At 69.5% G+C, this 53,961-nt stretch carries 59 protein-coding genes, 1 tRNA gene and 1 other RNA gene; 29 read left to right on the forward strand and 32 right to left on the reverse strand.

Translation table 11 applies throughout. The features are described from left to right. Positions 1-73 precede the first annotated feature (73 nt). The 6 genes from AC07NX_RS19290 to AC07NX_RS19315 form a co-directional block, all read right to left on the reverse strand. Positions 74-2,269, reverse strand: a complete 2,196-nt coding sequence (locus AC07NX_RS19290; protein WP_494643993.1) for a serine hydrolase domain-containing protein — start codon at positions 2,267-2,269, stop codon at positions 74-76. A gap of 118 nt (positions 2,270-2,387) precedes the next feature. Then, entirely contained in the window at positions 2,388-3,188 is an 801-nt protein-coding gene (locus AC07NX_RS19295) for a C13 family peptidase (RefSeq protein WP_494643995.1), read from the reverse strand. 7 nt (positions 3,189-3,195) lie between these two features. Then, positions 3,196-3,681 (reverse strand): PaaI family thioesterase, encoded by a 486-nt coding sequence (locus tag AC07NX_RS19300; RefSeq protein ID WP_494643996.1) that lies wholly within the window; start codon positions 3,679-3,681, stop codon positions 3,196-3,198. A 4-nt stretch (positions 3,682-3,685) separates the two neighbouring features. Beyond that, entirely contained in the window at positions 3,686-4,171 is a 486-nt protein-coding gene (locus AC07NX_RS19305) for an SspB family protein (RefSeq protein WP_494643997.1), read from the reverse strand. A gap of 169 nt (positions 4,172-4,340) precedes the next feature. Next, positions 4,341-4,705: a transfer-messenger RNA gene (gene ssrA, locus AC07NX_RS19310) on the reverse strand. Next, positions 4,671-4,958 carry an Atu4866 domain-containing protein gene (locus tag AC07NX_RS19315; protein WP_494643998.1) on the reverse strand — a complete coding sequence of 96 codons (288 nt, stop codon included), beginning with the start codon at positions 4,956-4,958 and terminating at the stop codon, positions 4,671-4,673. Before AC07NX_RS19315 ends, ssrA begins: the two co-directional genes overlap by 35 nt. 353 nt (positions 4,959-5,311) lie before the next feature. On the opposite strand from AC07NX_RS19315, the gene AC07NX_RS19320 reads away from it, so the two are divergent. Continuing rightward, positions 5,312-6,220 (forward strand): AraC family transcriptional regulator, encoded by a 909-nt coding sequence (locus AC07NX_RS19320; RefSeq protein WP_494643999.1) that lies wholly within the window; start codon positions 5,312-5,314, stop codon positions 6,218-6,220. A 124-nt stretch (positions 6,221-6,344) separates the two neighbouring features. Then, positions 6,345-7,007 (forward strand): aquaporin, encoded by a 663-nt coding sequence (locus AC07NX_RS19325; RefSeq protein ID WP_494644001.1) that lies wholly within the window; start codon positions 6,345-6,347, stop codon positions 7,005-7,007. 52 nt (positions 7,008-7,059) lie between these two features. On the opposite strand, the gene AC07NX_RS19330 is transcribed toward AC07NX_RS19325, so the two are convergent. The 9 genes from AC07NX_RS19330 to miaA all read right to left on the reverse strand — a co-directional run bounded on the left by AC07NX_RS19330 (position 7,060) and on the right by miaA (position 13,329). After that, entirely contained in the window at positions 7,060-7,497 is a 438-nt protein-coding gene (locus AC07NX_RS19330; protein ID WP_494644002.1) for a hypothetical protein, read from the reverse strand. Between the two features lie 96 nt (positions 7,498-7,593). Further along, positions 7,594-8,451: a hypothetical protein gene (locus AC07NX_RS19335; RefSeq protein ID WP_494644003.1), complete on the reverse strand. Its 858-nt coding sequence runs from the start codon at positions 8,449-8,451 to the stop codon at positions 7,594-7,596. 2 nt (positions 8,452-8,453) lie between these two features. Beyond that, positions 8,454-9,002, reverse strand: a complete 549-nt coding sequence (ilvN, locus tag AC07NX_RS19340; RefSeq protein WP_019847890.1) for an acetolactate synthase small subunit — start codon at positions 9,000-9,002, stop codon at positions 8,454-8,456. Continuing rightward, positions 9,003-9,290 carry a BrnA antitoxin family protein gene (locus AC07NX_RS19345; protein ID WP_494644004.1) on the reverse strand — a complete coding sequence of 96 codons (288 nt, stop codon included), beginning with the start codon at positions 9,288-9,290 and terminating at the stop codon, positions 9,003-9,005. Beyond that, positions 9,271-9,555, reverse strand: coding sequence for a BrnT family toxin (locus tag AC07NX_RS19350; protein WP_494644006.1), 285 nt, complete (start codon positions 9,553-9,555; stop codon positions 9,271-9,273). Before AC07NX_RS19350 ends, AC07NX_RS19345 begins: the two co-directional genes overlap by 20 nt. 131 nt (positions 9,556-9,686) lie before the next feature. Next, a complete protein-coding gene (locus AC07NX_RS19355) occupies positions 9,687-11,492 on the reverse strand; it encodes an acetolactate synthase 3 large subunit (RefSeq protein WP_494644008.1) in 1,806 nt (601 codons plus the stop codon). A gap of 115 nt (positions 11,493-11,607) precedes the next feature. Continuing rightward, the gene (locus AC07NX_RS19360) at positions 11,608-11,655 is read right to left on the reverse strand and encodes a hypothetical protein (protein WP_369744215.1); all 48 of its coding nucleotides are present in this window, start codon (positions 11,653-11,655) and stop codon (positions 11,608-11,610) included. Positions 11,656-11,773: 118 nt separating this feature from the next. Further along, positions 11,774-12,256, reverse strand: coding sequence for a CinA family protein (locus AC07NX_RS19365; RefSeq protein ID WP_494644009.1), 483 nt, complete (start codon positions 12,254-12,256; stop codon positions 11,774-11,776). A gap of 188 nt (positions 12,257-12,444) precedes the next feature. Then, entirely contained in the window at positions 12,445-13,329 is an 885-nt protein-coding gene (miaA, locus tag AC07NX_RS19370) for a tRNA (adenosine(37)-N6)-dimethylallyltransferase MiaA (RefSeq protein ID WP_494644010.1), read from the reverse strand. A 56-nt stretch (positions 13,330-13,385) separates the two neighbouring features. Here miaA and AC07NX_RS19375 point away from each other — a divergent pair, with 56 nt between their 5' ends. From AC07NX_RS19375 to AC07NX_RS19385, 3 genes are read left to right on the forward strand one after another with little or no spacing between them, the layout of a single operon-like run. Next, positions 13,386-13,853, forward strand: a complete 468-nt coding sequence (locus AC07NX_RS19375) for a hypothetical protein (protein ID WP_494644012.1) — start codon at positions 13,386-13,388, stop codon at positions 13,851-13,853. 58 nt (positions 13,854-13,911) lie between these two features. Then, a complete protein-coding gene (gene serB, locus AC07NX_RS19380) occupies positions 13,912-14,781 on the forward strand; it encodes a phosphoserine phosphatase SerB (protein WP_494644013.1) in 870 nt (289 codons plus the stop codon). Then, complete coding sequence (locus AC07NX_RS19385; RefSeq protein ID WP_494644014.1) at positions 14,778-15,461, forward strand: HAD family hydrolase; 684 nt, start codon at positions 14,778-14,780, stop codon at positions 15,459-15,461. Before serB ends, AC07NX_RS19385 begins: the two co-directional genes overlap by 4 nt. A 70-nt stretch (positions 15,462-15,531) precedes the next feature. Here the strand turns inward: AC07NX_RS19385 and hflC are convergent, their stop codons facing one another. Together hflC and hflK are read right to left on the reverse strand one after the other, a co-directional pair. Then, entirely contained in the window at positions 15,532-16,380 is an 849-nt protein-coding gene (gene hflC, locus AC07NX_RS19390) for a protease modulator HflC (protein ID WP_494644015.1), read from the reverse strand. Then, positions 16,377-17,486 carry an FtsH protease activity modulator HflK gene (gene hflK / locus AC07NX_RS19395; protein ID WP_494644017.1) on the reverse strand — a complete coding sequence of 370 codons (1,110 nt, stop codon included), beginning with the start codon at positions 17,484-17,486 and terminating at the stop codon, positions 16,377-16,379. The genes hflC and hflK overlap by 4 nt, the downstream gene beginning before the upstream one ends. A 121-nt stretch (positions 17,487-17,607) precedes the next feature. Here hflK and AC07NX_RS19400 point away from each other — a divergent pair, with 121 nt between their 5' ends. After that, positions 17,608-18,720, forward strand: coding sequence for an Mrp/NBP35 family ATP-binding protein (locus AC07NX_RS19400; RefSeq protein WP_494644018.1), 1,113 nt, complete (start codon positions 17,608-17,610; stop codon positions 18,718-18,720). A 176-nt stretch (positions 18,721-18,896) separates the two neighbouring features. Here the strand turns inward: AC07NX_RS19400 and AC07NX_RS19405 are convergent, their stop codons facing one another. The 5 genes from AC07NX_RS19405 to AC07NX_RS19425 form a co-directional block, all read right to left on the reverse strand. Continuing rightward, positions 18,897-20,207, reverse strand: coding sequence for an outer membrane protein transport protein (locus tag AC07NX_RS19405; protein WP_494644019.1), 1,311 nt, complete (start codon positions 20,205-20,207; stop codon positions 18,897-18,899). Between the two features lie 278 nt (positions 20,208-20,485). Next, complete coding sequence (locus AC07NX_RS19410; protein WP_494644020.1) at positions 20,486-21,394, reverse strand: SDR family NAD(P)-dependent oxidoreductase; 909 nt, start codon at positions 21,392-21,394, stop codon at positions 20,486-20,488. Between the two features lie 288 nt (positions 21,395-21,682). Next, the gene (locus tag AC07NX_RS19415; protein ID WP_494644022.1) at positions 21,683-22,687 is read right to left on the reverse strand and encodes an HlyD family secretion protein; all 1,005 of its coding nucleotides are present in this window, start codon (positions 22,685-22,687) and stop codon (positions 21,683-21,685) included. A gap of 21 nt (positions 22,688-22,708) precedes the next feature. Next, the gene (locus AC07NX_RS19420) at positions 22,709-23,458 is read right to left on the reverse strand and encodes an ABC transporter ATP-binding protein (protein ID WP_494644023.1); all 750 of its coding nucleotides are present in this window, start codon (positions 23,456-23,458) and stop codon (positions 22,709-22,711) included. After that, positions 23,455-24,645 (reverse strand): ABC transporter permease, encoded by a 1,191-nt coding sequence (locus tag AC07NX_RS19425; protein ID WP_494644024.1) that lies wholly within the window; start codon positions 24,643-24,645, stop codon positions 23,455-23,457. Before AC07NX_RS19425 ends, AC07NX_RS19420 begins: the two co-directional genes overlap by 4 nt. A gap of 327 nt (positions 24,646-24,972) precedes the next feature. On the opposite strand from AC07NX_RS19425, the gene AC07NX_RS19430 reads away from it, so the two are divergent. From AC07NX_RS19430 to AC07NX_RS19440, 3 genes are all read left to right on the forward strand, one after another. Beyond that, positions 24,973-25,839 carry an EF-hand domain-containing protein gene (locus AC07NX_RS19430; RefSeq protein ID WP_494644026.1) on the forward strand — a complete coding sequence of 289 codons (867 nt, stop codon included), beginning with the start codon at positions 24,973-24,975 and terminating at the stop codon, positions 25,837-25,839. Between the two features lie 224 nt (positions 25,840-26,063). Further along, a complete protein-coding gene (locus AC07NX_RS19435; protein WP_494644106.1) occupies positions 26,064-27,344 on the forward strand; it encodes a NupC/NupG family nucleoside CNT transporter in 1,281 nt (426 codons plus the stop codon). A 66-nt stretch (positions 27,345-27,410) separates the two neighbouring features. Continuing rightward, entirely contained in the window at positions 27,411-28,028 is a 618-nt protein-coding gene (locus tag AC07NX_RS19440) for a glutathione S-transferase family protein (RefSeq protein WP_494644028.1), read from the forward strand. Positions 28,029-28,033: 5 nt separating this feature from the next. Here AC07NX_RS19440 and AC07NX_RS19445 read toward each other — a convergent pair whose 3' ends face one another. After that, a complete protein-coding gene (locus AC07NX_RS19445) occupies positions 28,034-28,483 on the reverse strand; it encodes a PaaI family thioesterase (RefSeq protein ID WP_494644029.1) in 450 nt (149 codons plus the stop codon). Positions 28,484-28,588: 105 nt separating this feature from the next. Between AC07NX_RS19445 and AC07NX_RS19450 the strand changes: the two genes are divergently transcribed. The 4 genes from AC07NX_RS19450 to AC07NX_RS19465 all read left to right on the forward strand — a co-directional run bounded on the left by AC07NX_RS19450 (position 28,589) and on the right by AC07NX_RS19465 (position 31,737). Next, on the forward strand, positions 28,589-28,885 hold the full coding sequence (locus AC07NX_RS19450; RefSeq protein WP_145686922.1) for a DUF3253 domain-containing protein: 297 nt from the start codon (positions 28,589-28,591) through the stop codon (positions 28,883-28,885). Between the two features lie 48 nt (positions 28,886-28,933). Further along, positions 28,934-29,521 carry a uracil-DNA glycosylase family protein gene (locus AC07NX_RS19455; protein WP_494644031.1) on the forward strand — a complete coding sequence of 196 codons (588 nt, stop codon included), beginning with the start codon at positions 28,934-28,936 and terminating at the stop codon, positions 29,519-29,521. After that, positions 29,518-30,549, forward strand: a complete 1,032-nt coding sequence (locus AC07NX_RS19460; RefSeq protein WP_494644032.1) for an alpha/beta fold hydrolase — start codon at positions 29,518-29,520, stop codon at positions 30,547-30,549. The genes AC07NX_RS19455 and AC07NX_RS19460 overlap by 4 nt, the downstream gene beginning before the upstream one ends. Before the next feature lie 126 nt (positions 30,550-30,675). Next, positions 30,676-31,737: a Leu/Phe/Val dehydrogenase gene (locus tag AC07NX_RS19465; RefSeq protein ID WP_494644034.1), complete on the forward strand. Its 1,062-nt coding sequence runs from the start codon at positions 30,676-30,678 to the stop codon at positions 31,735-31,737. Here AC07NX_RS19465 and AC07NX_RS19470 read toward each other — a convergent pair. Further along, positions 31,734-33,158, reverse strand: coding sequence for a DHA2 family efflux MFS transporter permease subunit (locus tag AC07NX_RS19470; protein ID WP_494644035.1), 1,425 nt, complete (start codon positions 33,156-33,158; stop codon positions 31,734-31,736). The genes AC07NX_RS19465 and AC07NX_RS19470 overlap by 4 nt on opposite strands. A gap of 139 nt (positions 33,159-33,297) precedes the next feature. Here AC07NX_RS19470 and AC07NX_RS19475 point away from each other — a divergent pair, with 139 nt between their 5' ends. From AC07NX_RS19475 to AC07NX_RS19505, 7 genes are all read left to right on the forward strand, one after another. After that, positions 33,298-33,501: a UvrB/UvrC motif-containing protein gene (locus AC07NX_RS19475; RefSeq protein ID WP_494644037.1), complete on the forward strand. Its 204-nt coding sequence runs from the start codon at positions 33,298-33,300 to the stop codon at positions 33,499-33,501. Between the two features lie 434 nt (positions 33,502-33,935). Beyond that, positions 33,936-34,619: a TetR/AcrR family transcriptional regulator gene (locus AC07NX_RS19480; RefSeq protein WP_494644038.1), complete on the forward strand. Its 684-nt coding sequence runs from the start codon at positions 33,936-33,938 to the stop codon at positions 34,617-34,619. Positions 34,620-35,071: 452 nt separating this feature from the next. Beyond that, positions 35,072-37,162, forward strand: coding sequence for a TonB-dependent siderophore receptor (locus tag AC07NX_RS19485; protein ID WP_494644040.1), 2,091 nt, complete (start codon positions 35,072-35,074; stop codon positions 37,160-37,162). Positions 37,163-37,170: 8 nt separating this feature from the next. Beyond that, positions 37,171-38,520, forward strand: coding sequence for a PepSY-associated TM helix domain-containing protein (locus tag AC07NX_RS19490; RefSeq protein ID WP_494644042.1), 1,350 nt, complete (start codon positions 37,171-37,173; stop codon positions 38,518-38,520). A gap of 121 nt (positions 38,521-38,641) precedes the next feature. Next, positions 38,642-38,770, forward strand: coding sequence for a hypothetical protein (locus AC07NX_RS19495; protein ID WP_494644043.1), 129 nt, complete (start codon positions 38,642-38,644; stop codon positions 38,768-38,770). 37 nt (positions 38,771-38,807) lie between these two features. Beyond that, positions 38,808-39,683, forward strand: a complete 876-nt coding sequence (locus AC07NX_RS19500; RefSeq protein WP_494644044.1) for a transglutaminase family protein — start codon at positions 38,808-38,810, stop codon at positions 39,681-39,683. A 45-nt stretch (positions 39,684-39,728) separates the two neighbouring features. After that, entirely contained in the window at positions 39,729-39,875 is a 147-nt protein-coding gene (locus AC07NX_RS19505; RefSeq protein ID WP_494644045.1) for a hypothetical protein, read from the forward strand. Between the two features lie 218 nt (positions 39,876-40,093). Here AC07NX_RS19505 and AC07NX_RS19510 read toward each other — a convergent pair whose 3' ends face one another. Both AC07NX_RS19510 and AC07NX_RS19515 read right to left on the reverse strand, forming a co-directional pair. Then, positions 40,094-41,272, reverse strand: a complete 1,179-nt coding sequence (locus tag AC07NX_RS19510) for a vWA domain-containing protein (protein ID WP_035070759.1) — start codon at positions 41,270-41,272, stop codon at positions 40,094-40,096. A 197-nt stretch (positions 41,273-41,469) separates the two neighbouring features. After that, on the reverse strand, positions 41,470-41,988 hold the full coding sequence (locus tag AC07NX_RS19515; protein ID WP_494644046.1) for a GNAT family N-acetyltransferase: 519 nt from the start codon (positions 41,986-41,988) through the stop codon (positions 41,470-41,472). A 16-nt stretch (positions 41,989-42,004) separates the two neighbouring features. Between AC07NX_RS19515 and AC07NX_RS19520 the strand changes: the two genes are divergently transcribed. The 7 genes from AC07NX_RS19520 to AC07NX_RS19550 all read left to right on the forward strand — a co-directional run bounded on the left by AC07NX_RS19520 (position 42,005) and on the right by AC07NX_RS19550 (position 48,022). Then, positions 42,005-42,925 carry a histone deacetylase family protein gene (locus AC07NX_RS19520; protein ID WP_494644047.1) on the forward strand — a complete coding sequence of 307 codons (921 nt, stop codon included), beginning with the start codon at positions 42,005-42,007 and terminating at the stop codon, positions 42,923-42,925. 49 nt (positions 42,926-42,974) lie between these two features. Further along, positions 42,975-43,598, forward strand: a complete 624-nt coding sequence (locus AC07NX_RS19525; RefSeq protein ID WP_494644048.1) for a histidine phosphatase family protein — start codon at positions 42,975-42,977, stop codon at positions 43,596-43,598. Positions 43,599-43,719: 121 nt separating this feature from the next. Further along, entirely contained in the window at positions 43,720-43,962 is a 243-nt protein-coding gene (locus tag AC07NX_RS19530) for an exodeoxyribonuclease VII small subunit (protein ID WP_035070748.1), read from the forward strand. Continuing rightward, positions 43,962-44,312: a tRNA-binding protein gene (locus AC07NX_RS19535; RefSeq protein WP_035070745.1), complete on the forward strand. Its 351-nt coding sequence runs from the start codon at positions 43,962-43,964 to the stop codon at positions 44,310-44,312. The genes AC07NX_RS19530 and AC07NX_RS19535 overlap by 1 nt, the downstream gene beginning before the upstream one ends. After that, a complete protein-coding gene (locus AC07NX_RS19540; RefSeq protein ID WP_145688889.1) occupies positions 44,309-45,193 on the forward strand; it encodes a polyprenyl synthetase family protein in 885 nt (294 codons plus the stop codon). Before AC07NX_RS19535 ends, AC07NX_RS19540 begins: the two co-directional genes overlap by 4 nt. Positions 45,194-45,210: 17 nt before the next feature. Then, complete coding sequence (gene dxs, locus AC07NX_RS19545; protein ID WP_494644049.1) at positions 45,211-47,127, forward strand: 1-deoxy-D-xylulose-5-phosphate synthase; 1,917 nt, start codon at positions 45,211-45,213, stop codon at positions 47,125-47,127. Between the two features lie 22 nt (positions 47,128-47,149). Next, entirely contained in the window at positions 47,150-48,022 is an 873-nt protein-coding gene (locus AC07NX_RS19550) for a glycoside hydrolase family 16 protein (protein ID WP_494644050.1), read from the forward strand. A 13-nt stretch (positions 48,023-48,035) separates the two neighbouring features. On the opposite strand, the gene AC07NX_RS19555 is transcribed toward AC07NX_RS19550, so the two are convergent. From AC07NX_RS19555 to AC07NX_RS19570, 4 genes are all read right to left on the reverse strand, one after another. After that, entirely contained in the window at positions 48,036-48,524 is a 489-nt protein-coding gene (locus AC07NX_RS19555; protein ID WP_494644051.1) for a hypothetical protein, read from the reverse strand. Positions 48,525-48,569: 45 nt separating this feature from the next. Beyond that, positions 48,570-50,057: an acetyl-CoA acetyltransferase gene (locus AC07NX_RS19560; protein ID WP_494644052.1), complete on the reverse strand. Its 1,488-nt coding sequence runs from the start codon at positions 50,055-50,057 to the stop codon at positions 48,570-48,572. Then, a complete protein-coding gene (locus AC07NX_RS19565; protein WP_494644053.1) occupies positions 50,054-50,686 on the reverse strand; it encodes a glutathione S-transferase family protein in 633 nt (210 codons plus the stop codon). The genes AC07NX_RS19560 and AC07NX_RS19565 overlap by 4 nt, the downstream gene beginning before the upstream one ends. A gap of 172 nt (positions 50,687-50,858) precedes the next feature. Further along, positions 50,859-50,934: transfer RNA gene (locus AC07NX_RS19570), tRNA-Lys, on the reverse strand. 81 nt (positions 50,935-51,015) lie between these two features. Here AC07NX_RS19570 and AC07NX_RS19575 point away from each other — a divergent pair. Together AC07NX_RS19575 and AC07NX_RS19580 are read left to right on the forward strand one after the other, a co-directional pair. Then, on the forward strand, positions 51,016-51,354 hold the full coding sequence (locus AC07NX_RS19575) for an Hpt domain-containing protein (protein ID WP_494644054.1): 339 nt from the start codon (positions 51,016-51,018) through the stop codon (positions 51,352-51,354). Positions 51,355-51,595: 241 nt separating this feature from the next. Continuing rightward, a complete protein-coding gene (locus AC07NX_RS19580) occupies positions 51,596-52,426 on the forward strand; it encodes a TIGR00266 family protein (protein ID WP_494644055.1) in 831 nt (276 codons plus the stop codon). A gap of 176 nt (positions 52,427-52,602) precedes the next feature. Here the strand turns inward: AC07NX_RS19580 and AC07NX_RS19585 are convergent, their stop codons facing one another. Together AC07NX_RS19585 and gcvA are read right to left on the reverse strand one after the other, a co-directional pair. Next, entirely contained in the window at positions 52,603-52,932 is a 330-nt protein-coding gene (locus AC07NX_RS19585; RefSeq protein WP_494644057.1) for a chorismate mutase, read from the reverse strand. 71 nt (positions 52,933-53,003) lie between these two features. After that, the gene (gcvA, locus tag AC07NX_RS19590; protein ID WP_035070721.1) at positions 53,004-53,960 is read right to left on the reverse strand and encodes a transcriptional regulator GcvA; all 957 of its coding nucleotides are present in this window, start codon (positions 53,958-53,960) and stop codon (positions 53,004-53,006) included. Position 53,961 lies beyond the last annotated feature (1 nt).

Genomic DNA, 53,961 nt, shown 5'->3' on the forward strand with positions numbered 1-53,961 from the left:
AGGGCCAAATCTGCTTCCACAGCGGCGACGAAGCCGACTTCATCGCCCGCCGGGAGACTTCTTCAACGGCCTGCTAGGCGTTCCAGAACTCCAGGAAGCCCCAGACGAACAGCAGCAGGGCGAAGCCCAGGAAGATCAGCGTCGTGCAGCTGAAGGCCAGCTTGCGTAGCGAGGTCCAGCTGTCGACCCGCCGTCCGCCGCGCCACACCACCGGCAGCATGGCCAGGGTGGCGATGGTCAGCACGGTGGCCACGAAGGCGCAGGCAGAGGCGCTGAGCAGCCAGCCGCTGGGCCAGCCGAAGAACACCTGGGCCATATCGCCAGCGCCGCTGGCGAACACGCCCACGCCGATCAGGGCGATCAGCCAGAGGATCGCCTGGATGGTCTGCAGCAGGCTGGCGCGGGCCTGCGTCGGGGTCTGGCGGGCCTCGCGGCGATCGCGGGTGGCCACGCCGATCAGGGTCGCCAGGGCGGCCAGGGCGGCCAGGACGGCGAAGGTGGTCAACAGGCTGCGCTGGTGGGGGAAGTCGATGCGCTCGAACGCCGCCCCGCCGGTGGGCGAGAAGAACCGCACCACCTTGCCGTCCTGGCGCTGGAACACCAGCAGGCCCGCGCCGCTGGCCGGGGCGAAGGTGTCGGGCTGGTCGGTGGCGGTCCACTGACTGGACTTGCCGTCGATCGTCAGGGCCAGGCGGCCGTCCGGCGCGGCGCGCACGGTCGCCTCGCCGATCAGCCGGTCGATGAAGCCCTCCAGCCCGCCATAGGCGCGGCCGGTGGTCAGGAACCGGCCTTCGTAGGCCTGGGCCTCGTCGTGGCTGATCCGGCTGGGGGCGGGGATTTCCGGGCGCGGGGCGTAGAAGCGCTCGATGATGGTCGAGGGCAGGCTGGCGGGCAGGTCGGCGCCGGTGTCGGTGTTGACCGCCACGAACACGCCCAGGCCCAGGTCGGGGACCAGGACCATGTTGGAGTGGAACCACAGCGTCGCGCCGACATGGCCGAAGCCGCGGCGGCCGCCGGGCAGGGGGATGTCCATGAAGCCGGCGTTCCAGCCCGGCGCGCCCTCGGCCGGGCGGTACATCGGCGTGCGGAACATCGCGCTGGTCTTCGGCGAGAACACCGTCCTCCCGTCGATCGTCCCGCCGTTCAGCAGCAGCGTCATGTAGCGGGCCATGTCGCCGGCCGTGCTGGAGGCGGCGCCGGCGGGCGCGATGTGGCCGATGAACTCGGGCGCCTCGGTCTGGAAGCCCAGCGGAGTCCAGTGGAAGCCGTCCGACAGGCCGGCCGCCAGGGCCGGCGCCATCGGGGCGGGCAGGTCGTCTCGCCAGGGACGGTTCTCGCGAAAGGTCGTGTGGGTCAGGCCGGCGGGCAGGATCACCTGTTCGGCGATCGTCTTCTCGAACGGCAGGCCGGTCACATTGGCCAGGGCGGCGCCGGCCAGGCCGACGCCGTAGTTGGAGTAGGCCGGCAGCAGGCCCGGCTCGCGCACGCGGTTGGGGCGCTCCTGGCGCAGGTACAGCTCCAGGGGCCGCTCGCGGCGCGGGTCGCGCTCGAACAGCTGGCCCAGGGCCCGGTCCTCGAACCCGGCCGTATGGGTCATCAGATCGCGCAGCCGCACCGGGGTTTTCTTGCCCTGGTCCTTCAGCTGCAGCTTCTCGGGCAGGTAGACGTTGATCGGGGCGTCCAGGCGCATGCGACCGGCCTCGACCTCGTTCATCAGGGCGATCCAGGTGAAGGTCTTGGAGATCGAGCCCACGCGGAACAGGGTCGTGTCGGGATCGACCTTGCGGCGGTCCTTCAGGCTGGCGACGCCGTAGCCCTTCTTCAGCACCACCTGGCCGTTCTGGACGACGGCGACGGTCACGCCGGCGATGTGGTCGTGGGCCATGCGGTCGCGCACGACGCCGTCGACATAGGCCTCAAGGTCGGCGAGCGGCAGCGGGGCGGCGGAGCTGGCCGGGATCGGCGACGAGGCCGGGGCGGCGGGCGTCGCCGCCGGCGCGGCGGCCGCCGTGGTCACCGGCGTCGCGACCGGCGTCGGAGCGGTCCGGGCGGCGGCCGGGGCGGCGGGGCGCGGGGCGCGGGGCGGGGGCCGACGGCGGCGAACCGTCGAATTATAGGGGATCGGCGCGGAGGGCAGGACGGCGGTCGTCGCCGCCGGCGACCGCGCGGCGGGGGCGGCGTCCTGGGTTTCAGCCATCGTCGCGCCGAACAGGCCGCAACCGATGATCGCCGCCGAAAGAACGGCCCTGAACGAAAGACGCAGCGTCACGAACAAGACCTCGCCGGCTTCAAGAAAATAAGGGTGAGCAAACTTCTAGGGCGCCCCGGCCGGGGATCAAAGGGGATGTGGCCCGGCCCGGGCGCCTTTCCCGTGGACGCCCGGTCGCTCAGCGTCGCTTGAGGGAAGCGGCGGGTTTTGCGGGGGCGCGCGGCGGAAAGGCGTAGAGGGGCAGCAGCGGCCGCAGGCCGGCGCCGATCCACAGCTGCGGCTCGGAGGCCGGTTCGGCGCCTGTGTCCTGTTCGCGGCGGGCGACACAGGCCCGCACCGCCCGTCCCAGGGCCGCGAAGTCGTGGGCGGTGGGCGCCGAGGACAGGAAGCAGTCGTCGAAATAGGGGTACTTGTCGTCCTCGCTGCAGCCGAACGAGGCGCGGTCCGCCCGTGCGGCCGTCAGGATCATCCGGTCCTCGCGCTGCAGCGGCTTGACGAACACGCCCGAAAAGCAGGCCGAGATCACGACGATCGACGGGCGGGCCGGGCAGGCGTCGTCGATCGCCGCCGCCAGCAGGCTGGGGGGCAGGATGTCCTCGCCCAGCATCGCGCCCTCGGGCGCGCCATGGCTGGTGAGATAGACCAGGCAGCCGGCGGGGTGCTTGGTCGCCAGGTCGCGCAGGTCGGCGTGGATGGTCCGCAGGTCGGTCTTGCGCGGCCTGGGCGCCGGATAGCGCCGGGGGCGCACCGAATACTGGCGAATGGCGCCGGGGGAGAAACCGAGGTCGAGGAGGGTCGCGCCCACGTCGCGGCGGGCGTTGTCGAAGGCCTCGGTCGGCTCCCCCGAATGGGCGCGCCAGTCGCCGGCCACCACGACGGCCGCCCAGTTGGAGAACGCGGGGGCGTCGGCCCGGACCGGCGCGGCGGCGAGCAGCGGCGCCAGCAGCAAACCCAGGACCAGGCTCGCGAACCGCCGCATGGTCCCGTCAGGTCTTGAACTTCGAGAACGGCGTCGGGATCGCCGTGGCGCTGGCCCTGGCCAGCAGCCGACCCTCGGGGTCGTAGAGCTCGCCTTCCAGGAAGCAGACGGTCCTGCCCCATTTGACCACCCAGCCGACGCCCTTCAGCGGGCCGGGGATGGCTGGACGCAGGAAGCTGGTCTTCATCTCCAGGGTGGGGACCACGCAGGTCATGCCCGAGGTGATCATGCCGGCCACCGACATGCACTCGTCGAGCATGGCGCAGACGAACCCGCCCTGGACCTGGCCCATCGGATTGCCGACCGCCTCGACCGCGGGCTCGAAGGCGATCTCGACCCGGCGCTCGGCCTGGCTGACCGCCAGCATGCGGAAGCCCAGGGTGCGGGCGCTGCCCGGGGGATTCCTGGACGCGTGAAACCGCGCGAGGATCGCCTCGTCCGTCAGGGCCTGCGGCGTTGCGGAGACGACGTCGTTTGGGGCGATGTCGCTCACGCGGCTATTTCTTGCGGAACTGGTCGAGGGAGATGATCTTCGGCGCGTCCTCGCCGCCCTCGGCGGTGGCGACGACCTCGGGTTCCGGCTCGGGCTCGGGCTCCTGCGGCGCGATCTCGGGAGCCTCGAACTGCAGGGCGAACTGCACCGACGGGTCGTAGAATCGGGTCACCGCCGCGTAGGGGATCGACAGCCGCTTGGGCTGGCCGCCGAACTTCAGGGTCACCGAGAAGAAGGTCTCGCCCGGCGCCAGGTCCCAGTACTGGTGCTGCAGGATGATGGTCATCTCGTCGGGATACTTGCCCAGCAGGTCCTGGGGACCCGACACGCCCGCCGCCTGGGTCTTGAAGGTGATGTACAGATGGTGCGGCTCGGGCAGGCCGCCGGGCGCGGCGGCCTTCTTCAGCGCGGCCTTCACGACGCCGCGCAGGGCGTCCTGGGCCATCGCCTCGTACTGCATCAGGTCTTCAGGCGGATTGGTCTGGGCCATGCGGTCCATCGTAAAGCGAGAACTGGAAAGAAGCGCGGAGAGTAGCGTGTCGCGGGGGCGGCGAGAAGGTGGGTGCGCAGGGGAAATTGGAAGAAAGAGGACGACGGCGCTGGCCCCCTCCGTCACGGCGCTTCGCGCCGCGCCACCTCCCCCGCTTCGCGAGGGAGGAAGTGGAGGGATTCTGTTGGCAGGCTCCCTCCGGGCCCCGCCTAGGGATCTGAACCCCTAGGACTTAAGAGGCGAGATCACCCGCACCGCATTACGCGGCGATGGCGAACTCTTCAGCGAAGTTATCGTTCGCAGTTAGTTTAGCGGCCCGATACGGTGAGCCACGCCGAGAGAAAGCATACACCTTTACACGTCTGTCGATGCTGATCGGCCCCATGCATTCCCGTGATAACGCGGGAGGTCTTGGTGGAGCCGCCGGGAATCGCACCCGGGTCCAGTCCGCTTATTACGTGCGCGTTTATCTCCATAGTCCGGGCGAACCCGAACGGACTCAATATAGGGGCTGGGGCTCCCGGATGGAAGGCTGTCGTTGGCCATGGCGGGCGCGACGTTGCGCGCGAGGCGGCGGCGTCAGGCTCAGGCGGCCCTCGGTCAGCCGGCCGGTCAGCTGTCCGCCGCCGTCCTCGAACAGGCGCACGTCGTCGCCGACCAGCTCGTAGTGGCCTTCGAACACCAGTTCGCCGTCGTGATGTTCCTCGAACCGGCCGTCGAGGTGGAGTTCCAGGCTCACCGCCCCGTTGGCGCTGGCCCAGACGCCGGAAACGCGGCGGCCGATCAATGGACCGCTCCCGCGGCGGAGGCGGCGGTGATGAGGGCGGTGGCGGTCAGCCAGGCGGCGACGAACCACCGGGGCGCGGCCTGGGGCCGGCGGGGCGTGTAGCGGGTCATGATATCCTCGGGGGCGGACGGCCGCCGTGTCGCTCGGTCCTGGGCCGACGGCTGTGGGCCGAGGGCTCGGGAAGGGGCGGCGACGGCGGCGGGGCGGGACATCCCCACCATGACCCATGGATCGCCGTTCGCGATAGACCGATGCTGCCCCTTGATTGCACGATCCTGCACATCATCTCCGATGGACGTGACGGGCGGCCGCGCCGGGCGTAGGACAAGCGCCATCAGCAAAAGGAAATGTCGATGGTCGAGCCGGGCGAACTCGCCGCTCTGATTGAACGATACGCGCCTACGGACGGCGACCACAGGGTTTGTGAAAAGGCGTCCCTGCATCGCGCCAGCCAGCCCAGCGAGCCGACCCACGGGGTGTTCGGCGCGGCGGTCTGCGTGGTGGCCCAGGGGCGCAAGCAGGTGCTCAGCGGCGGATCGGTCCTGGTCTACGACGCGCTGAACTATGTGGTCGCGTCGGTCGATCTGCCGGTGATCGGCCAGGTGGTCGAGGCCTCGCCGGAGGCCCCGTACCTGTCGTTCCGGATGACCCTGGACCCGGCGGTGATCGGCGACCTCCTGCTGCAGCTGGGCGGCGAGCCGGCCCTGGCCCAGGACGCCGGGCCGCTGATCGGCGCCATGGCCGTCAGCCAGGTCAACCCGCCCCTGCTGGACGCGGTGATGCGAATGGTCCGGCTGGTCGAGACGCCGCGCGACGCCGCCGTGCTGGCGCCGCTGATCGAGCGAGAGATCCTCTACCGCATGCTGCTGGGCGACCAGGGGCCGCGCCTGGCCCAGATCGCCCGGGCCGACGGCCGCATGCGCCAGGTCAAGCGCGCCATCGGCTGGATCACCCAGCACTTCAACCAGCCGTTCAGCATCGAGGAACTGGCGGCCGAGGCGCGGATGAGCCCGTCGGCCCTGCATCGCCACTTCAAGGCGGTCACCGCGCTCAGCCCGCTGCAGTACCAGAAGCAGATCCGCCTGCAGGAGGCCCGCAAGCTGATCCTGGCCCAGCGGCTGGACGCCGGTTCGGCCGGCCACGCGGTGGGCTATGACAGCCCCTCGCAGTTCAGCCGGGAATACGCCCGGCTGTTCGGCGCTCCGCCCCTGCGCGACGCGGCCCGCCTGCGGGCTCGGCCGGACATGCTGCTGGAGACCTGACGCGCGGGTTCGCCTTTCCCGATCGCCCGGAGGCATTTCCCCTATTCCAGGACTCGCCAAATAGAGACAAGCTCACGGCGCTTGTCTTCAAGGTGAAGCGCGGGCGTGAGAGGGAGATCGCGAAATGTCAAAAATTGTTGCCGAGTTCATCGGCACCTTTGCTCTTGTCTTGTTTGGCTGCGGCGCGGCGGTTCTGGGCGGCGACCATGTCGGACAACTTGGCATAGCCTTGGCGTTCGGTTTCGCGATCGTGGCCATGGCCTATGGCATCGGACCGGTCTCGGGCTGCCACGTCAACCCGGCGGTCAGCCTGGCGGCGTTCGTGGCGGGGCGGATGAGCGCCAAGGAGATGGGGCTGTACTGGATCGCCCAGTTCGTCGGCGCGACGGCGGGAGCGGCGGTGCTGCTGTTGATCGCCGGGAGCACGGCGCACGGCCTGGGCCAGAACGGCTGGGGCGCGGGCTATGGCGGCGGCTTCGGGGTCGAGGCGGCCTTCATCTTCGAGGTGGTGATGACCGCCCTGTTCGTGATCGTCATCCTGGGCTCGACCGGCACCGACGCCGCCCCGGGCTTCGCGGGGCTGGGCATCGGCATCGCCCTGGCGGTGATCCACATCGTCGGCATCCAGGTGACCGGCGTCTCGGTCAACCCGGCCCGCAGCTTCGGCCCGGCCATCTTCGTCGGCGGCCAGGCCGTGGCGCAGCTATGGCTGTTCTTCGTCGCCCCGACGATCGGCGCGGTGCTGGGCGCGCTGCTCTATCGCTTCAATGTTCTGAAGGTCGGCTGAGGCTCACGCCATGGTCCGTTTCGGAGGGGCATCCGAAACGGACCATGGAACCTCAATGCGGCAGGTCGGACCAGTTGATCACGACCGAGTTCTTGGACTGGCCGACGAGGGTGAGCTTCCGGCCCCTGTCGTCGCTGAACACGTCGAAGATGTAGCGGGCGCCGGGGCGCTCGACGTTCCGCAGGACCTTGCCGGTCGAGTCGAAGGTGACCAGGGCGAACGACGTCCGGTTGTCGGCGTAGCTGAAGACCCATGTCCTGGCGGAGCCGTAGTAGATGACCGGGCAGGTCTTGCTGGTCGGCGCGCCGTCGACCGGCGCGTTGATGCAGGCGGTCTGCAGTCCGGCGGGGATCGATGGAACCTCCCCCGAAGGGATGAACTTGACCTGAGGCGTGTTCGGCACGGCCTGGGCCTGGACAGCGGTCGCGCCGAGCGCGGCGGCGACGCCGGCGGCGGCCAGCATGGATTTCAGGGCGACGGTCTTGACCATGGTTTTCCCTCCCGGAGTCATGGTCAAGTTTGATAACGACGTTATTCGGGAATTGCAATTTCGGAGCGTATTCGCCCGGGATGCGCGCTCAGGACGCTAGGGCGAGATCGGGATCGGCGTCTCCGGTTCGCCGTCGGCCGGTGTCGGCACGACCGGCGGCTGGGGACGGCTGTTGGTTCCGGCCTTGAGCTGGCCGCCCGAGGCGATCAGCGAGTCGTAGGCCCTCTGCTGGCGCGAGAAGTCGCCGCCGCGCGCGAACATCGCGTCGAACCGGGCGTCGCGTCCCGAGGCCGCCGACAGCGCCGCCGCCAGGGCGGGGGCGATCGAGCCGACCTCGGCGTCGTCGCAGGCCCGGCGCAGGTGGCGGGCCTGGCCGGGGACCAGCAGGGTGACGTCCCAGGAGACGCCCTCCAGGCATACCGGCTCCACGGCCCCGCCGCCGTAGTCGACGATCACCGAACGCGGCTGGCTCCACATCGGCGCCCCGACCAGGGCCTTCAGCGGCGGGATCTGCTGGGTGGCCAGCTCGGCGTCGATATCGACGCGGCGGCCGATCTCCGGGGTGCAGCAGCCCAGGCCGGCCCGGGCCTGGACGAAGGCCCGGCCGTCGCGGCGCACGGTCACGCGGACCACCGCCTGGCGCACGCCGGTGGCGGGCCGCGCCCAGACCTCCAGCACCAGCTCGCCGGGCTTGATCAGTTGGCTCTGCAGGGGCTGCAGGCCCCAGAGGCGGTAGAGCAGGGGATCGACGCCGTTGTCGATCGGCGCCAGTTGCTCGCCCTTGCGCAGGCGGCGGCCCTGGAAGGGGTCCTGCTCGGGCGGCGGCTTGGGGATCTCCGGCGCCCACCAGACGGCGGGATCGGGCGGCGGGGCCGGAACGGCCTGAGGGGCGGGCTGCTGGCCGGCGAGGGTGAGCCCCGTCAGGAGGCCGGCCAGAAGCATCGCGCCCGTCATGGCTACATTCCTTCAACGCCCCGCTCGATGGAAAGCACGCCGGTGCGCGACAGTTCCACCAGGCCCAGCGGCCGCATCAGGTCCAGGAACTTGTCGATCTTGGACGGCGCGCCCGAGATCTCGAACACGAAGCTCTCCAGGGTGGTGTCCACCGGCTTGGCGCGGAAGATCTCGGCGATGCGCAGAGCCTCGACGCGGTCGACGCCCTGGCCGCGCACCTTGACCAGGGCCAGCTCGCGCTCGACGCCGTTCGGGTCGCGGGTCACGTCGTGCACGCGGCGGACATTGACCACCTTGTTCAGCTGGGCCTCGATCTGGTCGAGCACGTGGCGGGTGCCGCGGGTGACCACGGTGATCCGGCTGGTGTGGGCCTTGCGGTCGGTCTCGGCGACCGTGAGGCTTTCGATGTTGTAGCCGCGCGCGGCGAACAGCCCCACCACCCGGTGCAGCACGCCCGGCTCGTTGTCGACCAGCAGGGCGAAGGTCGCGGTCTGCTCGACCTGGGCGTTGGGGGCCATGTCGTAGGCGGAGGCGGGTTGGAGGTCGGTCATCTAGGCGCGCTTCTTTTCTGACTTGGCCACGTACTGGCGCAGCACGCGGTTGATCTCGGTCTGGTAGGGCTTATCGCCAGCATGTTCCTTGAACCAGCCTACGACGTCGGCGTCGAGCCGGATGGTGACGGGCAGCTTGATGGGGCGGTGCAGGCCGGGGCGAAATCCGCGGCTCAACTGGTCTTCGGTCAGTTCCGGGATGTCGCTGAGGTCAATGTCCTCGTCGCGCATCGCTCGAAGCCGCGCGAGCTGTTCGAGTTCTTCGGGGCTAAAAGGCTTCGAGCTCATAGCGTCTTCTTTCCCTAGGGGTCGCCTTTCGCGCGCTTACGACCCGAATGTGGTCCTCATCCAGTCCGGGATGCGTGTGCACGACGAGCAGGACCACAACGCCATCGACACAACCCATCGCATGCCAGCGACTTTCGCCGCCCTCCACGCGATCGAAATAGATCTCGTGGAGTGGATCGTCCCATACGCGCGTCGCGGTCTCGAAGGACACTCCGTGTTTTTCGAGGTTGCTCCGCGCCTTCTCAGCGTCCCATTCAAACGGCATTTGTACGTACAGTTTTGTGCGTACAACACCCCGACGTCAAGCGTACTCGCCTCATCGCCCATTCCTCGCCCATTATGATGCGGGCAAGATTGGATTGACGCTGGTGCGCGTAAAGCGAAGAAACGGCGCTTCTAGACCAGCCCCGCCCCCGCCGCGCCGATCACATTCCCGATGTCCTCGACGTCGCCCATGATCATCTCGTTGTGGGCCTTGCCCGAGGGGATCATCGGCAGGCAGTTCTCGTGCTTCTCGACGCGGCAGTCGAAGACCACGACCTTGTCGCTGTTGATCATCTCCAGGATCTTGCCGTCCAGCTCGGCCGGGTCCGAACAGCGAATTCCAACAGCGCCGTAGGCCTCGGCCAGCTTCACGAAGTCGGGCAGGCTGTCGGAATAGGAGTGGCTGTAGCGCTCGCCGTGCAGCAGCTGCTGCCATTGGCGGACCATGCCCATCCATTCGTTGTTCAGGATGAAGATCTTGACCGGCAGGCCGAACTGGATCGCCGTCGACAGCTCCTGGATGCACATCTGGATCGAGGCCTCGCCGGCGATATCGACGACCAGGCTGCCCGGATGGGCCAGCTGCACGCCCAGGGCGGCGGGCAGGCCGTAGCCCATGGTGCCCAGGCCCCCGGAGGTCATCCAGTGGTTGGGCTCCTCGAAACGGAAGAACTGGGCGGCCCACATCTGGTGCTGGCCGACCTCCGTCGTGATGTAGACATCCTTGTCGCGGGTCAGGGCGTAGAGCCGCTCGATGGCGTATTGCGGCTTGATCACCGTCTCGGAGCGCCGGTAGTTCAGGCACTGGCGGGCGCGCCACTGGTCGATCTGGGCCCACCAGTCGGTCAGGGCGGCCTTGTTGGCCTGGTGGCCGGCGGCCTTCCAGGCGGCGATCAGGTCTTCCAGCACGCTGCCGGCGTCGCCGACGATCGGCAAGTCGACGCGGACGTTCTTGTTGATCGACGAGGCGTCGATGTCGATGTGGATCTTCTTGCTGCCCGGCGAGAAGGCGTCCAGCCGGCCCGTGACCCGGTCATCGAAGCGGGCCCCGACGCAGATCATCACGTCGCAGTCGTGCATGGCGTTGTTGGCCTCGAACGTGCCGTGCATGCCCAGCATGCCCAGCCAGGCCGGATCGGCCGCCGGGAAGGCGCCCAGGCCCATCAGGGTCGAGGTGACCGGCGCGCCGGTCAGGGCCGCGAACTCGCGCAGGGCGGCGCTGGCCTTGGGGCCGGCGTTGATGACGCCGCCGCCGGTGTAGAAGATCGGCCGGCGGGCCTGGGCGATCAGCCGGGCGGCCTCGGCGATGCGGTTCTGGTCGCCCTTGACGCGCGGATTGTAGGCGTGGGTCGAGGCGACCTCGCCCGGGCCGTAATATTCGCCCTTGGCGAACTGGACGTCCTTGGGGATGTCGATCAGCACCGGGCCGGGGCGGCCGGTGGTGGCGATCTTGAACGCCTCGTGGATGATCTGCGGCAGGTCGCGGACGTCCTTGACCAGGTAGTTGTGCTTGGTGCACGAGCGGGTCATGCCGACGGTGTCGGCCTCCTGGAAGGCGTCGGTGCCGATCAGGTGGGTCGGAACCTGGCCGGTGATGACCACCATCGGGATGGAGTCCATCAGGGCGTCCATGATGCCGGTGATGGCGTTGGTCGCGCCGGGGCCCGAGGTGACCAGGACGACGCCCGGCTTGCCCGAACTCCTCGCATAGCCCTCGGCGGCGTGGGTCGCGCCCTGCTCGTGGCGGACCAGGATGTGCTGCAGGCGCGGCTCGTGGAACAGCGCGTCGTAGATCGGCAGGACCGCGCCGCCCGGATAGCCGAACAGAACCTCGACGCCCTGGTCCACGAGGCCGCGGACCACGATCTCGGCGCCGGTCATGGCGCGGGAGGCGGTGTCGACGGCGGTCGAGCTCTCGATGGTCTGGTGGGCGGTCATGACGGTGATCCCTGGGTTGGGAAGCTGGGCGGTGGGGAAGAAGGAAGCCGGAAAAGAAAAAAGGCCCCGAAGGACCTTTTGTGCGCGCGACCGATCTATCAGCGTGACTTCGAGGTCACGCCGTGAACGGCCGCTCCATAAGTACGATCATGGTGTTGCGCACGAGTGTTGCTCCAAATGGATGATCGGGGAATGCCATGCTCGCAAAGGGGCGTCAAGGCGCGCTTTGACGCAAGAAACCACCCGTTGTCCGGACGCAACGGCGTTCTGTCAGGCGAAATTCAACCCAGGCTTTCCAGGAGCAGGGCAAGAGCGTGCTCGGCGAAGCGCCGCATGTTGGCCTCGCGGTCGTCCAGACCCGTCTCGACGGTAAGACTGACCTCCGTGTCCGGCCCGACCACGGCGGCGCAGCTGTGGCCCGCCGCGTCGCCGTAGCGGTTGCCGTCCGGCCCGGCCGCGCCGGTTTCCGACAGGCCCCAGGTCGCCTTCAGGTTCTTGCCGGCCACCCGGGCCAGCAGCACGGCGTAGGGCTCGCTGGCCGAACGCAGTCCGTCCATGGCCTTCTGCGGAATGTCCAGCAGGATCAGGCGGGCGCGCGCCGTATAGACCACCGCGCCGCCGACATAGAATTTCGACGCGCCGGGCACGGCCAGCAGCGACGAGGAGATCAGGCCGCCCGTGGAGGACTCGGCCACGGCGACCGTCTCGCCCCGTTCGGTCAGACGAGCGGCGACGGCGGCGGCGAGGCGGGCGAGTTCGGTCATGGGTGGTCCGTGAGTCGGGCTGAGGCGAACGTCATGATCGCACATATTGTCCGCTCATCCCGGCGAATGCCGGGACCCAGATGGAATGGCTTGAGGCTGACGCCAGGAGCGCAAAGCCCCTCCAATCATCCACACCGCCATGGGATCTGGGTCCCGGCATTCGCCGGGATGAGCGGTGGAAAGGGGAATTAAGGGGCAGCAGCAACGATCCTCTCCCAGTCCGGCGTCTGGTTCCTGAACCAGGTCATCTGCCGCTTGGCGTAGCGCCGCGTTTCCTGCCGCGCCGCGTCGAGCGCCGCTTCCAGGGAGGTCTCGCCCCGCAGGTGGGCCGCCAGTTCGCGATAGCCGACGGCCTTCAGGGCGGGGAGCGCCGGGTCCAGGCCGCGCGCTTCCATCGCCGCCACCTCGCCCAGCGCCCCGTGCTCGACCATCAGGCCCAGGCGGGTGTCGCAGCGCTCGTAGAGTTCGGCGCGGGGCGGATCCAGCACGACGCCGCGCCAGGTCCCCGCGGCCAGGGCGGGCCGGGTGTCGGTCTGCCAGGCGGTCAGCGACTTGCCGGTGGCCACAGCCACGGCGTGGGCGCGGACCAGGCGCTGGCGGTCGCCGACCTCGATGCGCTTCTCGGCCTCGGGGTCCAGGCCCGCCAGCACGTCACGGAACTCCGGCTCGCCCTGGGCGGCGTAGAGCAGGGCCGAGACTTCCCGCTGGGTCTCGGGCACCGGCGGCACGTCGGCCAGGCCGTGGGTCAGGGCCCGGAAATAGAGGCCCGTGCCACCGACCACGATGGCGCGGCCGCCCCGCGCGGCGATCTCGGCCAGGGCCTGGGTCGCCGCCGCCAGCCATCGCCCGACCGACCAGCCGTCGGCCGCGTCGGCGACGCCGAACAGGTGGTGCGGCGCCTGGGCCAGCTCGTCCGGGGACGGTCCGGCCGTCAGCACCCGCAGGCCGGCATAGATCTGCATGGAGTCGGCGTTGACGATCTCGCCGCCGGTCTCGCGCGCCAGCTTCAAGGCCAAGGCGGACTTGCCGCTGGCGGTCGGCCCGGCGATAAGGACGATCTGTGTATCGGGCAATCTCGGGTCGAGTCCTTTTCTGGTCTCGAAGGGGTTGGCGTCTTCGGGGACAAACCATGAAAACCACCTTCGGCGCCATCCTGGCTGGCGTTCTTGTCTTGGCGGCGTCTCCGGCCCTGGCCGCTTCGGGCGACCGCACCGCGCCGGCCCAGATCCCGGCCCCGGCCGAGAAGACGCCCGAGGCCGAGGGGCCGGCCAGCCTGGACGAGCGCCTGGGCTGCGGCGTGCTGCTGGTGACGATCGACGAAGTCCTGCAACGCAATCCGCAACTGGCGGCGGACTTCTCCAAGGGCAACAGCGCCGGCGCGGCGATGGTTCCGATGTTCAAGCTGCTGGGCGCCAGCGGCGGGCTGATGCTGGACAAGGCCTATGCCGAGGGCGTGGCCCAGGGCCAGTCGCCCACGGTGCTGTACCGCCGGGGCGTGGCCGCGCTGTCGGCCAAGATCTCCCAGGGCGGCGGCGGCAAGGACCAGGCCATGGCGGTGTTCGGCCGCTGCATGTCGGTGGCCGCGCCCCAATCCTGAGCCCCTCCGCGACGCTAGAAGGTTGACGCGGGCGGCTTCCTCCAATAGCCGCCGCGTCATGCTCGCGATCACCCTCGTCTCGCCCGACCCTGCCGCCCTGGCGGAGGCCGCCGCCGCCGTGCGCGCCGCGCTGGCCGTCACCTCCGAAACCGCGCTGGGGGAGGGGGCGCTGGACCTGCTGGCCGACCTGCCGCCGGTGGAGACGCACCAGGCGGTGAAGGCCGCGGTCGGCGACCGTCCGGTCGACTTCGCCGTCCAACCGATCAAGAACCGCCGCAAGCGGCTGCTGATCGCCGACATGGACTCCACGATCATCAATGTCGAATGCCTGGACGAGCTGGCCGACTTCGCCGGGGTCAAGGACAAGGTCTCGGAGATCACCGAGCGCGCCATGCGCGGCGAACTGGCCTTCGAGGGCGCGCTGCGCGAGCGGGTCGGCATGCTCGAGGGCCTGTCGGTCGACGCCCTGCAGGCCTGCTACGACGACCGCGTGAAGCTCAATCCCGGGGCGCGGACCCTGGTGCGGACCATGGCCGAGCACGGAGCCCGCTGCGCCCTGGTCTCGGGCGGCTTCACCTTCTTCACCGCCCGGGTGGCCCAGGCCGCGGGCTTCCACCTGAACCGCGCCAACACCCTGATCGAGGCCGAGGGCCGGCTGACCGGAACGGTCGGCGATCCGATCCTGGGCAAGGAGGCCAAGCTGGCGGCCCTCCAGGAAGAGACCGCGGCCCTGGGCCTGACGCCGGCCGACGCCCTGGCGGTGGGCGACGGCGCCAACGACCTGGCGATGATCGAGGCGGCCGGCCTGGGTGTCGCCTACCGCGCCAAGCCGATCGTCGCGGCCCAGGCCCACGCCAAGGTCGACCACGCCGACCTGACCGCCTTGCTCTACTTCCAGGGCTACACCGCCGCGGAGTTCGTCTCGTGACCTTCCCGCGCGGCGTCCCCTTTCCTCAAGAGATCCGCGCGGTGGTGTTCGACATGGATGGCCTGCTGCTGGACACCGAGACTGTCTACCAGGCGGCGATGATCGAGGCGGGTCAGGCGTTCGGCGTGGACTTCACGGCCGCCACCTACCGTTTGATGGTCGGCAAGACCAATCCGGAATGCGGGGTGATGCTGCGCGAGCTCTACGGCGCGAGTTTTCCCGTCGAGGACTATTTCGCCCGCACCTGGAGCGACGTCGAGGCGATCCTCGAGGCCGAGGTGCGGCTGAAGACCGGGGTGATGGAGATCCTCGACTATCTGGACGCCCTGGGCGTGCCGCGCGCCATCGCCACCTCCAACAGCCGCCAGGCGGTGGACCGCTATCTGGGCCGGTTCGACCTGGTCAAGCGCTTCCACGCGGTGGTCGCCAACGCCGACGTCACGCGGCACAAGCCGCATCCGGATCCCTATCTGGAGGCCGCCCGCCGGCTGAACGTGCATCCGACCCTGTGCCTGGCGCTGGAGGACTCCCACCCCGGCGTCCGCGCGGCCCACGCGGCGGGGATGATGACGATCATGGTGCCGGACATCCTCGATCCCACCGAGGAGATCGCCGAGAAGTGCGTCCACGTCGCCGAGAGCCTGCACGTGGTGATGGACCTGCTGAAGGCGGCCGCCTAGCCGGTCTTGGGCAGAGGCGCGAAGAGGAGAGGGCCGGCGGATCGCTCCGCCGGCCCTTCTTTCGTTCGGATCAGCCTGCCGGGCCCTTCTCGAAATACTTGAAGAACGCGCTGTCGGGCGAGAGCACCAGGGTGGTGTCGCCCTGGCCCAGCGACTTCTCGTAGGCCGACATCGACCGGTAGAAGGCGGCGAAGCTTGGATCGCGGCCGAAGCTCTCGGCGAACAGCTGGGCGCGCTGGGCGTCGGCGTCGCCGCGGATCTTCTCGGCTTCCTCATAGGCGGTGGCGACGATCTCGCGGCGCTTCTGCTCGCCGATGGCGCGCAGTTCGGCGGCCTCCTGCTTGCGGGCCGTCTGCATCCGCTCGAACACCGCCTGCTCGTTGGTGGGCGGCAGGTCGGCGCGCTTGATGCGCACGTCGATGATCTGGACGCCCAAGTTGGACGCGGCCACCTGCTTGGCGACGCGGTCGCGGATGGCGGCCATCACCTGGGCGCGCTTGCCGGCGATCACCTCTTCGGACGTCGAGCGGCCGATTTCCTCGCGCAGGGCGGCGTTGACGATCCGGTCCAGGCGGTCGGTGGCGACGCTTTCCTGGCCCAGGGTGCGGTAGAACTGGCGCGGGTCGGTGATGCGGTAGCGGACGAAGGCGTCGACCACCAGCCGTTCCTGGTCGGCGGCGGTGACTTCCTCCGGCTGGGCGTTGATCATCTCGATGTTGCGCCTGTCGAAGCGGAGGACCGTGTCGAGCGGGCTCTTCACGTGCAGGCCTGGCGTGGTCACGACGCGCACCGGATCGCCCAGGCGCACGAGCAGGGCCTGTTGCCGCTGGTCCACCTGGAACAGGGTGACGTTGGCCAGGATCAGCAGGAACAGCGCGCCGATCCCGGTGGCGACGACGGCGGGGTTGAGGCGGTTCATCGGACGGTCCCCTCGGCGGCGGCGGTGCTGGCGGCGACGGAGGGCCTGGGCCGGAATACGTCGGGCGGCAGGATCACCGGGGCCGTGGCGCCCTTGTTGTCGATGATCACCTTGTTGGACTTCTCCAGCACCCGCTGCATGGTCTCGATGTAGAGGCGTTCGCGGGTGACGGCGGGGGCCAGCTTGTACTGGGCGTAGACCTGGTTGAAGCGGTCGGCGTCGCCGGCGGCCTCGCGCACGACCTGTTCGCGATAGCCCAGGGCCGCCTGCTTGATCTGGGCGGCCTCGCCCCGGGCGTTGTTGGCTGCGGATTCGGCGTTCTGGGCGGCGCGCTGCACGTCGCGATAGGCCTCCAGCACCGAGCTCGGCGTGGTGGCGGCCTGGATGTTGACGCTCTGGATCGAGACCCCGACGTCGTAGCGGTCGAGAATGCGCTGCATCAGCTGCTCGGTCTGGTCCTGCACCTGGCCGCGGCCGGTGGTCAGGATCGGGGTCAGGGCGGTGCGGCCGACCACCTCGCGCATGGCGCTCTCGGCCACGTCCTTGATCACCGTGTCGGGGTCGCGGACGTTGAACACATACCTGGCCGCGTCCGAGACCTTCCATTGCACGGTGAAGCTCAGGTCGACGATGTTCTCGTCGCCGGTCAGCATCAGGCGCTCGTCCGGCAGGGGCTGGCTGACCGTGCCGCCGATGTCGAGGGTCTGGATCGAGGTGAAGGGCACCAGCTCGGCGTGTTCGATCGGCCAGGGCATGTGGTAGCGCAGGCCCGGCTGGGCCGTGCGGCTGTAGGCGCCGAAGGTGGTGACCACCGCCTGCTCCTTGGGCTGGACCACGTAGCAGCCGGACAGGGCCCACAGCGCGACCACGCCCAGGGCGGCGCCGCCCACGGCGCGCGACCGGCCGGGACCGCCGAAGGTCTGGCGCAGGCGGCCGGACAGCCCGTCGAGTATGGCGTTGAGGTCGAGGGGCGGCGGCGGGTCGCCGGCCCCCCTGGGACCGCCGGGGCGTGGCTCTTCGCCCCGGTTTCGATCCGCGTCCTTCTTGCCGTCGTTGGGCGGCGGGGATCCCCAAGGTCCGGGGCCGGCATTGTCGTTCCAGGGCATGGGCGGCTTGGTCTTCCGGTCATAGCGAATGGCGGGCCAAAGGGCGGCCAAATGGCGGGGTTGTAAAACGACCCCCGCACGCGGATATGAAAGCCCCCGCAGAACAAGGCAAGACAATCCCGTGACCGCAGCTTCCCCCGCCACCCTCGACGACGCCCGCGCGGCGCTGGACCAGGTCGTCGATCCGGTCTCCGGCGAGGGGCTGGTGGCGGCCGGCCTGGTGCAGGGGCTGGTCGTGCGCGCCGGCCGCGCCGGCTTCATGCTGGAGGTCCCGGCGTCCCAGGCGGCGACCTACGCCCCGGTGCGCGAGGCGGCCGAAAAGGTCCTGGCCGGCCTGCCGGGCGTCGACGTCGCCCAGGTGGTGCTGACCGCCCAGGCGGCCGAGGGCGCGACCAGGGTGCGCAAGGGCGCCAAGGTCTCGGAAGACGGCCAGGCCAGGCTGGTCCCGCCGCCGGAGGCCGAGAAGCCGGCCCATGTAAAGCACGTGATCGCCGTGGCCTCGGGCAAGGGCGGGGTGGGCAAGTCGACCGTGGCCACCAACCTGGCCTGCGCCTTCGCCGCCCAAGGCTTGCGCGTCGGCCTGCTGGACGCCGACGTCTACGGCCCCTCGGCGCCGCGGATGATGGGAATCGACGGCGAGCCCAGCTTTGAGGACGGCAAGTTGCAGCCGCTGGAGGCCCACGGGATCAGGCTGATGTCGATCGGCTTCCTGGTCGACGAAGGCAAGGCGATGATCTGGCGGGGCCCGATGGCCTCGTCGGCCGTGCGCCAGATGATCCACGACGTGGCCTGGGGCTCGGAAGCCGCGCCGATGGACGTGCTGGTCGTCGACCTGCCGCCGGGCACCGGCGACATTCAGCTGACCCTGGTCCAGAAGTTGCGGATCGACGGCGCGGTGCTGGTGACCACGCCCCAGGAGATCGCCCTGATCGACGCCCGCCGCGCGGCGGCGATGTTCGGCAAGACCGCCACGCCGATCCTGGGCCTGATCGAGAACATGGCCTTCTTCGCCGACCCCGCGACGGGCGCCCCGATTCCGATCTTCGGGGCCGGCGGCGGGGTGGCGGAGGCCAAGGCCCTGGGCGTGCCGGTCCTGGCCCAGGTCCCGATCGAGATCGCCGTGCGCGAAGCCGGCGACGCCGGGACGCCGGTGGTGCTGCGCGCGCCGGACAGCGTGGCGGCCAGGGCCTTCGTGGCGGCGGCGAAGGCGTTGTGGGACGGGGTGGCGGGGTGACCCCCTCAGTCGGCTTCGCCGACAGCTCCCCCAGAGGGGGAGCATCCGCGCCGCGATAGCTCCTCCCCCTCTGGGGGAGGTGGCCCGAAGGGCCGGAGGGGGCAGCGGCGCCCGCCACAAGAAAAAGGCCGCCCGGGTCGCCCCGGACGGCCTCGATCTTCAGCTCGGGCCGAAGCCTAGAAGCTCCAGCGCAGGCCCGTCGACAGGACCACGGCCGAGCCGCCGACGTCGCCCTTGAGGTTCAGGGTCGTCGCCGCCGCGGTGCCGGGATAGATCGTCTCGGTGCGGTTGATCTTGTTGTCGTCGAAGCTGATGTACGACAAGGCCGCGTCCCACTGGATGCTGTCGGTGGCCTTCCAGGTCGAGCCGATGGCGTACAGCATGCGGTCGCCGTCCGGCACGCGGGCGGTGCGGCCGATGTCCGGCGTCGGGGTCGGGTCATACTGCACGCCGGCCCGCAGGGTCAGCTTGTCGTTGACGTCGTGGTCGACGCCGACGGCCACCGTCGTGGTGTCCTTGTAGTTCTGTTCGCTGACGCTGCCGCCGTTCGGGTAGGTGATGACGATCTGGTCGAACTCGCTCCAGCCAATGCGCGAGACCGAGGCGTTCAGGGTGGTCTTGTCGGTCACCTGCCAGCGGGCGCCCAGGTTGGCCATCCACGGGGTGGTGATCTTGGCCTGGCCGTCGGTGTCGACATTGGCGGCGGCGAGTGGGCCCAGCAGGCCGGAGACCACCACGTGGCCGTCCAGCTTGTGCTTGATTTCCGAGCGGTAGGAGGCGCCAATCGTCAGGGCCGGGGTGGCGTGGAACTGGGCGCCGACGTTCCAGCCGTAGTCCCAGTTGCCGTCGCCCTTCAGCGACGAGGAGCCGTCGGGCAGCAGGGGCGACAGGTTGGGCAGGGCCGAGGACAGCTCGGCGTCGGTGTACTGGGCCGAAACGCCCACGCCCAGGTCCAGCATGTCGTTGACGCGATAGGCGACCACGCCGTTGACGTCGATGGTCTTCAGGTTCGACTTCAGGGCGTCGTAGCGGGTCCAGCTGCGGCCGTTGTAGTCGGTGGTGAAGTTGTAGGGCGCGGCGACGGAGAGGCCGACGGCCAGCTTGTCGTTGACGCGGAAGGCGCCGGCGAAGTTGGGAACGATGCCGTTGTTGATCGGGCCGCCGGCATAGGGCTCGCCGCCCACCGGGGTGGTCAGGCCGCCGGGGATGACCGGGCGGGTCAGGGTCGAGCCGGCGTTGTTGACCTGGGAGTCGACCTGGACCAGGTGGACGCCGCCATAGATCTCGTTCTTGTCGAGACCGGCGATCGAGGCGGGATTCCACCACAGGCTGGCGGCGCCGCGGTCGGCGACCTCGCCCGAATAGGCGCGACCGGCGCCGCGCACCGATTGTTCCTGCAGGTAGAAAGCGGCGGCGGAGGCCTGCGAAGCCGCGACCAGGGCGGCGAGCGCCACGCCGGCGGCGAGGGAGATACGCGAAAGGGACATGAAAGACGACCTTCTGGGGAGGAGGTTCCGGCGCCCTTGATGGCGCCGGTTGCCGTCGCTCTAACGCATTCCGTCAAAAACCGTTGCTATTTATTCGCGAAACGGTGAATTTTGTGCAGAGCGCCCAAGAAAATTGAGGTCTGGACCTGGTCTATATTTCAGCGTTCTGTCAGTTATGCTTGAAGTTGCCTGAAATGAACGCAGGCGGGCTGACGTAAGGGAAATCTACGCCAGCCCTGATCGCGCCACAATTCAAATGTTGGCCGCTTTTGTTGGGCCTACCCGCCAGCCAGCTTGCGGAAGAACTTCGCGCCCTGTTCGCCGCCGTTGAAATAGGCCTTCTGGCCGGGCTCGGCGGCGATCCTGTCCCAGTTGTCGCGGACCTCCTCGGCCGAGAGGCCGCCTTCGCCCAGATAGACCCCCTCGGTCTCGAAGATCCGCGCCAGGGCGAAGGCCCCGGCGCCCGCGGTCAGGATCGCCCCGGTCGGGGCGTCTTCCGACACCAGATAGACCACGCCCGGCGTGACATATTCCGGCTTCAGCTTTTCCAGCACTTCCGGCGGCATCAGGCCCTCGGTCATGCGGGTGGCGGCGACGGGGCTGATGGCGTTGATCTTGACGTTGTTCTTGGCGCCTTCCAGCTTCAGCGTGTTCATCAGGCCCAGCACCGCCATCTTGGCGGCGCCGTAATTGGACTGGCCGAAATTGCCGTACATGCCCGAGGACGAGGTGGTCACGACGATGCGGCCGTAGTTCTGGGCCTTCATGATGTCCCAGACCGCCTTGATCGGCTTGAACGTGCCGAACACATGGACCTGGATCACCGCCTCGAAGTCGGCCAGCTCCATCTTGCTCAGGGTGCGGTCGCGCAGGATGCCAGCGTTGGCGACCAGGATGTCGATCCGGCCCCACTTGTCCATGGTGGTCTTCACAAGGTCGGCGACGCCGGCGTCGTCGGTGACCGAGGCGCCGTGGGCGATGGCCTCGCCGCCGAGGGCCTCGATCTCGGCGACCACCGCCTGGGCCGCCTGCGACGATCCGCCCGAGCCGTCGACGCTGGCGCCCAGGTCGTTGATCACGACCTTGGCTCCGCGCCGCGCCAGCTCCAGCGCGTGCTGCCGGCCCAGGCCCCCGCCGGCTCCCGTGACGATCGCCACCTGACCGTCGAACCGGATATCGTCCGCCATGCTCGTATCTCCCCTAAACGCGTGTTTGGTTTGGCGCGTTTGTGCGGTGCGGGAGATGGGGCGTCAAGAGAGCGGTCTTCCCCGCTGGCGGACCTGGACGAGGGTTCAGTCGCAGAGCGGCGGCGACCCCTTTGCCTCTCCGGCGGCAAGATCAGGTCGGTCGCATGGGGCCATGGTCGAATTTCGCGGCTCTTCCCGGGAGCAAGGCCCGGGAAGACGGGATTTCGTGGTCTCCAATCCGGCTCAACGCATATGCGATAGCCGCGCCCGAAGGGGGAGGAGGGCGCCCTACGCCTTCTTCTTGTCGCCGCCCGCCACCGGCGGCTTGGGCTGGTCGCGCTTCACCCCGGCCTTCTGGCCGGGCTTCATGAACTTCACCAGCACCCGCTGGCCGACCAGGATCGGGGCGCCCTCGGCGCTGACCACCACCTCGACGACGCGGTCGTCGCTGCGCTGGCTGGGATCGTCGGAGGCCAGCTTGCGGGCCCCGTAGACGGCCGCGCGGCGCAGGACCTTGCCGACATAGGTCTTGGTCGGGTCGCCTTCCGGCTGGATCTCGACCTCCTGGCCGATCGTGACGTTGGGAATGTCGGCCTCGACGATCTCGGCGCGGACGATGCGGGCGGTCTGCGGTTCGACATCGAACATCGGGGTGACGTTCAGGGTCGAGGCGCCGGCGCCGGGATTGGCGTAGCGGCGGGCGATGCGGCCGTTGGCCGGGGCGCGGATCACCGTCAGTTCCTGGTTGTAGCGCGCCTGGGCCAACTGGGCGGTCGCCACCTGGATCGCCGCCTGCTGGGCCTGGATGGCGGCGGTGGCGGTGGCGATCTGGTCCTGGGCGGCGTCCAGGCGCTGGCCGGCCACGAAGTTCGACGCCGACAGGTTCTGCAGGCGCTTGTACTCGCGCTGACCGGTGCGCAGCTGCACCTGGTACACGGCCACCTGGGCCTGGGCCGAGGCCAGGCTGGCGGAAGCGGTGGCGGCGGCCAGGCGAGCGTCGTCGTCCTCCTGCTTGGCCAGGGCCTGGCCGGCGACCACGTCCTGGCCCTCCTGAACGAACACTTCGCGCACGATGCCCTGGCGGCGCGCGGCCACCTGGATGATGCCGCCCTCGACGTCGGCCTTGCCGTTGGCGATGGCCGCGTAGGGGCTGGGCTCCTCCTGGACGGCGGCGGCCTCAAGCTTCTTCTTCTTCTCGGCCGCCTGGCTCTTCATGAAGAAGAACCCGCCGCCGCCGAGCATGACGACGGCGATGACGATCCAGAAGGCGGGACGGCGCAGGAACGCGGGCATTTTGAGAGTTTCCCCAGAAGTCTAGTGGCTGAGCGGCGGAGGATTGGCGTCGGGCGTCCTGCGCACGTCGTCCAGGATCCGGCCGTCCTCGATGTGGATCACGCGGTCGGCATAGGCCTCCAGCCGCGGGTCGTGGGTCACGCAGATCACCGCCGCGCCGCGCTCGGTGGCGGCCTGGCGCAGCAGGCGGATGACGATCTCGCCGCTCTTGCCGTCGAGGGCCGAGGTCGGTTCGTCGGCGAAGATCAGGTTCGGGTTCTTGGCCAGGGCGCGGGCGATGGCCACGCGCTGCTTCTCGCCGCCCGACAGCTCGGACGGGCGCTGGTTGACGCGCGGGCCCAGGCCCACCGACTCCAGCGCCGCCTGGGCGCGACGCCCCGCCTCGCCCGGGCCGACGCCCTGGTACTTCAGGGCCGTCATCACCTGCTGCTTGGCGGTCAGGGCCGGGAACAGGTTGAAGCCCTGGAAGATGAAGCCGCAGTGGTCGAGGCGGAACTTGTCGATCTTGCCCGGCGACAGCTTCCACAGGTCCGCCGCCTCGAGGGCCTTGACCTTGCCCTCGTCGGGCTTGAGCAGGCCCGACAGGGCGGCCACCAGGGTCGACTTGCCCGAGCCCGACGGGCCCATGACCATGGTCACGTCGCCGTGCTTGGCGTCGAAGTCGACGCCCTTGAGCACCTCGATGAAGGTGCGGCCGGTCTTGAAGCGCTTGATCAGGCCCTTGGCCGTGAGAGCGCTCTCGCCGCGCTTGTGGCTGTGGTCGCCGGTCATCGCAAAAGATCCGCGGGTTGGCTGTTCTTCAGGACGCCCAGCGACAGGAAGCCGGACACCATGGCGATGACGATCAGGAACACCGCGACCACAGCCACCAGCACCGGCGGGAACGACATCGGCACGCCGCCCGCGGTGGCCGCCAGCGAGATCAGCCAGGTCAGGGCGGCCGAGGCGAGCACCCCGACGATCCCGACCCAGAAGCTGAGCTCCATGACGATGTTGCGCAGGTCGCCCATCGACACGCCCAGGGCGCGCAGGCTGGCGAACTCCTTGATGTTGGCCATGATCGCCCCGCGCAGGGTCTGCCAGGTGATCACCACCCCGATCAGCAGGCCCAGGAACGCCGAGAAGCCCAGGATGATGACGATGATCTGGTCGCCGAGCATGGCGCCGGAATTGGCGTCGGCCAGCTCCTGGCGGGTCCAGGCGCGGAACTTGCCGTCGCCCTTCTTGTTGAGCTGGGCGGCGACGATCTCGGCGCGGGCCGGGTCGCGGATCTTCACCATCAACGGGCCGACCCTCTGGCCGGTGTCGGCCTCGCCCAGCATCCGCAAGGTGTCGCGCGACATGACCAGGGTCGGCTGGATGATGTTAGGATAGCCGTGGGTGACGACGCCAACAGTGATGGTCTTGCCGTTGTAAAGCGCCTTGTCGCCCTTCTTGACGCCCAGGCGTTTGAGGGCGGTCTGGTCGACGGCCACGGCGTACGGCTGGCGCAGGGCCTCGACCATGCTCAGCGTGTAGTCGGTCGGCACCGTTACGAAGCCCGGGATCGCGTCGATCACCGTGACGTTGACGAACTCGCTCTTGCGACCGCCCCCGCCGCCTTTGCTGGCCTGCTTGGCGCGGGCGTCGGCCTTGGCCTGTTCCTCGGGCGACAGGATGTTCTGGAAGCGGCCGCCCGAGCCGTCGAGCGGGGCCACCTGCAGCACCTCGGGATGGGTGTAGACCAGGGGGATCATCCGGCGCGGCAGGCCCGAGGGGCCGCCGAACAGCGCCTTGGCGCCGGGGCCCAGCACCATGATGTCGGCGCGGGCGCGGTCGATCTGGGCGGTGAAGCCCTTGCCGATGCCGACGAAGATGCCGACCTGGGCCAGCACCAGCAGGCCGGAGAACGCCAGGGCGACGACGGCCGCCATGTACCGACGCCACTCGTACAACAGTGTGGCCAAGGCCAACGACATGCTCGCAACGCTCCCCCAAATCCAGGGTTGCAGCAATGCCCGGTGAACTTCAAGCGGCCAAGTTAAATCGGGGTAAGACGCGCCAGGCAGGTTCCGGGCGGCGATTGGCGCGGGCGAGCGTCGCCCGTCGAGCAGGCTTCGCCACGGGGCGTTCACGTCGCGCGCCGTCGCGCCGGGGTCTTCCAACGAAGGCGCGTCGGCCTTTGTGTCGCCTTTGCAACATGCTGAAATCTGGAATGTTTTTCGCTCGTTCCTGAAGGCGTCGAGAGGTTCGGCGTCACCCGGCCGCCCTTGGCGCGCCGTCCAGGGTCACAAGGAGAAACCGTCTTGAGCGTCTCAAGCCTAAGCCGTTCCTCGATCATGCAGCAGTTGCTGCAGTCGATGCGCAGCTCCGCCGCCACAGCGACAAGCGCGACGTCCTCGACGTCCGGCGCGGCCTCCACCGGGCAAGGTTTTCCGGCGGTAGGCAGCAACGATCCGCCGCCGCCGCCCCCGCCGATGCGTTCGCAAGGCTCCAGCGGCCAAGGTTTCAGCGCCGATACGTTGGGGTCGCTGCTTTCGGCGCAGGAAGGCCAGGGCTCGCGTGGTCCCGGCGGTCTCCAGGACGCCTTCGCGACCCTGGACAGCGACGGCGACGGCGCGCTGTCGACCGACGAGCTGACCACCGCCCTGACCAGCGCGCTGGGTGAGTCCGAGGACGTGTCCTCGGCGGTCGACTCCCTGGTTTCCGCCGCCGACACCGACGGGGACGGCGCGGTGTCCGGCGACGAGTTCGCGGCCATGGCGGAGGCCAGTCGTCCGCAAGGCCCGCCGCCCGGGCCGCCTCCGAGCGGCGGAGCCGGCGGCGCCAGCGGCACGTCCGGCGTCTTCGAAGCGCTGGACACCAATCGGGATGGCGTCGTCTCGGCCGCCGAACTGGCCGCCGCCGACACCGCCAGCGCCGACGCCACCTCGGCGGCCAGCAGCCTGATCAGCGGCGCCGACACCGACGGCGACGGTTCGCTGTCGGGCGGCGAGTTCACCGACATGCTGAAGAAGGCCCAGGCCTCGGCGAGCGCCGCCACGACCAGCGCCGCCACGGACCTGGCCAGTTCGACCTCGACCCTGGCCTCGGACCTGATGCAGAAGCTTCTGGCCCAACTGGCCAGCGCCGAAGCCAAGGCCTCGACCGAGTCCGTCAGCGTCGCGGCTTGATCCGGGGCGAGCCGCGGGGCGCCCAGGCCCCGCGGCTTCGACCGCCTCGCCCCGCGCGGCGCCCGGCCTCGGCGCGTCAGGCGACGCCCGGTTCGGCGTCATCGCCGGCTTGCCGGCCCGTATCGACGCAAGGCGCTTGCGCCGCGCCCCCCATTCATAGTCATTTGGTCCCTTGGCTGCGTCGCGGGGGCGCGTCGCTCACATCTTAGGGTCCTTCCGTCTTGATCTTCCTTCCCGAGAACGTCCAAGCCCTGGCGGGCGTGGCGCTGATCCTCGGCCTTTGCTGGCTGGTGTCCGAGAACCGCAAGCGCTTCCCGCTGGTGCTGGCCATCTGCGCGATCGCCATCCAACTGGTTCTGGTGTTCGTGCTGTTCAAGCTGCCGGCGATGCGCAGCGCGCTGCAGGGCGTCAACGGCGCGGTGGAGGGACTGGCTTCGTCGACCCAGGCGGGCACCAACTTCGTGTTCGGCTACCTGTCGGGCACCACGCCGCCCTATACCGAGACCAACCCCGGGGCCGGCTTCCTGTTCGCCTTCCGGGTCATGCCGGTGATCCTGGTGGTCTGCGCCCTGTCGGCCCTGCTGTGGCACTGGGGCATCCTGAAGTGGCTGGCCAAGGGCCTGGGCTTCCTGTTCCAGAAGACCCTGGGCCTGCGCGGTCCGCCCGCCCTGGCCACCGCCGCCACCATCTTCATGGGCCAGATCGAGGGGCCGATCTTCATCCGCGCCTATCTGGAGCGCCTGACCCGCTCGGAGCTGTTCATGCTGATCGCGGTCGGCATGGCCTGCGTGTCCGGCTCGACCATGGTGGCCTACGCCACCATCCTGCGCGACGTGCTGCCCAACGCCGCCGCCCACGTGCTGGCGGCCTCGCTGATCTCGGCCCCGGCCGGCGTGCTGCTGGCCCGGATCATGGTGCCCGGCGACCCCAGCGAAAAGTCCGACGACCTGGACCTGGCCGAGGAAGACAAGACCTATGGCAGCTCGATCGACGCGGTCATGAAGGGCACCACCGACGGCCTGCAGATCGCCCTGAACGTCGGCGCCACCCTGATCGTGTTCATCGCCCTGGCCACCATGGTCGACAAGATCCTGTTCGCCCTGCCGATGGTGGGCGGCGAGCACCTGAGCATCGCCCGCATCCTGGGCATCGTCTTCGCGCCCTTGGCCTGGGCCATGGGCGTGCCGTGGAAGGAGGCCGGGGCGGCCGGCGGCCTGCTGGGCGTCAAGCTGATCCTGACCGAGTTCACCGCCTTCATCCAGATGGCCAAGACCGGTCCGGAACTGCTGGACCCGCGCACCCGGATCATCATGACCTATGCGCTGTGCGGCTTCGCCAACATCGGCTCGGTGGGCATGAACGTCGCCGGCTTCTCGGTGCTGGTGCCCGCGCGCCGGCAGGAGGTGCTGGGCCTGGTCTGGAAGGCGATGATGGCCGGCTTCCTGGCCACCTGCCTGACGGGCTCGCTGATCGGCCTGATGCCGCGGGCCTGGTTCGGTCTGTAGCGGAAGGGCTTTCCTTCCTTCGCGGAACTCAAGCATCCTCCCGGTCGCAAGCCGGGAGGATTTCCTTTGAAGCTCTACGACAGCCGCCGCGCGCCCAATCCCCGCCGCGTGCGCTGGTTCATGGCCGAGAAGGGGATCGAGGACATCGCGGTCGTCGACGTCGACATCTTCGGCGGCCAGCACCGCACGCCCGAATACCTGGCCAAGGCGGGCCTGCCCAACGTGCCCGCCCTGGAGATGGACGACGGCCGGACGATCACCGAGTCGGTCGCCATCTGCCGCTACCTCGAAAGTCTCTATCCCCAGCCCAACCTGTTCGGCGCGGATCCTGGCGAGTCCGCGGTGATCGAGATGTGGATGCGCCGGACGGAGATGATGGTGGCCACGCCGCTGATGATGGCCGTGCGCCACGCCCATCCGGCCCTGGCCGCCATCGAGACCCAGATTCCCGAGGTGGCCGCCCATGGACGGGCCACGGCCGAGAAGGGATTGAAGATGCTGGATCGCCGCCTGGCCGAGAGCGACTTCATCGCCTGCGCGCGGTTGACCATGGCCGACATCCTGGCGGCGACGGCGATCGACTTCGCCCGCATGGTGCGGTTTCGGCCCGACGCGGAGCTGGTCCATGTGAAGCGCTGGCTGCAAGGCATGATGGCGCGGCCGGCGGCGAAGGCGGGGGTGTAGGGCCCCTACCGCGCCCTGATCTTCTTGATCACGCCCGAGAAGTTCAGCATCGGCGCGCCGCCCGTCGACACCAGCCCGCGCACGAACAGCAGCGAGCCGCCGGCCTTGGTGACCTCGCCGGTCGACTCCACCAGGTCGCCGGCCTTGGCCGGGCCCAGGAACTCGCCGTTCAGGCTGACGGTCACGGCCCGCACGTCCTTCAGGTGGGCCCACGAGATCGAAAACAGCGAATAGTCGGCGAAGGTCATCATGCAGCCGCCGTGCATGAAGCCGCCGCCGTTCATGTGGCGGGCCTCGGCGCGGAAGGCGCTGCGGATCGCGCCGTTCTCTTCGCGGAAATAGAAGGGCCCGGTCTGGTCCTCGAAGGCGTCCATGCCGGCCCAGGTGCGCCAGCCGGCCCATTCGCCCTGCGTCACCAGCTTGGGGCCGTCCCAGATCTCGTTGCCGCCGTCCATGGTCCGTCCCCTTCATTGTCTTTGAGGATGCAGCTAAGGCCGCGCGGCGCCGGAGGCAAGCGGCCGGTCTCGCGCTGCTGACGGATTCGTGCCATCCCTCCGCCCATGACCACCCCGATCCAAGACACCATCCTTTCCCAGCTGGCCGCCGTGGCCGCCGGCAAGTCCATCGATCCGATGTCGGTCGCCAAGGCCATCGAGCCCGAGCGCTGGCAGCGCCTGCTGGGCCATGTGCGGACCAACGCCATCGAGCTGGCCCGCGAGGGCAAGATCGTCATCCTGCGCCACAACAAGCCGGTGAACCCGGAGAAATTCCGCGGCGTCTACCGCCTGCGCCTGCGCCAGGAAGGCGACCCGACCAGCTTCGAGGACGTTGCGGACGAAGCGGGCGGCGAGGGATAGGCCCCGTCAAGCTTGCCTTCCCCCGGCGGCGCTCTAACTGAAACGCCCATGCCGCTGGACGCCCTTCTCGCCGACATCGCCGCCTGCCGGGCCTGCGCGCCGTACCTGCCGCATGCGCCAAGGCCCGTGGTGCGGGTCAGCGGGGCGACCCGCCTGCTGATCTGCGGCCAGGCGCCGGGGCGGCTGGTGCACGAGACCGGCCTGCCGTTCAACGACCCGTCGGGCGAGCGCCTGCGCGACTGGATGGACGTCGATCGCCAGACCTTCTACGGCCGCCCGGAGATCGGCGTCGCGGCCATGGCCTTCTGCTTTCCGGGAACCAACCCCAAGGGCGGGGACTATCCGCCGCCGGCCCGCTGCGCCGCGTTGTGGCGGCCACAGCTGCTGGCGGCCCTGCCCAAGGTCGAGCTGACCCTGCTGGTCGGGAGCCACGCCCAGGCCTGGGCGTTGGGTTCGCGGATGAAGGCGAACATGACCGACACCGTCGCGGCCTGGCGGGACTATGTCGACCAGGGCGTCCTGCCCCTGCCGCATCCGTCGTGGCGCAACACCGCCTGGCTCAGGCGCAACCCCTGGTTCGAGGCCGAAGTGGCGCCCTATCTTCGCCGCCGAGTGGCGGGCATTCTGGCGTCATGAACCGTCGGATCCTCCTCCTCGGGGCGGCCTGCGCGGCCAGTCTGGCCGCTTGCGCCCCCGTCATCCAGCAACCGGGCCCGGGCGAGCTGGGCTATCGCGGCCCCCGGCTGGACGAGGACGGCCTGTTCAGCTTCGACGGCAAGAGGCTGGGCCTGATGAAGTGGCTGCCGGCGCAAGGACAGCCCGTCACCCACGTGATCGTCGCCCTGCACGGCATGAACGACTATTCGAACGCCTTCCATCTGGCCGGACCGTTCTGGGCCGGGCAGGGGATCGCCACCTACGCCATCGACGTCCGCGGCTTCGGCCGTTCGCCGGACCGGGGCGTCTGGGCGCCGCCGGAGCTGGTGATCGAGGACATCCGCACCGCCGTCGCCCTGGTCCGCGAGGCCCATCCCGAGGCCAAGGTCGCTCTGGCCGGGGTCAGCATGGGCGGCGCCCTGGCCATCGCCGCCATGGCCTCCGAGCGCCCGCCGGCCGCCGAGCGCCTGTTGCTGTTCGCCCCGGCCGTCTGGGGCTGGTCCAACCAGCCGCTGCCCTACAAGACCAGCCTGTGGATCACCGCCCACACGACGCGGAGCTGGGTGGTCAAGCCGCCCGAGTGGCTGGTCAAGAACGTCCAGCCCACCGACAACATCGACGAGCTTCGGCGGATGGGCCGCGACCCGCTGATGATCTGGGGCGCGCGGTCCGACACCCTGTACGGCCTGGTCGGGCTGATGGAGAAGGCCTGGGCGTCGCTGGGCAAGGTCCAGGTCCCGGTCGCCTATTTCTACGGGGCCAACGACCACATCATTCCCAAGGAGCCGACCATGGAGGCGGTCCGGCGGCTCAAGCCCGACGACCGCTCGGCCTATTACGCCAACGGCTGGCACCTGCTGCTGGTCGACCGGCAGGCCCAGGTGGTGTGGACCGACGCGGCCTCGTTCCTGAAGGACCCGCTGGCCGACCTGCCGTCCGGCGCCCCGCCGATCCCCGGCGCCCCGACCGCGCCGAACGTGGTCAAGACGCAGGTTTCCAAGCCGTAGAACCCCCGCTCATCCCGGCGGATGTTGGGGGATGTGGCGATAGGCCGTGTGACCAAGGCCTTGTGAGGCGCGGCCCACCAGCGTACACCCCGGCGCAATCTTTCTGGCCAAGGTGAGACCGGCAGCATGACCTTGTTCGATTCCCCGGATTTCGAGGGACATGAGGGCGTTCACGCGTTCTTTGACGAAAAAACCGGCCTGAAGTCGATCATCGCCGTTCACTCCACCGCCCGCGGCCCCGCCGCCGGCGGCTGCCGGATGTGGGACTATTCCAGCGCCGACGCCGCCGTGACCGACGCCCTGCGATTGTCGAAGGGCATGTCGTACAAGAACGCCATGGCCGACCTGGACTTCGGCGGCGGCAAGGCCGTGATCATCGGCGACGCCCGCAGCCAGAAGACCCCGGAACTGTTCGAGGCTTTCGGCCGCGCCGTCGACAGCCTGGCCGGCCGCTACTGGACGGCCGAGGACGTCGGCGTCTCGCCGGCCGATCTGGTCGCCACCCGCCGCACCACCAGGTACGTGGCCGGCCTGGAAGGCCACGCGGCCGCCTCGGGCGACCCGTCGCCGGTCACCGCCGAGGGCGTGTTCCGCGGCGTGCGCCTGTGCGTGCAACGGGCCCTGAACCGCGACCTGAACGGCGTCACCGTCGCCATCCAGGGCGTCGGTCATGTCGGCGCCTACCTGGCTGAGAAGCTGCACGCCGCCGGGGCCAGGCTGATCATCGCCGACGTCAACCAGCATGCCCTGGACGAGGTGGCCGCCAAGACCGGCGCCCGGATCGTCTCGACCGACGCCATCTTCGACGTCGAGGCCGACGTCTTCGCGCCCTGCGCCCTGGGCGGCGCGATCTCGGCCACCACCCTGCCGCGCCTGAAGGTCAAGGTCATCGCCGGCGGGGCCAACAACCAGCTGGCCGACAAGGTCATCGGCCAGGCGGTGTTCGAGCGCGGCATCCTCTACGCCCCCGACTACGTGATCAACGGCGGCGGCATCATCAACGTGGCGGGCGAGATTCGCGCCCTGGAGGCCGGCGCGGCCTTCGACCCCGACTGGGTGGCCGCCAAGCTGGACCGCCTGGCCCAGACCCTGGGCGAGGTGCTGGACCGCTCGCTGGTCGAAAGGCGCGCCGCCAACCTGGTCGCCGACGAGATCGCCCGCACGCGCATCGCGGCGGCGCGGGGTTAGGCCCGCACCCGCCCCGAAATTTCCGATCCCGCGTCCCGGTCCAGCCGCAAGTAGACCGGCAGGGCCAGCAGCGTCACCAGGCCGATCGCCACGAAGGGCCAGGTGAAGCGGTCCGGCGTCAGGTGGGCGTGGTGACCGCGCGCGATGTGCAGCATCAGGCCGCCGAAGCTGACCCCCAGGGCTAGGCCCACCTGCTGGGCGACGGCCGATAGGGTCGAGGCCGCCGCGACCTTGGCCTGCGGCACGTCGGCATAGGCGATGGTGTTGGCGGCGATGAACTGGTTGGAGCGGGCGAAGCCGGCCAGGAACAGGGCCGCGGCCATCACCGCCATCGGCGTCGCCAGGGTGAAGAAGCCCGGGACAGCCGTCAGGACCGCCGTGGCGACCACGAACACCGCCAGCGAGGTGCGGAAGCCGAAGCGCTTGAGGCCGGCCGCGGCGAAGGGGCGGGCGATCAGGGTGCCGACCCCGGTCCCCAGGGTGACCGCGCTGGCCTTCAATGGGCTCCAGCCCAGGGCGACCTGCAGCAGCAGGGGCAGCAGGAACGGGCTGGCCCCGATGCCCAGCCGCACGAACGTCCCGCCCAGCAGGCTGGCGCGATAGGTGCGATACCGGAGCAGGTCGAGGTCGAGGATCGGCCTGGGCGTGACCTTGGCCTTGCGCAGGTAGAGCCAGCCGGCGGCCAGAGCTAGGGCCAGCACCGTGACCTGGACCAGGGGCGGCAGCAGCGACAGCCCCGCCGTCTCGGCCACCACCACCAGCCCGCTGATGGCCACGGCCGACAGCAGGAAGCCCACGGTGTCGAACCGGCCCATTTCCTTGTCGGGCTGGCTCTTGGGCACGAACCGCATCACCGCCGTCATGCCCAGCAGGCCGACCGGCAGGTTCAGGTAGAAGATCCACGGCCAATCGGCGACGCTGAGCACCAGGCCGGCGAGGGGAGGGCCGATCAGCGGGCCGACCAGGGCGGGCATGGTGAACCAGCCCATGGCGCGGATCAGCTTGTCCTTGGGCGTCGAGCCGACCACGATCAGCCGGGCGACCGGCGTCATCATCGCCCCGCCGAGCCCTTGCAGGATCCGCGCGGCGACCAGGGCCTCCAGGCTCCGCGACAGCCCGCACAGGGCCGAGCCGGCCAGGAACACGACCATGGCCGTCATGAACACCCGCCGCGCGCCGAACCTTTCCGCCGCCCAGCCGCTGGCGGGGGTGAACACCGCCAGGGCCAGGATGTAGGAGGTCAGGGCCAGCTTGAGGTGGATCGGGTCGACGCGGAAGGCCTGGGCCAGGGTGGGCAGGGCGGTCGACAGGGCGGTGGAGTCGATGAACTCCATCAGAAGGGCGCTGGCCACGGCCAGGGAGATCAGCCGGGTTCCGGGAACCGGCGGGTCTGGCGAACGGGCGGGCTGATCGATCGACACGCGGGCGGCTTACGCCCGACGGCGGCTCAGCTCAAGTCGCCGATCCCGGATCGATGGGCCCGATCGATGGGCCCGGTCGACGGGCCCGGTCGAACGGCCGTCTCGCGCGTTATCTTCACGCAGCCGCCCGGAGCCCGCGATGACTCAGGAAACCCACCTGTCCGAACTGGAGGAGGAGATGGCCCAGGCCGTCGCCTCCGAGGATTTCGAAACCGCCTCGGCCCTGCGCGGCCAGATCGACCAGATCCGTCGCGACCAGCGGATCATGGAGCAGCCCGGCGCCGGCTCGCCCCAGGCCGCCTATTTCAAGCATCGCGAGGCGCAGAAGGCGGGGCCGTCCTAGAGTCCGTCCTCAATTGCGTGTCGGTGATACCCAAGCGAAATCAGCACTCTAATTCGTTGTCATCCCGGAAAGCGCGCAGCGCTTGTCCGGGACCCAGGGGCCGGCGCAATGCGATCCCCCTGGGTCCCGGCTCTACGGTCCGCCAAGCGGACCTTCGGCCGGGATGACAACTGAAAATCAACGATCCAATTGAGTCCGGACCCTAGGGGGCGAAGGCCACGAAGATCCCAGGCGTCTCAAGGCGCACGCGGGTCCCCGCTTGATGTTGAAACGGCGCGCGCTCCAGACGCCGGAGGGGGAGGGGCGCCGAAATCGCGTGCGTTTGCCGTCCTCCTGGACCCGCCTCCAGAATTCCTCCGTCCGCGTTCCATCTTGACGCTTGCGCCAAATTCGAACGGCCGTAAGACTTCCCTACAGGTAAAGGGGATACCGTAGTGAGTCCGAAGAGCGACGGCGCGACCGTCATCACCGCGCCAGAGACCGAGGTCGAAGGCGTCGACAACGAAGCCGTCACCAAGAACCTGGTGTTCGTCGCCGCCGAGCGCCTGTTCGCGCTGCACGGCTTCCAGAACGTGTCGGTGCGCGACATCACCGCCGCGGCGGGCGTCAACCTGGCCTCGGTGAACTACCACTTCGGCTCCAAGGACGCGTTGCTGTACGAGATCTTCCGCCGGCGCACGGTCGAGCTGAACCGCGAGCGGGCCAAGAAGCTGCACGAGGCGATCGACCGCCATGCGGGCAACCCGCCGGTGCGCGAGATCCTGGCCGCCCTGCTGACGCCGCCGCTGAAGTGGCTGGCGCCGGACCACGAGCGCCGCATCTCGCTGCAGTTCCTGATCCGGGCCCGCAGCGAAGGCACCGACGAGATCCGCAAGGTGCTGCAGACCGACGTCACCCACCTGCGCCGCTTCTCCGACGCCCTGCTCAAGGCGCGCCCGGACCTGCCGTCCGAGGAGATCTACTGGCGGCTGCACTTCACCCTGGGCATGCTGCACAACAACCGCTTCGCCGAGTTCGACCGCCTGAACGTGCTGTCGGAAGGCACGACCAGCGAAGCCGACGTCGAGGCCCTGCTGAGCCGCATGCTGGCCTTCGCCGAGGCGGGGTTCTCGGCCTAGGGGCGCGTTGGGCGAAAGTGTGAGCGGTTTCGCCCGCTAAACCTTTGACTTTAGGTTTTGTGGACCGTTAGGCGTCGAGGCGGCGCCCTCGTCCTTCGACAGGCTCAGGATGAGGGCTACTGGCAAGGCGGTTGAATAGAATTCCTCATCCTGAGCTTGTCGAAGGACGAGGAATTCGGCCCAAGAGCGTCAACTGGCCACAGATCCTGGAGCTCCCAAGCGCGCGCTCCCCAAAGCGTTGTCATCCCGGAAGCCTCGCAGAGGCTGTCCGGGACCCAGGGGACTGGGCTGGCGCGGTGCGGTTCACCTGGATCCCGGACAAGCGCCGCGCGCTTTCCGGGATGACAACCCCTACCCAACAAACACCCCAAGGTCGCCTCCCGGTTTGACAGGGCAGGGTTCGACCTTCTATTGCACCTGCGACTCATTATTGTTCGCAAGCGAGCCTGTTCATGATTTCCTCCCCGCGCGCCCTGCTGATGGCCGGCGTCGCTTTCCTGGCCCTGTCCTGCGGCGCGGTCGCCCATGCCGACGAGACGCCGGCCGACGCCGGCGCGGTCGAGAACCAGGTGGACGGGGTGGTGGTCACCGGCGCGCGCACCCGCACCTCGGCGGTGACCGGCCTGGACATGAGCCTGCGCGAGACGCCGCAGTCGGTGACGATCCTCGACCAGGCCCGGATCCGCAATTTCGGCCTGACCAGCGTCAACGACCTGCTGGCCCAGGTGACCGGCGTCAATGTCGAGAAGGTCGAGACCGACCGCACCTATTACAACTCGCGCGGTTTCGACATCACCAACTTCCAGGTCGACGGCATCGGCCTGCCGCTGATCTGGGGCATCCAGTTCGGCGACCTGGACACCGTGCTGTTCGACCGGGTCGAGGTAGTGCGCGGCGCCAACAGCATGATGACCGGCACCGGCAACCCCTCGGCCACGGTCAACTATGTCCGCAAGCGGCCGACCGACGCCTTCAAGGCCAGCGCCGCGCTGCAGTACGGCTCGTGGGAGGACTACCGCCTGGAAGCCGACCTCTCGGGCCCACTGAACGCCGCGGGCACGGTGCGCGGCCGGCTGATCTACGCCAACGAGGACAAGGGCTCGTACCTCGACCACTACCACGTCAACCGCAACGTCTATTCGGGCCTGCTGGCCTGGGACGTCACGCCCAAGCTGACGGCCACCGTCGGCTATGCGCTGCAGGACAACCGCTCGCGCGGCGTGCTGTGGGGCGCCCTGCCGCTGCTCTATGCGGACGGCACGAAGGTCGACTATCCGCGCTCGGCCTCGACCTCGGCCGACTGGACCTACTGGAACGTCAAGGACCAGACGGCCTTTACCGAGCTCGACTACCGGTTCGACAACGGCTGGCAGCTCAAGGCCACCGGCACCTACAAGCGCTTCAACGAAAACGCCAAGCTGCTCTACGCCTACGACAACCCCGATCCGGCCACCGGTCTGGGCGTCAAGGGCATGAGCGGCGTCTATCCGTCGAAGTACGAGAACTTCATCCTCGACGCCTACGCCTCGGGCCCGTTCCAGCTGTTCGGGCGGACGCACCAGCTGGTGGTCGGCGGGCAGACCTCCAAGTCGACCGGCAAGGAGTGGGAGAACTTCGCCCTCGACAGCGAGATCCCCTATCCGGCCATCGGCCTGTGGGGATCGCAACAGCCCGCCGAGCCGACCTATCCGGGCGCGGACCTGAAGAGCGACCAGACCGACCGCCTGTCGCGCTTCTACGCGGCCGCCCATTTCAGCGTGACCGACCCGCTCAAGATCGTGGCCGGCTTCAACGCCCTGAAGCTGAAGTCCAAGGGCTATTCCTACGGCGCCGACACGCCGCGCGACGAGAAGAAGGTCAGCCCCTATGTCGGGGCGGTCTACGACCTCAACCCGAACGTCTCGCTCTACGCCAGCTACACCGATATCTTCAATCCGCAGTCCGAGCGCGACGCCGACAACCGCAACCTGCCAGCCGCGCATGGCAAGGCCTATGAGGCGGGCGTCAAGAGCGAGTGGTTCGACCACCGCCTCTACCTGACCGGGGCGGTGTTCCAGTCGCGGCAGGACGACCTGGCCATAGCGGTGGGCGTGGACGGGACCCGCACGGTCTATGCCGGCCTCGACACCAAGGTGACCGGCTACGAGCTGGAGGCCACCGGCGCGCTGACCGACCGGTGGACGGTCAGCGCCGGCTGGACCCAGCTGAAGATCGAGGGCGAGGACGGCCAGAACCGCGAATACCTGCCGCGCAAGACCTTCAAGGCCACCACGGTCTACACCTTCCCCGAACTGCGCAACCTGACGATCGGCGGCGCGCTGCGCTGGCAGAGCGCGGTGTCGATGGTCGACATCGCGCCTGTCGAGCAGAAGGCCTACGGCGTCGTCGATCTGATGGCCGGCGTCGACGTGACCGACAAGGTGCGCGCCACGCTCAACGTCAAGAACGCGGCCGACAAGACCTACCTGACCAGCCTGATGTGGACCCAGTCGTACTACGCCGCGCCGCGCAGCGTGTCGCTGCGTCTCGACTACAGCTTCTGAGGACGGACATGGACGCGCGAACCCAGGATCTCGCCCCCGCCGCCGCGCCCGACGCCCGCCCCGCGCCGGCGCGTTCGGGAGTCGTCCGGTTCGCGTCGTTCAGCCTTCGACCCGTCCTGACCTTCCTCCACCGCTGGGTGGGGCTGTTCATCGCCGGGTTCCTGTTCGTGTCGGGCGTCACCGGGGCGGTGATCTCGTGGGACCACGAGCTGGACGACCTGCTCAATCCGCACCTGATGTTCGCCCAGTCGAAGGGCGGCGCCGCCCTGCCGCCGCTCGAGCTGGCCCGCCGGATCGAGGCCCGCGACCCGCGGGTGCAGGTCACCTACCTGCCCCTGGCCCCGGAACCGGGCGGGACCCTGGCCTTCGGCGTCGCGCCCAAGCGGAACCCGGCCACCGGCAAGCTGTTCGAGCCGCACTACAACCAGGTGTTCATCGATCCGGCGACCGGCGCCGAGCAGGGACGGCGGGAGTGGGGCGCGGTCTGGCCGATCACCAGCGAGACCTTGGTCTCGTTCCTCTACGTGCTGCACTACAGCCTGCACATCCCGGCGATGTGGGGGATCGACCGCTGGGGAATCTGGCTGCTGGGCGGGGTGGCGATCCTGTGGACGCTGGACTGCTTCGTCGGCTTCTACCTGACCTTGCCGCCGCGCCAGAAGGTCTTGCCCGGCAGGAGCGACGCCAAACCGGCCAGGGGCTTCTGGGCGCGCTGGAAGCCGGCCTGGGTGATCAAGACCTCGGCCAGCGCCTACCGGATCAATTTCGACATCCACCGCGCCTTCGGCCTGTGGCTGTGGGGCGTGCTGTTCGCCGTGGCCTTCACCGCCTTCTCGCTGAACCTCTACAGCGAGGTGTTCTATCCGGTGATGTCCAAGGTCTCGAAGGTCACGCCCGGCCCTTTCGACGTGCGCAAGCCGGCCGACCTCCATTCGCCGATCGTGGCGACCCGCACCTATGCCCAGGTGCTGGACAGCGCCCGGGCCGAGGCGGCCCGGCGCGGCTGGCCGGCGCCGGCCGGCGGCGCGTTCTACTCACCTGAGTACGGCGTCTACGGCGTGGCCTTCCACGAGCCCGGCGGCGACCACGGCGCGGCCGGCGTCGGCCCGCCCTACCTGTACTATGACGGCAAGACCGGCGCCCTGGTGGGCGCCCGCCAGCCGTGGAAGGGCACGGCCGCCGACATCTTCGTCCAGGCCCAGTTCCCGCTGCACTCGGGCCGCATCCTGGGCGTTCCGGGACGGATCCTGATCTCGCTGACCGGGGTGGTCGTGGCGGCGCTGAGCGTCACCGGCGTGGTGATCTGGCTGAAGAAGCGCAAGGCGCGGGTGGGGCGCCGGGCGAGAGCGGCGGCCTAATCTGAAGCGCACCCGCGTTGTCATCCCGGACGAGCGCGTAGCGCGAAGATCCGGGACCGGGGTGAACGCGGCGCTTCCGGCGGTCCCGGATCGGCGCTTGGCTTCGCCAAGCTTGTCCGGGATGACACCACAGGAGGTCGGCGCCCTTCCGCCTCCACGCCGACTTCAGGTCCGCGACCAGCGCGGCATGGGCGCGGTCCTGGGCGTCGCCTCGGGCGAGTTCCAACCGGAGCCGATCACCCGCCTGTGAGGGAACGAAGCGGGCCCGATGGGGTTATGCTGAACCCATGGCGCGGCTCGGCATCCTTCACGAAACGCGGTACAGCTACGCCCGGCCGGTCGGCTTCGGGGCGCATCGGCTGCTGATCCGCCCGCGCGACAGCCACGCTATCCGCATCAGCGAAGCCTCCCTTCAGACCTCCTTGCCGGGCGAGACCCGCTGGACCTACGACGCCGTCGGCAACTGCGTTTGCTGGTTCACGCCGCGCGGCGAGGCCGACAGCCTGACCATCACCAGCCGGCTGGTCATCGACCGCTTTCCCGCGCCGCTGACCAGCCTGCGCATCGACGACCCGCACACCGTCTCGCCGATCGTCTACGCCCGCGAGGATCGGACGGTGCTCAATCCGTTCATCACCCCGGCCACCGAGGACGAGGACCGGGTGCTGCTGCGCTGGCTGCGCGGCCAGATGGAGCGGCCGGACGAACCGGCGGTCGACTTCCTGCTGCGGATGAACCGCACCATCCACGACCAGTTCGACTACGTCCCGCGCGAGGAGGCGGGCGTCCAGGCGCCGGCGGAGACGATCGCCGCGGGCAGCGGCACCTGCCGCGACTTCGCCTGGCTGATGGTCGAGGCCCTGCGGCGGCTGGGCTATGCGGCGGTGTTCGCCACCGGCTATGTCCATAGCCCGGGCGCGGCGGTGCGCGGGGCGGGCGCGACCCACGCCTGGTGCGAGGTGTTCCTGCCCGACCTGGGCTGGACCGAATTCGACCCGACCAACGGCCTGGCGGAGTCGCCCGACCTGATCCGGGTGGCCGCCACCCGCACGCCCGGCGAGGCCCGGCCGGTGTCGGGCACGATCATCGGCGATCCCGGCGAGGCGCATCTGAGCGTCAAGGTCGAGGTCAGCCTGCTGGACGCCCTGGAAGTGGCGGCGTGATGAGGGCATGATAAGACCAACGGAAGAGAGCGGGAGGATGAGGCGATGATGAAACCGTTCCAGCAACAGGCGCCCTTGGGCGGCGGCCACATGCCGCACCCCGAGCCCAAGCCGCAGCACGGCCAGAAGCCGGACGCCGAATGCCTGAAGACGCCGGAGAAACGCTCGTTCGAGCCGCGGCCGGCCCACTGACGGCCGACGCGCTATTGACGAACGAAGGCCTCCTCCTTCGTCAAGCTCAGGGTAGGACGGCCCGGAGCCTGACCAGGATGGTCCGCCCGGAACGCGAGGTCGCGGCCCTGCCGGATCGGCGGGCGCCCACGCCCGGCGAGATCGCCCGTCGGGCGTCCGAAGCGCAGCTCGACGACTTTTGAACGACTGGTCGGATCCCCTCGAGCCGGGGAGGGTGACTAGCCCCGCACCAGCTCCCGCATCGCCTTGTCCAGCCCGTCCAGGGTCAGGGGGAACATCCGGTCGTTCATCAGCTGCTTCATCACCCCGATCGACTGGGTGTAGTCCCAGTGCCGCTCGGGGGTGGGGTTCAGCCAGACGGCGCTCTGGTAGATGTCGGTGACCCGGCTCATCCAGATGGCCCCGGCCTCTTCGTTCCAGTGCTCGACGCTGCCGCCCGGATAGGTGATTTCGTAGGGGCTCATCGTGGCGTCGCCGACGAAGATCACCTTGTAGTCGTGGGGGAACTTGTGGAGCACGTCCCAGGTCGGGATCTTCTCGACCTGGCGGCGGCGATTGTCCTTCCACACCGCCTCGTACAGGCAGTTGTGGAAGTAGAAGAACTCCAGGTGCTTGAACTCGGTCCTGGCGGCGCTGAACAGCTCCTCGCAGAGCTTGATGTGGCCGTCCATCGAGCCGCCGATGTCGAAGAACAGCAGCACCTTGATGGTGTTGCGCCGCTCGGGGCGCATCTGGATGTCCAGATAGCCCTTCTCGGCGGTGCCGCGGATCGTGCCGTTCAGGTCCAGCTCGTCCAGGGCCCCCTGGCGGGCGAACTTGCGCAGGCGGCGCAGGGCCACCTTGATGTTGCGGGTGCCCAGCTCGACGGAGTCGTCGAGGTTCTTGTATTCGCGCTTGTCCCAGACCTTCACGGCCCGGCCATGGCGGCTCTTGTCCTGACCGATGCGGACGCCTTCGGGATTGTAGCCGTTGTTGCCGAACGGACTGGTCCCCCCCGAGCCGATCCACTTGGAGCCGCCCTCGTGGCGCTCCTTCTGTTCCTTCAGGCGCTCCTGCAGGGTCTCCATCAGCTTCTCGAAGCCGCCCATGGCCTCGATCTGCGCCTTCTCCTCCTCGGTCAGGAACTTCTCGGTCAGGGCCTTGAGCCATTCGGCCGGGATGTCGGCGGTAAGGCCCTCCTCGACGGTCTCCAGCCCCTTGAACACCTTGCCGAACACCCGGTCGAACTTGTCGAGGTTCTTTTCGTCCTTCACCAGGCTGGCGCGCGACAGGAAGTAGAAGTCTTCGATCCGCCGGTCGATGACATCCTTGTCCAGGGCCTCCATCAGCAGCAGGTATTCGCGCAGGGACACCGGGACCTTGGCGGCGCGAAGTTCGGAGAAGAAGTGGAGGAACATGCGGGCGGGCTTTCGAACGGTTGTTCGAAGGATGGAGGTTTCCGGGAGCGGGCGCAAGCAGACGCCCCCTCCGTCGCGCTGCGTATTCGCATCGCGCCACCTCCCCCGCTACGCGGGTGAGGAGGAAGCAGGTGCACCTCCCCCGTGCAACGGGGGAGGTGGCGGGCGAAGCCCGATGGAGAGGGCGTCCCGCCGTTTCAGCCTTTTCTCAGGATGAACTCCAGGTCCCGCGTCTCGCCGACCGGGAAGTGATACTCGCCGACCTTCTCGAACCCCAGGCGACCGTAGAGCTTCTGGGCCCCGAAGTTCTCGGACCACACGCCGATCCACAGCGGGCGCGGGCCGTCCTTTTCCAGCCAGTCCAGCGCCGTGTTCAACAGCAGCGAGCCGCGCCCGCCGCCCTGGAAGGCCTTGAGCACGTAGATCCGGTAAAGTTCGCCGTCGCCCGGCTTCACGTCCGCATGCGGCAGGCCGCAGGGACCGGCGGTGGCGTAGCCGATGGCCTCGTCGTCCAGCTCCAGCAACCAGGTCGCCTTGTCCGGATCGGCCAGATCCCGCCGGGTGCGCTCCAGGCCGTAGGCGTAGGCCAGGAAGGTCTCCAGGTCCTCGACGGGATAGAGGTGGGCGAAGGTCTCGGTGAAGGTGCGGGCGCCGAGGCTGGACACCGTGTCGGCGTCGTCGATCGTGGCTCTGCGGATGGTCGCGGCGGTGCTCAACGGCTAGGATCCTCGCATGGATGTCGCGCTCTATACCCACCTGGATATGCTCGACCATCGGCCCGGCGACAACCATGTCGAGCGGCCGGAACGCCTGCGGGCGGTGGTCGACGCGCTGGACGACGACGCGACGCTGGACTTGCAGAGGTTCGACGCGCCGCTGGTCGACCTGGCCGACCTGGCCCTGGTGCACCCGCAAGGCTTCATCGACGGCGTGCTGGCCGCCGCGCCGGGCAGCGGCCGCCGGGCGCTGGATTCTGACACCGTGCTGTCGCCCGGCAGCCTGATCGCCGCGCGCCGCGCCGCTGGAGCGGTGGTCGCCGCGACCCGCGCGGTGGCGAACGGGCAGGGGACGCGGGCCTTCTGCGCGGTGCGGCCGCCGGGCCACCACGCCGAGCCGGACACGGCCATGGGCTTTTGCGTGTTCTCCAACATCGCCGTGGCGGCGCGAGTCGCCCAGGCCTCGGGGCTGAAGCGGGTCGCGATCGTCGATTTCGACGTTCACCATGGCAACGGCACCCAGGCGGCGTTCGAGCACGATCCGACGGTGTTCTTCGCCTCGATCCATCAGTCGCCGCTCTATCCCGGCACCGGCGATCCGTCCGAGACCGGGGTCGGCAACGTCGCCAACGCCACGGTCGCGCCGCATGCGCCCCGCCAGGCCTGGCGCCGGGGTTTCGAGGGGCTGATGGACCAGGTCGACGGATTCGCGCCGGAACTGATCCTGGTCTCGGCCGGCTTCGACGCCCATGTCCGCGATCCGCTGGCCGCCCAGAGCCTGGAAGCCGAGGATTTCGCCTGGGCGACGCGGGCGATCGCCTCGGTCGCCAACCGCCGTTGCGGGGGGCGTATTGTTTCCTCGCTCGAGGGCGGCTACGACCTAGAGGCGCTCGGCCGCTCGGCGGCGGCGCATGTCAAGGCGTTGCAGGAGGGGTGAGAGGTTCGATCGGGTCGCCGGGGGGCGACAAGCCGGACCTCCAAGATCTATGGCCGACGAATCCGCCGACCACCTTTCCTCGCCCCGCGGAACCGTCGTTCGTCCCGGCGCGATCACCCTGGCCCGCCACGGCGAGCCGGCCCTGTCGCGCAAGGTCCGCTTCAACGCCCCGGCCTATGGCGAATGGTGGGCGCGCTACGAGGAGGGCGGCCTGCTGCCCGGCCAGACTCCGCCCGAGTCGCTGAAGGCCACGGCCAGGCGGGCCGGGGTGATGATCGCCTCGACTCGCCGCCGCTCGATCGAGACCGCTACGGCGGTGGCCGACGGCAAGGCCTTCGCCACCGACCCGCTGTTCATCGAGGCGCCCCTGCCGCCGCCGCCCTGGCCGCGCTGGATCAGGATGTCGCCCAAGCACTGGGGCTTCTTCGCCCGGTTCTGGTGGTGGTTCTTCGACCATCACGCCGGCCAGGAGAGCCGCGCCCAGGCCGAAGTCCGCGCCGACCAGGCCGCCGACCTGCTGATCGACCTGGCGAAGAACGGCCAGGACGTGCTGCTGGTGGCCCACGGCTTCTTCAACACCATGATCGGTCTGTCGCTGCAGAAACGCGGCCTGAAGAAGACGCTGGACCAGGGATTCCAGTACTGGTGCGTGAAGCGCTTCGAGCAGCCCTAGGCGCCTTGGCGAGCGCCAGGGGCCCCAGGACCCCGAGGCCTGTTCATCAAAAGCCCCGCCAACGACGTTGCCCGCGCCGCGGCCCACCACTAGGGTGCGCCCATTCGCCCCCGGAGTAGAAATGATCAGTCCGCAGGATCTTGAAGGCATGAGCTTCGAGCAGGCCCTGGCCCGTCTCGAGCAGATCGTCGGCGAGCTGGAGTCCGGCAAGGCCGAGCTCGAGCGCTCGATCGAAATCTACGAGGACGGCGCGGCGCTCAAGGCCCATTGCGAGAAGAAGCTGGAAGCGGCCCGCCTGAAGGTCGAGAAGATCGTGCTGGGCCAGGGCGGCGCGGTCGCCGCCGAACCGGCCGAGTTCAACTGATGGGCCAGGCGTCGCCCCAGATCGGCTACGAGGACTTCGAGCGGGTCGATATCCGTATCGGCACGGTGATCGAGGCCACGCCGTTCCCGGAGGCGCGCAAGCCGGCCTACAGGCTGACCATCGACTTCGGCCCCGAGATCGGCGTCAAGAAGTCCTCGGCCCAGGTGACCAAGCACTACGCCCTGGGCGAGCTGGTCGGCCGCCGGGTGGCCGCCGTGGTCAATTTCCCGCCGCGCCAGATCGGCCCGATGAAATCCGAGGTCCTGTGCCTGGGCTTTCCGGACGCCGAGGGCGGCGTGGTGCTGGTCGACGTGGACCGTGACGTTCCCAACGGGGGGAAGCTGTTTTGATCGACCTCGAAAAGCGCATCGTCCAGGCCGCCGACATCGTCACCGTGGCGCTCGACGAGCTGCTGCCCCGCGCCGACGGCCCCGAGAGCCGGCTGACCGAGGCCATGCGCTACGCGGCCCTGGGCCCCGGCAAGCGCCTGCGGCCGTTCTTCGCCCTGGAGACGGGCAAGATGTTCGACCTGCCCGAGCGGCCGGTCCTGCGCGCCGCCTGCGCCCTGGAATGCATCCACGCCTACAGCCTGGTGCATGACGACCTGCCGGCCATGGACGACGACGACATGCGCCGCGGGCGGCCGACCGTGCACGTGCAGTACGATGAGGCCACCGCCATCCTGGCCGGCGACGCCCTGCAGACCGCGGCCTTCGAGATCATGGCCCACCCCGACACCCACGACGACGGCCACGTCCGCTCGGAGCTGGTGCGCAAGCTGGCCATCGCCTCGGGGGCCAAGGGCATGGCCGGCGGCCAGATGATCGACCTGCTGGGCGTCCGCGACGACCTCGGCGCCGTGGCCCGCATGCAGCGCCTGAAGACCGGCGCTCTGATCGCCTTCGCCTTCGAGATCCCGCTGATCATCGCCCGGTCCAAGGCCGAGGAGCGCGCCGCCCTGATGGGATTCGCCCAGGATCTGGGCCTGGCCTACCAGATTGTCGACGATATCCTGGACGCCGAGGGCGACGAAGCGGTGCTGGGCAAGGCGGCCGGCGGCAAGGACGCCGCCAAGGGCAAGGCCAACTACGTCACCCTGCTGGGCCTCGAAGCGGCCAAGGAACGAGTCAACCTCCTGGCCGCTCAGACTCGATCACATCTCGATATTTTCGGCGAAAGGGCCGAACATCTGCGCCTTAGCGTGGATTTCGTGCTGGACCGCCGCAATTGACTGCGCTTTCTTCGGACATGCCTGCCTTGACCCCTCTCCTCGACACCATCGCCTCACCGGCCGACACGCGCGGCCTCAGCGTGGCCGAACTGAAGCAGCTGGCGAACGAGGTGCGGGCCGAGACCATCGACGCCGTCTCCGTGACCGGCGGGCACCTGGGCGCGGGCCTGGGCGTGGTCGAGTTGACCGTCGCCCTGCACCACGTGTTCGAGACCCCCAAGGACATCGTCATCTGGGACGTCGGCCACCAGGCCTATCCGCACAAGATCCTGACCGGCCGCCGCGACCGCATCCGCACCCTGCGCCAGGGCGGAGGCCTGTCGGGCTTCACCAAGCGCGCCGAGAGCGAGTACGATCCGTTCGGCGCGGCCCACGCGGCCACCTCGATCTCGGCCGCCCTGGGCTTCTGCGCCGCGCGCGACGCCAAGGGCGAGGACAACAGCGTCATCGCCGTGATCGGCGACGGCTCGATGAGCGCCGGCATGGCCTATGAGGCGATGAACGCCGCGGTCGACACCACCAGGCGCCTGATCGTCATCCTCAACGACAACGACATGTCGATCGCCCCGCCCGTGGGCGGCATGAGCGCCTATCTGGCCAACCTCGTCTCGGGCGGCGCCTATCGCAAGGTGCGCAAGCTGGGCAAGACCGTGGTCGAGAAGCTGCCGACCCCGATCCGCGACGCGGCCCGCAAGGCCGAGGAATACGCCCGCGGCATGGTCACCGGCGGCACCTTCTTCGAGGAGCTGGGCTTCCACTATGTCGGGCCGATCGACGGCCACGACATGGACGCCCTGGTCAGCGTGCTCAACAACGCCAAGAACTTCGACGAGAAGCCGGTGCTGGTCCATGTCGTCACCCAGAAGGGCAAGGGCTACGCCCCGGCCGAGGGCGCCGACGACAAGCTGCACGCGGTGGTCAAGTTCGACGTGGTCACCGGCCAGCAGCACAAGGCCGCGGCCGGCCCGCCCAGCTACACCAAGGTCTTCGCCCAGGAGCTGATCAAGCACGCGGCGATCGACGACAAGATCGTGGCCATCACCGCCGCCATGCCCTCGGGCACGGGCCTGGACCTGTTCGGCAAGGCCTTCCCGGAGCGCACCTTCGACGTCGGCATCGCCGAGCAGCACGCCGTGACCTTCGCCGCCGGCCTGGCCGCCGACGGCATGAAGCCGTTCGCGGCGATCTATTCCACCTTCCTGCAGCGCGGCTACGACCAGGTCGTCCACGACGTGGCCATCCAGCGCCTGCCGGTGCGCTTCGCCATGGACCGCGCCGGCCTGGTGGGCGCCGACGGCCCGACCCACGCCGGCACGTTCGACCTCGGCTTCATGGGCGCTCTGCCCGGCATGGTGCTGATGGCCGCGGCCGACGAGGTGGAGCTGGCTCACATGGTCGCCACCGCCGTGGCCATCGACGACCGCCCCAGCGCCTTCCGCTATCCGCGCGGCGAGGGCCTGGGCCTGACCATCCCCGACCTAGCCGCCCCGCTGGAGATCGGCAAGGGCCGCATCGTCCGCGAGGGGACCAGCGTCGCCATCGTCTCGCTGGGCACGCGTCTTGGCGAATGCCTGAAGGCCGCCGACCTGCTGGCCGCGCGCGGCCTGTCGGCCACGGTGGCCGACGCCCGCTTCGCCAAGCCGCTGGACGTCGACCTGCTGCTGCGCCTGGCGCGCGAGCACGAGGCGATCATCACGGTGGAAGAAGGCGCCGTGGGCGGCTTCGGCGCCTTCGTGCTTCAGGCCCTGGCCGAGCACGGCGCCCTGGACCGCGGCCTGAAGATCCGCACCCTGGTGCTCCCCGACGTCTTCCAGGACCAGGACAAGCCCGACGTCATGTACGCCCAGGCCGGCCTGGACGCCGAAGGCATCCTGCGCGGCTGCCTGGCGGCGCTTGGCGTCGACAACATCAGCGCGGCGGGGCGGCGGGCCTGATCACCGGCGCGTTGGACCACCCATGGGAGGCACGACGCTGAAGCGGGTCGCCGCAAGCCTGCTGTTATTCGCCGCGAGCCCGGTGCTGGCTGACCCCAAGGGCGAGACCGGCTACGGCGTGGACTTGCCCGCTGGTCGCCCGGCCGACGCCCGGCTGGTCTGGGCCGACGAATTCGACCGCCCCACGGTGGATCCGCTCAAATGGCGGTTCGACACCTCACGGAACAAGCTCGGCTGGTGGAACGACGAGCTGCAGTATTATGCGGCCGATCGGCGCGAGAACGTGCGAGTGGAGGGCGGCCGGCTGGTCATCGAGGCGCGCCACGACGACCTGGCCGATCCGAAGCCGGCCGACTGGGGCGGCCAGCGCTACAGCTCGGCCAGGCTGATGACGCAGGGGCTGGCCGATTGGACCTACGGCTTCTTCGAGGTGCGGGCCAAGCTGGCGTGCGGCCGCGGGACCTGGCCGGCGATCTGGATGATGCCCGCCGACCCAACCGCGCCCTGGCCGCAGGGCGGCGAGATCGACATCATGGAGCATGTCGGCTGGGATGAGGGCACGGTGCACGGCACGCTGCACAGCGGGAAGTACAATCACACGGTCCACACGGCGCGAGGCGGGGCCGTCAAGCTGCCCGACGTCTGCGGAGCTTTTCATCGCTACCAACTGGACTGGAACAAGGACCGTATCCTGATCGGCGTGGACGACCGCGCCTTCGTGCGGATCGATAACGACCAGCCGGGCGACGTCGGCGCCTGGCCGTTCGACAAGCCGCAGTACCTGATCCTGAACCTGGCGGTCGGCGGCTGGGGCGGCCGGCAAGGCGTCGACGAAGCGGCGTTCCCGGCCCGCTTCGAGGTGGATTACGTGCGGGTCTATCAACGGGGGCGCTGAGCTGTGAGCCCGTTCAGGCCGAACACACCTTGAAGAACGCCTTCACGTCCCGACGGTCCGCCGGCCCGGCGTCGAGGCTGTGGCGTTCGTCGGCGATCAGCAGATCGAGGTCGCCCGTACGGCGGAAGGCGCTCAAGGCCGCGGCGTCGACCGAGGTGCGCGCCTCAAGGACGCCGCCGACGACCTCCGACGCAAGAACCTGGGCCTTCATGCGAGTAACCGTGTGGTCAGAGGCCAAGGCGATTTCGTCCCCGCTCAGGTCCGCCGCCGTCAAGGTTACGGCCGCGGCGCCGGGCGCGCAGGCCATCATCATCATCACTTCGTCGCTGTCGGGACGGCCATAGGCCAGCTTGGGGCCCTCGTCGCTCGCCTCCATGTAGCGCCAGGCGTAGCCGGGCGGCGATGGATGCTCATAGGCGCAGCCGCTCAGCGTCACCCCGCCCAAGGCCAGGATCAGGAGCAGGGCGTTCGGGCGCGCACGGCTGGACAGGAGGCGGGGCATGGACGGGTTCCTTCATCAGGGGAACGCCGCTTCGGCCCCGACGGTTCACAGCCGCCAGTCGAGAACCCCGTCACCGCCCGTGTTCAGGGCGCCGGTCCGACCGATCGCGAAGGCGTCCGGATTGGTCAGGGCCGCCAGGGTTTCGGCGTCGGCGGCCGGAACCCGCGCCAGGGCCCGGGCGCCGTCCGGGAGCCGCAGGATGGCGACGCCGTGGGTCGGCGCGCCGTCGCGGTCGTGGAGCACCGTATGGGTCTCCAGCACCGCCGGGCCCGAGGCGTCTTCGGCGAACGGCGGAACCGGGCCGCGCCGGGCGTCGGCCGTCGCCTGCGCGCCGACCTCGTCCAGGGCTCCGGCGCCGGCCGGGGCGGGGTGGTCGGCCAGCACCAGGCCGTGGTGCTTGGTCACGAACTCGCCCTGGCCGTAGAGCAGGCCGGTCCCGCCGCCCTCGCGCAGCCGCCGTGTCATGGCGACCGCCGCGTGGGTCATGTAGTCGTTCATCGGCGCCCCGAAGAAGGTCAGGCCGCCGGTCACGGTGGGCGTCACGTCCGCCGGCAGGCCCAGGGTCCGCCGGGCCATCTTCGGCACGCAGGGGAAGCAGCTGTAGAGCTCCAGGGCGTCGAAGCCGTCCGGCGCCATGCCCGCGACCGCCTCCAGCACCGCGTCCTGAGCGACCGATCCGTGATAGTGGTCGCGCCGCAGGTAGTCGCCCGGCTCGCGCGCCGCCGCCCCGCCCCAGACGAAGACCAGCCGGTCGTCGGGGATCCCGGCGGCCCGGGCGGCGGCCAGGCTGGTCAGGATCACCGCTGCGCCCTGGTTCACCTGCATGTTGGCGACCATCAGCTTGGTGTAAGGCCAGGCGATCGGCCGGTTGTCGGGACGCGGGGTGGTGATCTGGTCCGGCGCGAAGGCGGTCCTGATCCAGGCGTTGGGCTGCCCCGCCGCCACCGCCGCATAGGCCGACCACAGGGCGCCGGACTCCGCCAGCGCCTCGGCGGGCGTCTGGCCCCAGTGATGGGCGGCGGCGTTCTCGTAGAACGGATAGACGCTGACCGGCAGGAAGACCCCCAGCTTCAGGGCCAGCGGATGGACCTCGATGCGCGGCCCGCCGCCCGTCGCCGCGGGCTTGGGCGTCCAGGGCAGGTCGACGCCGGCGGCCCGGGCCTTGCCGACGCTCCACTGCGCCTCGGCCCCGACCACCGCGCAGGTCCCGGCCTCGCCCCGGGCGATGCGCCGGGCGGCCTCGTGCAGGAACCGCACCGGGCTCTCGCCACCGACCGGCCCGTAGACCGCGCGGGCCGGCGCGATCCCCAGCCGGGCGCACAGCTGGGCCGCCGTGTCGGCGTAGCGCCAGCTCAGCTGGTTGACGACATCCAGCGAGGCGATCCCGGCCAGCAGGCCGCCGCCCGCGTCGGCGTCGGCCGCGCGCAGGGCCGCCGCCATCAAGGCCAGGGGCTCCAGGGCCGTGGAGAGGTCGGACGGACGGTCCACGACCTCGCCGACGCCGACGATGACGGGGAGGCGGTCCGGGCTCACAGGACGGGTTCCCCGCCGCTTTCGGCGGCCAGGGCGCGCTGGTAGGCGTCGCGGGCCTTCATCCGCGCCAGGTGGGTCCTGAAGGCCTCGGGAAAGCTTTCGGAAAAGCCCAGCTGCTCGCCCAGCTTCAGGGCGTAGGCCACCGAGATGTCGGCCATGGTGAAGCGGCGCGCGGCGACGTAGCCGCTGTCGTCCAGCAGCCTGGCCGCCGCCTTCAGCCGCGACAGGAACCACTGCACGTAATCGGCCGCCGCCTGGGGCAGGCGGCGCTCCTCGGGCTCGAACACCGCGTAGCGCAGGTGGATGGTCTGGGGGAAGGTCAGGGTGGCCTCGCCCATGTGCAGGAAGTTCAGATAGGTCCCGAAACCCGGCTCGTCCGGCCCGACGGTCAGGTCGCTGGGACCGTGGCGGCGGGCCAGGTATTCGCCGATCGCCGCCGATTCGCTCATCAGGGTGTCGCCGTCGATCAGGGTCGGCGTGGTGCCCAGCGGATTGACGTCCAGATAGCCCGGCTCGCGGAACCGGGGCGGGAAGGGCGTCAGCTTCAGCGCATAGGGCAGGCCCAGCTCCTCGAGCGCCCACAGGGCGCGGAACGAGCGCGCGCCGACGCAGTGATAGAGGGTGATCATCGCCTCGGCTCCTGTCCGGTTGGAGGCAACATCCGATGGAAAGCCGCACGAGGCCATCGTGCCCTTACGTCCGCCCGCGCGGCGGCGTAGAAGGTCAGGGCGCGCAGCCATCCCGGCGACGCGCCGGACGGCGTCCCCGGAGGGGCAAAGTCTTTGAAGTCTTGGAGGGAAATGGTGGGCGCAGTAGGATTCGAACCTACGACCCGCTGATTAAGAGTCAGCTGCTCTACCAACTGAGCTATGCGCCCGCGCGGCCCGAAGCGGTAGTTTGCCTCGGCGGCGAGGCGCGGAACATACGCAAAGAATCTTGGAACGCAAGGGACTATTTTTTGGCCAGACGAGATATCAGCGGAGCCGTGGATTTCGCCTATCTGGAAGGGTTCGCGATGGACGATTCCACGGTGATCGACGAGGTGCTGGCCCTGTTTCGCGAACAGGCGGCCCTGTGGGCGCCGATGCTCGACAAGAGCCATCCGGGCTGGATGGACGCGGTCCATACGGTCAAGGGCGCGGCGCGCGGCGTCGGGGCGTTCCAGCTTGGCGACGTCTGCGCCGAGGCGGAGGCGGGGACCCGGAGCCTCGGCGAGGTGCGCACCGCCCTGGACGCGGCGCTGCTGGACATCGCCGCCTATGCGCACGAGCGGGCGCTGCGGTCGTTGAGGGGGTAGCGGCCAAGAGCAGCTGACTCTTGATCAGCGGGCCAACGTTCACCTGTCATCCCGGACAAGGCCCGCAGGGCCGCCGATCCGGGACCGCCGGAAGCGCCGGGCTCGGGCCCCGGTCCCGGATCTTCGCGCTGCGCGCTCGTCCGGGATGACAGCGGAAGGTCATCAACTTACGAACCTGTAATTGGCTTGCCGCGCGGCGCTCGCCTAGGCTGAGGCGAGTTCAACGGGAGCCCCCATCGCCATGACCAACAGTCCCTGGTCGCACCAACGCAGCGCCAGCGTCGCCGACGACGTCGATTTCGAGATCAAGGGCCAGGAGCTGCAGTTCCTGGAGATCGAGCTCGATCCCGGCGAAAGCGCCGTGGCCGAGGCCGGGTCGTTCGTCTGGAAGGACGCCAGCGTCCAGATGACCACGGTGTTCGGCGACGGCTCGGGTGATGCCGGCGGCGGGTTCATGGGCAAGCTGCTGGGCGCGGGCAAGCGCCTGGTCACCGGCGAGAGCCTGTTCACCACCGTCTTCACCCACACCGGCTCGGGCAAGGCGCGCGTGGCGTTCGCCTCGCCGACGCCGGGCGCGATCCTGCCGATCAACCTGGGCCAGCTGGGCGGCACCCTGATCTGCCAGAAGGACAGCTTCCTGGCCGCCGCGCGGGGGGTGTCGATCGGCATCCAGTTCCAGAAGCGGGTGATGACCGGCCTGTTCGGCGGCGAGGGCTTCATCATGCAGCGCCTGGACGGCGACGGCTGGGTGTTCGTCCAGATGGGCGGCACGGTGGTCGAGCGCGAGCTGAAGGCCGGCGAGGAGTTGCACGTCGATACGGGCTGTCTGGCCGCCTATACGCCCGGCGTCGATTTCGACCTGGTCACGGCCGGCGGCGTGCGCAGCGTGCTGTTCGGCGGCGAGGGCCTGTTCTTCGCCCGCCTGCGTGGACCGGGAAAGGTCTGGATCCAGTCACTGCCGTTCTCGCGCCTGGCGGGCCGGATGCTGCAGGCGGCCGGCGGTGGCGGCGGCAACGCCGGCGAGGGCTCGATCCTCGGCGGCCTGGGGGACCTGATCGGCGGGAATCGGTAATCTTTTCCTTCTCCCCTTGCGGGAGAAGGTGTCGGCGAAGCCGACGGATGAGGGGTCTCTCAGACGGAGAAGCCGCGACCGGCCCTTGGGCTTGTCACGGCTTCCGCGTTCTTCGACCCCTCACCCGACCTCCTTCGGAGGCCAACCCTCTCCCGCAAGGGGAGAGGGAACAGCACCTACCCCTTTGTGCGGTCCCAGCTGTCGTACTCATAGGCGATGCAGCGGTCGATCAGTGTGCGCCAGACGGGTTCGGCGATGGCCTCCGACAGGCCCGAGTCGCGGGCGGCGGCCTTGACCTTGTCGACCACGTCCTCGATGCGCGCGCGGTCGAAGACCTTGGAGCGGTCGGCCTTGATCCGGGCGGCGGCGTCCATGTAGCCCTGGCGCTCGGCCAGCAGCGCCACCAGCGCCCGGTCCAGGGCGTCGACGCCCTGGCGGACGTCGAGCATGGTCTGGCAGTCGGCGGGGGCGAGGCGCTCGTCGACGTTGAGAGTCGTCTTGATCATGCGCCTCTTTAAGCCGGTTTGAGCGGCCGGGACCATCCCAAACCTGACCGTGGCCCCGGCCTCGACGGGGCCTAGATGCCCGCGCCGTTGTCCATGGTGAGGAGGGCCGCCTCGTGGGCGGCCGCCTCGGCCTGCAGCCACGAAACGAAGGCCTTCACCTGCGGCAGGCGCCCCTTGGCCTTGGGGTGGACGACGTAATAGGCAAAGTCGACCGCCGTGGGGATCTCGAACGGAATCACCAGCCGGCCGGCGTCCAGATCGGCCTGGGCCAGGGTCTGCTTGGCCAGGGCGATGCCGCGGCCGTTGGCGGCCGCCTCGATCACCAGGCTGGACTGGTTGAAGCGCGGACCGCGCGCCCCGTCGACCGACTTGATGCCCCGCGCGGCCAGCCACATGGCCCAGTCGGGGCAGCTGTCGTCGGCGTCCGGCGAGCCGTCGTGCAGCAGGATGTGGCGGGCCAGGTCCTCGGGCGATTCCAAGGGGTTGGTGGCCAGGAGTTCGGGGCTGGCGACGGGGATCACCGTCTCGCTGAGCAGGCGGATGACCTCCAGGCCCGGATAGCGGCCCGAGCCGTAGCGGATGGCCAGGTCGACCTCGCCGGCGGCGAAGTCGACGACCTCCATGCCGGCCGACAGCCAGACGTCGACCTGGGGTTGGGCCTGCTCGAACTTGCCCAGGCGCGGCACCAGCCACTTGGCGGCGAACGAGGGGGCGGCGGTCAGGGTCAGGCGGCGGCCGTCGACGGCGGCGGTCAGCAGGCTGGCGGCCTCGGCCAGGCGGTCGAAGGCCTCGCGCAGGGCGGGCAGGGCGGTTTGGGCGGCGTCGGTCAGCAGCAGGCCCTTGGGGGTGCGCTTGAACAGGGCCGCGCCGACATAGTCCTCCAGGTTCTGGATCTGCTGGCTCACGGCGCCGGGCGTCACCGACAGTTCGTCGGCGGCGCGGCTGAAGTTCAGGTGGCGCGCCGCGGCCTCGAACGCGCGCAGGGCGTTCAAGGGCGGGAGGCGGCGCCGTTCGGACTGTCTTTCCATG

It is taken from the genome of Caulobacter sp. GW821-FHT09A05 (assembly GCF_059418465.1).

What these genes read in the sequence shown, in the direction of transcription:
- AC07NX_RS19445 (WP_494644029.1), bottom strand. Translation starts at nt 28,483, where the DNA reads ATGGACGGCGGCAACGAGATCTGGGACGGCCCCAAGCTGGTGACGCAG.
- AC07NX_RS19475 (WP_494644037.1), top strand. Translation starts at nt 33,298, where the DNA reads ATGACTCAGGAAACCCACCTGTCCGAACTGGAGGAGGAGATGGCCCAG.
- AC07NX_RS19465 (WP_494644034.1), top strand. Translation starts at nt 30,676, where the DNA reads ATGACCTTGTTCGATTCCCCGGATTTCGAGGGACATGAGGGCGTTCAC.
- AC07NX_RS19375 (WP_494644012.1), top strand. Translation starts at nt 13,386, where the DNA reads ATGAAAACCACCTTCGGCGCCATCCTGGCTGGCGTTCTTGTCTTGGCG.
- AC07NX_RS19410 (WP_494644020.1), bottom strand. Translation starts at nt 21,394, where the DNA reads ATGGCGGACGATATCCGGTTCGACGGTCAGGTGGCGATCGTCACGGGA.
- AC07NX_RS19335 (WP_494644003.1), bottom strand. Translation starts at nt 8,451, where the DNA reads ATGACGGGCGCGATGCTTCTGGCCGGCCTCCTGACGGGGCTCACCCTC.
- AC07NX_RS19415 (WP_494644022.1), bottom strand. Translation starts at nt 22,687, where the DNA reads ATGCCCGCGTTCCTGCGCCGTCCCGCCTTCTGGATCGTCATCGCCGTC.
- AC07NX_RS19510 (WP_035070759.1), bottom strand. Translation starts at nt 41,272, where the DNA reads ATGTTCCTCCACTTCTTCTCCGAACTTCGCGCCGCCAAGGTCCCGGTG.
- AC07NX_RS19490 (WP_494644042.1), top strand. Translation starts at nt 37,171, where the DNA reads ATGGACGCGCGAACCCAGGATCTCGCCCCCGCCGCCGCGCCCGACGCC.
- AC07NX_RS19500 (WP_494644044.1), top strand. Translation starts at nt 38,808, where the DNA reads ATGGCGCGGCTCGGCATCCTTCACGAAACGCGGTACAGCTACGCCCGG.
- AC07NX_RS19555 (WP_494644051.1), bottom strand. Translation starts at nt 48,524, where the DNA reads ATGCCCCGCCTCCTGTCCAGCCGTGCGCGCCCGAACGCCCTGCTCCTG.
- AC07NX_RS19405 (WP_494644019.1), bottom strand. Translation starts at nt 20,207, where the DNA reads ATGTCCCTTTCGCGTATCTCCCTCGCCGCCGGCGTGGCGCTCGCCGCC.
- AC07NX_RS19450 (WP_145686922.1), top strand. Translation starts at nt 28,589, where the DNA reads ATGACCACCCCGATCCAAGACACCATCCTTTCCCAGCTGGCCGCCGTG.
- AC07NX_RS19525 (WP_494644048.1), top strand. Translation starts at nt 42,975, where the DNA reads ATGGCCGACGAATCCGCCGACCACCTTTCCTCGCCCCGCGGAACCGTC.
- AC07NX_RS19585 (WP_494644057.1), bottom strand. Translation starts at nt 52,932, where the DNA reads ATGATCAAGACGACTCTCAACGTCGACGAGCGCCTCGCCCCCGCCGAC.
- AC07NX_RS19350 (WP_494644006.1), bottom strand. Translation starts at nt 9,555, where the DNA reads ATGCCGTTTGAATGGGACGCTGAGAAGGCGCGGAGCAACCTCGAAAAA.
- ilvN (WP_019847890.1), bottom strand. Translation starts at nt 9,002, where the DNA reads ATGACCGACCTCCAACCCGCCTCCGCCTACGACATGGCCCCCAACGCC.
- AC07NX_RS19345 (WP_494644004.1), bottom strand. Translation starts at nt 9,290, where the DNA reads ATGAGCTCGAAGCCTTTTAGCCCCGAAGAACTCGAACAGCTCGCGCGG.
- hflC (WP_494644015.1), bottom strand. Translation starts at nt 16,380, where the DNA reads ATGAACCGCCTCAACCCCGCCGTCGTCGCCACCGGGATCGGCGCGCTG.
- AC07NX_RS19325 (WP_494644001.1), top strand. Translation starts at nt 6,345, where the DNA reads ATGTCAAAAATTGTTGCCGAGTTCATCGGCACCTTTGCTCTTGTCTTG.
- AC07NX_RS19485 (WP_494644040.1), top strand. Translation starts at nt 35,072, where the DNA reads ATGATTTCCTCCCCGCGCGCCCTGCTGATGGCCGGCGTCGCTTTCCTG.
- AC07NX_RS19535 (WP_035070745.1), top strand. Translation starts at nt 43,962, where the DNA reads ATGGGCCAGGCGTCGCCCCAGATCGGCTACGAGGACTTCGAGCGGGTC.
- AC07NX_RS19530 (WP_035070748.1), top strand. Translation starts at nt 43,720, where the DNA reads ATGATCAGTCCGCAGGATCTTGAAGGCATGAGCTTCGAGCAGGCCCTG.
- AC07NX_RS19305 (WP_494643997.1), bottom strand. Translation starts at nt 4,171, where the DNA reads ATGGCCCAGACCAATCCGCCTGAAGACCTGATGCAGTACGAGGCGATG.
- AC07NX_RS19505 (WP_494644045.1), top strand. Translation starts at nt 39,729, where the DNA reads ATGATGAAACCGTTCCAGCAACAGGCGCCCTTGGGCGGCGGCCACATG.
- AC07NX_RS19365 (WP_494644009.1), bottom strand. Translation starts at nt 12,256, where the DNA reads ATGACCGAACTCGCCCGCCTCGCCGCCGCCGTCGCCGCTCGTCTGACC.
- AC07NX_RS19565 (WP_494644053.1), bottom strand. Translation starts at nt 50,686, where the DNA reads ATGATCACCCTCTATCACTGCGTCGGCGCGCGCTCGTTCCGCGCCCTG.
- AC07NX_RS19520 (WP_494644047.1), top strand. Translation starts at nt 42,005, where the DNA reads ATGGATGTCGCGCTCTATACCCACCTGGATATGCTCGACCATCGGCCC.
- gcvA (WP_035070721.1), bottom strand. Translation starts at nt 53,960, where the DNA reads ATGGAAAGACAGTCCGAACGGCGCCGCCTCCCGCCCTTGAACGCCCTG.
- AC07NX_RS19580 (WP_494644055.1), top strand. Translation starts at nt 51,596, where the DNA reads ATGACCAACAGTCCCTGGTCGCACCAACGCAGCGCCAGCGTCGCCGAC.
- AC07NX_RS19495 (WP_494644043.1), top strand. Translation starts at nt 38,642, where the DNA reads ATGACACCACAGGAGGTCGGCGCCCTTCCGCCTCCACGCCGACTTCAG.
- AC07NX_RS19550 (WP_494644050.1), top strand. Translation starts at nt 47,150, where the DNA reads ATGGGAGGCACGACGCTGAAGCGGGTCGCCGCAAGCCTGCTGTTATTC.
- serB (WP_494644013.1), top strand. Translation starts at nt 13,912, where the DNA reads ATGCTCGCGATCACCCTCGTCTCGCCCGACCCTGCCGCCCTGGCGGAG.
- AC07NX_RS19420 (WP_494644023.1), bottom strand. Translation starts at nt 23,458, where the DNA reads ATGACCGGCGACCACAGCCACAAGCGCGGCGAGAGCGCTCTCACGGCC.
- AC07NX_RS19460 (WP_494644032.1), top strand. Translation starts at nt 29,518, where the DNA reads ATGAACCGTCGGATCCTCCTCCTCGGGGCGGCCTGCGCGGCCAGTCTG.
- AC07NX_RS19295 (WP_494643995.1), bottom strand. Translation starts at nt 3,188, where the DNA reads ATGCGGCGGTTCGCGAGCCTGGTCCTGGGTTTGCTGCTGGCGCCGCTG.
- AC07NX_RS19330 (WP_494644002.1), bottom strand. Translation starts at nt 7,497, where the DNA reads ATGGTCAAGACCGTCGCCCTGAAATCCATGCTGGCCGCCGCCGGCGTC.
- AC07NX_RS19425 (WP_494644024.1), bottom strand. Translation starts at nt 24,645, where the DNA reads ATGTCGTTGGCCTTGGCCACACTGTTGTACGAGTGGCGTCGGTACATG.
- AC07NX_RS19320 (WP_494643999.1), top strand. Translation starts at nt 5,312, where the DNA reads ATGGTCGAGCCGGGCGAACTCGCCGCTCTGATTGAACGATACGCGCCT.
- AC07NX_RS19355 (WP_494644008.1), bottom strand. Translation starts at nt 11,492, where the DNA reads ATGACCGCCCACCAGACCATCGAGAGCTCGACCGCCGTCGACACCGCC.
- hflK (WP_494644017.1), bottom strand. Translation starts at nt 17,486, where the DNA reads ATGCCCTGGAACGACAATGCCGGCCCCGGACCTTGGGGATCCCCGCCG.
- dxs (WP_494644049.1), top strand. Translation starts at nt 45,211, where the DNA reads ATGCCTGCCTTGACCCCTCTCCTCGACACCATCGCCTCACCGGCCGAC.
- AC07NX_RS19455 (WP_494644031.1), top strand. Translation starts at nt 28,934, where the DNA reads ATGCCGCTGGACGCCCTTCTCGCCGACATCGCCGCCTGCCGGGCCTGC.